We start from the raw sequence: 57671 nt of genomic DNA, 5'->3' as shown, positions 1-57671 counted from the left end.
AATGGATTTCCAGCTTAGCACAGATTAGAACAGGGAATAGGACATTCGAACGTGCTCTGCTGGAGGAGGCTGTCATGAAATTAAAAGTGAATATCCTGACTGGTGCTGCCATCGGAATAATCTGGCTTCTTCTGGTAGATGTTACCATAGTCGAAATAGCACTGGCTTTATCTTTTTTAATACTTATTCCGCTGCTCATTCATATTGCCGTGCCGAAGCGGGCCACGGTTACTGCAGAGCACTGGCTTTTCTGGCTGTCCGATCATTCGGTGGCCGCTGCACTCTTTGCACTTGCAGCCGTAACGCTCGACAATTACTGGATATCTGTGCTGTGTGCAGCCGTCTGGCTTGTATACACAGGACTTATTGCCATGATGGGCGCTGTACGTATCTGGAACCGCCGGATTTACCCGGCAGAGGAAATGATTATCGATATCGGTCTTTTATTTACCGCTGTCGGCGGTATGTGGCTTCTTTTATCCGAGGCTGGGATTCACCGGCTCCTTCCGTACTCCGAAATCACGATCCAGCTTACAGCCGTCCATTATCACTATTCTGCAGTAGTGGTAACGATCCTTACGGGGGCATTCGGCCGTTTTTTGTTTGCCCAGACGGGAAAAACCGGACCGCTGTACCGTTTTCTGGCTATTGGCACGGCGGTCGGCTCTCCGCTTATCGCGCTCGGTGTGGTTCAGGGACCGCCGCTGGAAGTTGTCTATGTGACGATCTATTCCACAATCCTGCTCTGGATGAGTGTCTGGTGGTTTATCCTCCTGCCACGCATGCCGCTGCGGGCAAGGTGGTTTATCGGCACTGCTTCGGTAACGTTATTCATTTCCATCGGAGTGACAATGCTTTATGCCATCGGAATGGTGACGGAGACGCAGTTTGTTACACTCGATATGATGTTTTACTGGCACGGAGCGGTAAACTCCCTCGGCTTTTCCCTTTTCGGGGTGGTCGGATGGTATCTGCTCGGTTCCCAGCCAAAGCGGACGAGGAATTGACATCAGGAGGATGACAGAATGACAAAACGAATCATTGTTGGTATTTCAGGCTCTACCGGGCCCATCTACGGGATCCGGCTGCTGGAGGCACTCCAGGAAGTGGAAGAAGTGGAAACCCACCTGATTTTGAGCAGCTGGGGGGAAAAGACAATCCGTATCGAAACCTCCTACACTCCGGAGGACGTAAAAAAGCTGGCGGATGTGGTTCATGCGCCGGAAAATCAGGCGGCATCGATTTCGAGCGGTTCGTTTCAGACCGATGCGATGGTCATCGCCCCCTGTTCCATGAAAACACTCAGTGCCGTGGCACACGGATTTGCAGATAATCTGCTCAGCCGGGCGGCGGACGTTATCATGAAAGAAAGACGGAAACTTATTATGATGCCGCGTGAAATGCCGCTTCACGATATCCATCTGGAGAACATGCTTAAACTTTCCCGGATGGGGGTTGTCATGATGCCGCCGGTTCCGGCGTTTTATCAGCAGCCGGAGTCGATCGAAGATATTGTCAATCACACCATCGCACGTGTGCTTGACCAGCTCGGGATCGACAATGATCTGGCACCGAGGTGGCTGGAAAAAAAGAAAAAATCGGAAGGGTGAGAAGATGACAGTCAAAGATACACAGAATCTAATTAAAGATATGATGGATCGTCTGTATGAAGATGAATCCTTTCTGCCGGAGGAGTCCGGGGATGCACGGAGACGTTTTTTTCAATCCGGCACAGAAATTCTGACCACGACAGATAAAATCATTAAAAGCTCGATCCGCGTATCCAGAGATAACCGGGAAATCGAACGAATTCCGGCGTTCCGTGTTCAGCATAATAATATTGCCGGTTTTTATAAAGGCGGTATCCGGTTCAACAACCTGGTGCATGAAGAGGAAGTAGAGAATCTAGCTATATTGATGACCTTGAAAAATGCGCTTCATGAGCTTCCGTACGGAGGAGCAAAAGGCGGTGTCGTCGTTCATCCCAATGACTATTCCACCCGCGAGCTGAATATGATCGCGAAAAAATATGTCCAGCGGTTTACGACCGATATCGGACCGACACACGACATTCCAGCACCTGACATGGGCACCAATGAACAGACGATGGACTGGATGACAGGGGAATACAAAACGATCAATCCAGGTAAAAATTATCTCGGTGCGTTCACCGGTAAAAGCGTGGAAAACGGCGGAGCGAAAGGCCGGAGAGAAGCAACCGGACGCGGTGTCTACTACAGCTATAAGTGGCTTTTGCACGAATGGGCAAAAAGCATTGAAGAAGAAAGCCAAGTGTCTGCCGGAATTCACCGCAAGCAGTGGCATACGCTGAAGGCACTGCTTGATAAAAACAAAGAAGGAAAGCCGATTGATATGGCGGTGCAGGGTTTCGGTAATGTCGGGAGTGTGGCAGCGGAAATGGCCGATGCCTGTCCGGATGTCCGGAATAACGTTACTGCGGTCAGTGACCACCAGGTAACGCTCCGCCGGAGAAAAGGATTGGATATTCCAAAGCTTGCTGCCTACCAGATGAAGCACCGTCAGCTTCCATCAACAGAAAGGGAACTGGAGGAGGCGGGAGTCGAAGCAGAAATTGCAGGTCCCGAGCAGCTCGTCTTCGAAGACGTTGACGTGCTCATTCTCGCTGCAGTCGAAGATCAAATCACTGAAGAGAATAAAGAAAAGGTGAAAGCGTCCGTATTCATAGAGGGTGCTAATGCGCCGATTGATCAGCATGCAGACCGGTACCTGCATGATAATGGCTGCGTCGTCATCCCGGACGTTCTCGCCAACGCAGGTGGTGTCATGGTCTCCTATATTGAATGGAAGCAGGACCGTGTGACGCACCTGTACACCGAAAAGGAAGTTCTTGAAGACATGACAAAACAGATGGCCCAGAGCTGCGAGAAGGTCTTCGTCTCCTATTTCACAGAAGGGCTCTCCAGTATCCGGAACACGTGTTATATCCATGCATTGAAACGCCTGTTTACACTTCTGTACAAGCACGGAAAGCTTTATTAAATAATAGGAGAAGCCGCACGGGGAGGACCCGGCGGCTTCTCTTCTATCTCTTCTTATTTACTGGTTGTGCGGCGAATCGCTGTCCGGAGCAAGCAGTTCAATTTTGTTGCCGTCCGGATCCTCCGTCCATACCTGAGTGTTACCGCCGATGCCGCGCTTCGGTCCTGCTGTGACCGGCGCGTTTTCCTGCTTTAACTTCTCGGCGGCTGCTTCGGCGTCTTCAATCAGCAGACAGAGATGATGCGGCCCCGATGAAGCAGCCGGTACGTTCCCGGAACCTCCGTAAAAAAATTCAATGTACTGTTTCGGAGCAGCCCGTACATATTCAATCCACGGGGAGCCGTCGTCCTTCGTCACTTGAAACGCGTAGTCGAGACCGAGTACTCTCGTGTAGAAATCAAGCGTCTTCTCCATATCTGTTACCGTATACGCCATATGCGCAATGCCTTGAATCACTGCACTCACCTCCAGTCAAAGTATAGCATGCAAGCTGAGGAGGCCTCCAGTTCATCTTGATCCGCAGGTTTTTCTTTTCCGGATTCTGGGTAATATACTTACTGGACGGCAGAAGAAAAGAGGTGAGCGTCCGTGCGGAAATTTAAAAAGCTGTTTGCTTTTGTTCAGATCGTACTGGTCGTATGGAGACTGTTGAAAAAACTGCGCAAAAAATAAAAGGAGTGCTGTACAGATGAGTAAAATTGCATGTGTCATGACAGATATGTTTGAAGATGTTGAATACACATCCCCGCTGGAAGCCTTCCAGAAGGCTGGTCATGAAGTAACCGTGATCGGTCCGGAAAAAGGGAAGAGTGTTACCGGCAAGCAGGGTGATACGACAGCGGAAATAGATCTCGGCATTGCCGATGCATCCGCCGGCGATTACGATGCGCTGTTTATTCCGGGTGGTTTTTCACCGGACCTGCTGCGCGGCGATGAGCAGTTTGTTTCGTTTTCCAAGCATTTTATCCTTCATGATAAGCCGGTATTTGCGATCTGCCACGGACCGCAGCTGCTCATTACAGCAGATGTGCTTAAAGGGCGTAAAATGACCGGATTTAAATCGATCCAGATGGATCTCCGTCATGCCGGCGCCAACGTGTTTGACGAGCAGGTCGTCATCTGCGGAAACCTTGTTACCAGCAGACAGCCGGATGATCTGGAAGCCTTCAACAAAGAAAGTCTGAACCTTTTAAAATAAGACTATCACGCAGGGGGCAGCCGGCAGCGGCTGCCTTCTTTTCTATTTCTATTGAGCAGAATTATTTCGCATTCCGGACGTTCTTGTTACGATAAGTAAGAAGTGACCAATTGGAAAGGGACGTGACGTGGAATGAAAAAACTGCCGATTTCTGCGCTGAACCTGGCACCAGTCCGGGCAGGCAGCGGTCAAAAAGAAGCGATTGAAGATGTAGCAGAACTTGCGAAACATCTGGAAACATTGGATTACCAAAGATACTGGATTGCAGAACATCATAACACAGCGACGCTGATGAGCTCTGCGACGTCCATCTTAATAAAGCACGTGCTGGAACAGACGACATCCATCCGCGTCGGCTCCGGAGGGGTTATGCTGCCGAACCATACACCGCTTGCTGCGGCAGAGCAGTTCGGTACGATGGCGGTTCTTTATCCGGGCCGCGTGGATATGGGACTCGGCCGCGCGCCGGGTACCGATATGGCGACAGCGCAGGCGCTGCGTCGTTCCCGGTCGGATCAGTCTGTACACTCGTTTCCTCAGGATGTGGAAGAGCTGCTGACGTATTTTGGACCGGAGGAAGAACAGGGGAAAGTAAAAGCCTATCCGGGTACCGGAACGGACGTGCCGCTTTACATTCTCGGCTCCTCTACAGACTCTGCCCGGCTTGCAGCTCGTCTTGGGCTGCCGTATGCATTTGCGGCCCACTTTGCGCCGACATACCTGGAGGAGGCGGTGCGCCTGTACCGCAGGCATTTTCAGCCGTCGAAGTATCTGGACGAGCCTTATGTGATGATCTGTGCGAATGTGATCGCGGATGAGACGGATGAAGAAGCTGCACGGGAGATGACGACGCTGCACCAATTTTTCCTCAATGTCGTCCGTGGAACACAGCAGCCGCTCCAGCCGCCGGTGGACAGCATGGATGGCATGTGGCATCCGCAGGAGCAGGCGATGGCCCAGCAGATGACGAGCGTATCGTTTGTCGGAAGCAGGGAAACCATAACAGAACAGCTGCAGTCATTCCAGGAACGGTTTGAAGCAGATGAAATTATGGCTGTGACGTATATGTATGACCGGGAAAAGGAGAAGCGCTCCTTTACCCTGTTTCAGGAGGCAGCCGAAGCCTGGAGAAAAGCAGCTTCTGCTGCGGAATAGATAAGAAGTTCCAGGGGCAGGATAAGCTCCTCCCGGCAGGAACAACAGTCTGTGGCCCCAATATGGGCACAGACTGTTTTTTACGTTGTCGACGGGTCAGAAACCCAAAAATCTCCCTTGTCTTTCCATATGAAATTTCGTACACTGAATAAGGTTTGAAAAGGGGGAACAGGAAGATGTGGGAAACATTGAATTTCATCGGTACCATTGCTTTTGCGATGAGCGGTGTGAACGTTGCACTGGAAGAGCGGTACGATCTGATGGGAGTATACATACTCGGATTTATTACGGCATTCGGAGGGGGAGCTGTCCGGAATTTATTGATCGGCCTTCCCGTGGAAGCGCTGTGGGATCAGGGTGTTTTGTTCACTTCTGCTTTTCTCGTCATGACCTTTGTGTTTATTTTTCCGCGGCTTGTACAGTGGACACTGCTGCGTCGTGGAGTCTTTTTTGATTCCATCGGTCTTGGGACGTTTTCGGTGCAGGGAGCGCTGTACGCCTATACAATGGGACATCCGCTCAGTGCGTGTATTGCTGCGGCGGCACTCACCGGCACCGGCGGCGGTATGATCCGGGACGTGCTGGCAGGAAGGAAGCCGCTGTTTCTGCAGAAAGAAGTCTACATCGCCTGGACAATTATTCCCGGAATCGTTGTCGGTCTCGGCTGGATGACTTCCGCCTGGGAACTCCTGTTGATCGTGGCACTCGTCGTCACGCTTCGTCTCTGCTCCGTGTATTACCAGTGGTCGCTGCCGAGCCGCCTTCCGCAGAAAATATAATGAATACGAAAAAAAACCGCCGGTTGGCGGTTTTTTCGTATTCATACCGGATTACAGCGTCATACCGTCCGGTGCATTTGGAATGACGACAATGACTTTGCCCTGGTCGAGTTTTTCTTCCAGTTCATTCGCCATGTCTTTGGAAAATCCGAGTTCTTCAAACTTTGCACGGAGCTCATCGCCCTTTTTCCGGAAGATGTTCTTCGCAGCCGTGCCGAAGTTCATGTCGTTTACACCGAGTGTGTTTGCATCAGCGTTATCAGCTACCCGGTCTGTACGGTCGCTGTCATGTGTCAGAACATAAATATCGTCTTCACTGACACCTTTTTCTTTAATTCCCTGTACTGCATCGACAACTTCTTCATCGTTGTAAAATTCTTTGTAAAGTGGCTGCATGGTTCATTCCTCCAGTTAAGATAGTAGCGAGCAACGCTCTAGTTAGCTATTTACCATCCTGAACCAAAGTTAAAACATCAAATCCAATTTTGTGTCTTTTTCCCTAGCCCGGCAGATCGTCGATCAGGTTCTCTGCAGCCCGGCGGTACAGGTTGCTCTGATGGAGCAGACTCAAGATGAGAAGCACCTGCTGGACGTAGGGGTCGGCTGCTTTTTCCACAGCCTTCTCTGCCACTTTCGCCTGATTCTGGATCGATTGCCGCACAGCCTCCGTTTCCTGTTCGGCCCGCTCGAGGAACTGCTCATAAAAGACGTTCAGGTCCGTATCGGATTCCGGCTGGGAAATGCGCGCCTGTTCCAGCGTTTTTTTGACATCTTTTAACGCGAGGGATCCTTTCATTTCATAGATCAGGCCGATGAGCATAACGTGTTCTTTCGTATATCGTTTGTTTTTCACCGGAAGAAGCAGTCCGCCTTTGGCATAGTTATTGATCATCGTTTTCGTCATAATTTTTTCTTTTTCTTCCCGTTTGAGTCCGGCAAAGGTCTTCTCAAACAGCTGAATGACCTGATCCATATATAAATCGAGATCCGGGAGCTGGCCCGGCTGAATATGTGCGTCCAGTGTCATGTCGTGTAAACGATTCTGCAGGTTCATGAAAACGGCCCCCTTCTGTATGTAAGTATACCTGCGCAAAAAAAAGGCAGCAACAAAAAACTGGCAGTCAGCAGGATGATGTGGTAACATGTAGTTATTGATACTACGTGAGAGAGTGAAAGGGGAAAGAAATGAGTACATTCACATTCAGTAAAGAAGAAGAGGTGGCAAATTCCGTTACCCACGGAATTGGAATTTTATTCAGTATTGCTGCACTCGCAGGGCTGACGGCGTTTGCTGCGGCGCACGGTACAGCCTCCCACGTCACCGGCGTCGTCCTGTTCGGAGTTTCCATGATGATTCTCTATACATCATCGACGCTTCTCCACGCGCTGCCGCACGGAAAGTGGAAAAACGTGTTCGAAATTCTCGATCACGCCTCTATCTACTTTTTTATTGCCGGTACATACACCCCGTTTCTGTTTATCGCGGTACAGGGGTGGCTCGGCTGGACGCTTTTCGGTATCGTCTGGGGGGCGGCTGTACTCGGCACGGTCTTAAAATGCTTCTTCGTGAAAAAGTACATGTTTCTTTCTACGATCGGCTACATTATTCTCGGCTGGCAGATCGTGTTCGCCTGGGAGGCGATCAGCGGATTTCTGCCGCCATCAGGAATGAATCTGCTCATTCTCGGCGGACTTCTGTACACGCTCGGTGCTGTGTTTTACATGTGGCGGGCGTTTAAGTACCACCACGCTGTCTGGCATCTGTTCGTGCTTGCGGGAACCGCCGCCCATGTCGGTGCCGTCATGGAACTGCTTCAGACTGCGCTGGGTTAAGAGAATACAGCACAAGACAGCCGGAGGAGCGGCTTTACGCCTCCTCCGGCTGTCTTTTATTGTTACCATGTTTTTTTGGGCATTTTCTCGGGCCTCCGGGATACGCGGCGTTCCAGAAGAAAGGCGTTGATTTCCCCGCCGATCAGCACGATGAGGGAAATGAGGTGAAACCAGATCATCAGTGCGATCACCGTGCTGATCGTTCCATAGGTGGCGGAAAAATCCGCCACCCGTGTGATGACACTCGAAAAAAGGAACGATACAACCTGCCATCCGATTGTTGCTGCGAGTGCGCCGGGAAGAATGTCGCGGAGCCGGAGACGAAGCGACGGGCCGATCCAGTAGACGAGCAGAAACACGGTAAAGAGCATCAGGCTGCTCAGCATCCAGCGGAGAAAGTGACCATCGAATAAAAAAGCTTCCATCTGCAGCAAGTCTGTAATGTGAGAGCCTGCGACCTGAAGTACAAGTGCCCCGATAACAATAATAAAAAGTCCGGCGGTCAAGAGAAGGGCGACGAACCGGCCGAGCAGAAGAGACCGGGCTTCTGTCACCTGAAAGGCGCGGTTTAACGATTCCAGAATGGAATTGACAGCAAGCGAAGCTGTCCAAAGCGTGAAAACAGCCCCGATGGAAAGAACCCCGGCCTGCGTGTTTTCGGTGACGACATTCCATTCCTCTTCGATTACCATAAGCACTCCGGGCGGCACGTACGTGTTCTGCAGGAGAAGGTAGACGTCGGTAATCGTAAACGGCAGGTAGGCAAGCAGACTCACAATGAACAAGAGGAACGGGAAGATGGACAGGAGCAGAAAATAGGCAGTCTGGGCGCCTAGATTTACTAAATCGTGCTCGATAAAGCGGCGGAATAATTCTTTCATGTGTCTGCTCCTTTTCCCAGTGGGCGTCCTGCTATGAACCTTTTTTATCCTTCAGTGCTTTTTTCAGCCGGTTCAGCCCTTCTTTCACCGTATCCCGCGGGCAGGCGACATTCATGCGCATAAACCCGTCTCCTGCCTCGCCGAACGTATGCCCGGGATTTAATGCGATCCGCCCTTCTTCAACGAGCGCTTTGGAAAGCTCTGCGTTGGAGAGGCCGGTTCCACGGCAGTCGATCCAGACGAGGTACGTTGCTTCCGGCTGCACAGCCTTCACGTGGGGGAGTTCAGCCTGGAGAAAGGAGTCGACGAGCCGAATGTTGCCCTGCAGGTACTCCAGAAGCTCTTCAAGCCAGGCTTCGCCTTCTTCGTAGGCTGCCTGCATGGCCAGAATGCCGAACGTGTTTAATGTGAAGGCGCCGTTCTTTTTGTCGATCTGCTCCAGCTTTTTCCGGTATTCTTCATTTTCTGTAATGAGCACGCTGGACTGAAGGCCGGCCAGGTTGAATGTTTTACTTGGTGCAGCAAGTGTAATCGTCTGCTGAGAGATCTGCGGGCTGATCGATGCAGCGGGAATCTGCACATTCGGTTCAAAGACGAGATCGCCGTGAATTTCATCCGTGACGAGAATAACGTCCCAGCGGATGCAGAGAGAAGCGATTTTTTCCAGTTCTTCCTTCGTCCAGACCCGGCCGACCGGATTGTGGGGAGAACAGAGCAGGAACATGCGTACACCCTGACTCATTTTTTCCTCCAGATCCTGAAAGTCGATTTCGTAACGCCCATTTTTTTCGACAAGCGGGCTGTCGACTACCCGGCGGTCGTTTTCTTTAATCATGGAGAAAAACGGCGGGTACACCGGAGACTGCAGCAGAATCCCGTCGTCCGGTTCGGTGAGCGCCTGAATGGATTTCGCAATGGAAGGAACGACGCCCGGACTGAATTGAATCCAGTCAAGCTCCATCGTCCAGTTCTGGCGCGAAGAAAACCAGTCGCGGACTGCTTCTTTTACCCGGTCATCGACGTACGTATAGCCGTAAAGGCCGTGTTCTGCGCGTTCGCGGATCGTTTTTGTGACAGCTTCCGGCGGGTGGAAATCCATGTCGGCCACCCACATAGGCAGGAGTTCCTTCTCACTTTTATAAAGTTCAGCCACCTTATCCCATTTCACAGAGTATGTATTCTTCCGATTGATATATTCCTGAAAAAAGTTCACATTATCACCTCACTGCATTGATACTTTCTATTATGACAGAAATGAGCGTATATTGCTTTTCTCATACATTCTGAAGCAGGGCTTGCTCCAGGAAAGCAAATTGCATACACTGGATGAGGAAAGGAGACGCGGATCATGCAGGCTTTTTTAGAAATGCTGAAAGCGGCGCTTCTGCTGTTTGCTCTTCTCGTCCTCTACAGCATTCTCAATGCGTTTATACTCGGGCTGGACGGACTGGAAGGGATGAGTGACGGGGAGACACAGATTTACTTCGTATCGCAGATGTTCGGTATTCTGGCCTTTGCCTATCTTTTGTACCGTACGCTGTTTCAACGCTCGTGGGAGAAGTGGACCGGACAGGGGCCGATGCCGCCGGGGTGGAGAAAATGGCTTCTCGCCGGTGGCATTCTATGTACGTTCGTTCCGATGGGAATTATCTTGATATAGAGGAGGGCTGTCTATGTACCTTGCCCTGCAGGGAGTACTGAGTATTCTCGGACTGATGTCGATTGCAGCAGCGGTTCTTTTGGAGAGTACGGGGTTTATTTATCTCGCCATTGCCTTTGCACTGGCCGGATTTGTCGTTCAGATCGTCACGAAAATACGGCAGCGGAAAACAGGAGATACCGATAAATAACAAAAACGCTCCGGGAATGTTGCTCCCGGAGCGTTTTTTCGGCAGACTTACGCAGTAAATGCGAGGCAGGCTTCTTCACACTTTTCGCATTTCTCTGCGCAGTACTTACAGTGGTCATGGTCATGCTGCCGGCATTCATCAGCACAGGCACGGCAGATAACCGCACAGGCACGGAGCAGTTCTTCAGCAAACGGAGTATCCCGGGCCAGGGCCTGCTCGGTGTATCCACAGAAATCGGCACATTCCCGGTCCGTCCGGATGCAGTTCGCCATCATGTTTACATCATCTTCCTGAAGACACGCATCATAGCAGTAATTGCACGCTTCCATACATTCGTGGAGCGTCTTCATCAATTCTTCCCGCTGCGTCATATTCATGTATATCTCCTCCTGTAAAAATATACTTCCCTGCTGATTCTCCAGCCGGGCTGGTACAGAACTCTACCCAATAAATAGGAAAGGGCAAACACCGTATTGTCGTTTAGAAAGAGAAATTCTGGGAAAAAGAAAAGAAACAATTGAACAGGAGGTATGCATGATGCCATGGACAATGAACGACTATCCGTCCTCTCTAAAAAATCTTCCGACGCTCGTCCGGAAAAAAGCGATTGATATTGCAAACACGATGCTGGAGGAAGGCTACAAGGAAGGGGACGCTATTCCGATTGCTACAGAGCAGGCTAAAAAATGGCATGAAGATGCGTCGGAGCAGGAGAAAAAAGAGCTGGAGCAGGCGTCGCAGAAAGAAATTAAGCAGGCAGACGGAGACAGCTCGGCGCGGCCGGAGCTGAACGAAAAAAATGTGCTCGTTGAACCGCATGAAAATGGCTGGGCTGTCCGCACCCGGAGTGCAGAACAAGCTTCCGATGTGTTTGATAAAAAGGAAGATGCGGTGAATCGGGCGAAGGAAATTGCGGAGAACAAAGAAACGCGCGTGGAAATCTTCAAGCATGATGGGAGTCACCAGGAAGACTGGACCCCTTCAAGCAGGTGAAAATAAATATCCTCTTAATAAAAAGGGATGCCCGTCATGACGATAACGGGCATCTCTTTCTGTGTGGTTGTCCGGAGAAAATTATTTTTAAGAATCATGGTTTTCCAGGGCCGTTTTTTTCTGCCAAGCCTTATCCCAGTCGATTTCTGGAACGAGCCCTTCCTCCGCAGCGCGCTTCAGAAGGGATTCGACCGCCGCGCGGCCTGTGCTGCCGAGTGCCATAGAAAATTCATTTACATAAAGATCGATATGGGACTGTGCGACGTCTTCGGACATTTCCTGTGCATGTTCCATGACATAGGCTCGGCTCCGCCCGGGATCAGCCCAAGCCTGCGCGAGGGAAGTCCGGATACCTGCTGCAAGTTTTTCTGTGTCCACACCGGGCGCTGCAATAATGACGCCGAGCGGAATCGGTGTGCCGGTGTCCTCTTCCCACCATTCCCCGAGATCGGTGAGGCAGTGAAGGCCGTAGTTCTGGTAGGTAAACCGGGCTTCGTGAATGACAAGTCCTGCATCGACCCGGCCTTCCTGAACCGCAGGCATAATCTCATCAAACGGCATGACGATGGTTTCTGCGGCAGGCCCGGAAGTATGCTGCTTCTGCCATAGTTTAAACAGCATGAACGCTGTGGAACGCTCGCTCGGTACGGCTACTTTTTTTCCACTGAGCGAAAGCGAATCCGCCGGTTCTTTTGTTAAAACGAGCGGTCCGCAGCCCCTTCCGAGAGCGCCGCCGCATTGAAGCAGCTGATAGTGGGGAAGCGCATAAGGAAGAGCAGCAAACGAAATTTTCATGACGTCCGGGCCGCTCTTCTCGTACGCCCAGTTGTTCGTTTTATCGATATCGGCATAGGTCACGTCCAGGGTATCGAACCCCGGTACACGGCCATGCACCAGGTCGTGAAAAATAAACGTGTCGTTCGGACAGGGCGAAAAAGCAATCGACTTCATTGTAACGTCTCCTTCCATCGGATAAATGTTTCTGTCAGCACATCAAGTGCGGTATCAAGTTCCCAGCGCTGCTCGCTGCGTGCACCGCTCATGTTCGATACGGACCGTACTTCCATAAATGGAACGCCCGCGTGTTTACAGGCAGCTGCGCAGCCGGCTCCTTCCATTGCTTCTAATGCAGCCTCTGGATGCCGCTTCATGCGGCTCTCCATGGATGCCGTTGTGCCGGTGGCAAGCGAAACGGTGAGTATTTCTGTGCTCGGTGCGGGAAAGGGATATTCATTAAAAAAAGAGGAGCGTTCCCATCTGGACGTACCGAAGCCTAGCGTTTCCGGGCTTAGTCTTTCTTCCGCTGTCTCTGCACCGAGATCATCAAATACGGAAGCGGAGGCCGTGAAAATACCGCCGATGTCGCCGCGGCCGGGATATGCTCCGGCAATGCCTGCGTTGATGACTGCCTTCGGCCGGTATTTCTGTATGGAAGCGCCTGTTTTCACCGCTGCCTGAACGGGACCGAATCCGCACACGTCTGTTATGAAACGCGGATCCTCTGAAACAGCTTTTTTGACTGCCTCACGTTCTTTGTCGACAGCTGTAAGAATAAGGATTGGAAAATCCATCGTTCATCCTCCTGTATGTGGAACAGATATGCGCCGATAATTGGCAGAATTGCCGGCAATAGGGACCGGCTTTGAGATTGCCAGAGATTTTTTCGACAATCTTTCTATTCAAGGGTAGCAGAATAACGGTATAATAGAAATGCTGTGCAGGCAAGAGAACAGGTTTTTTCCTGCCGCAGGAAGGGTATTACGGTTAAACAGGAATCGCTGTTTCGACCAGGAAAGCAGCCAGGAGGTAAAGGAATGCATGAATTAGCATATGTCGGTATTCTCGCCGCATTTATACTTTATGTCGGTGTGCGGGAACGCCGGATGATGTCACGTCACATCGACCGGATCAATACGAGAATTCTCGTCAACGGGATACGTGGTAAATCCACAGTTACGCGGTTGATTATGGGGATTGTAAAAGAAGATGGAAGACGTGCTGCCGGCAAAACGACGGGAACGTCCCCGCGTCTCTTTTACTGGGACCGCGAAGAAGAAGAACCGATTACACGCAGTCTGCAGGGAGCCAACATTTCCGAGCAGAAAATTATGACAAAAAAAGCAGCCAAACGGAATGTAGATACGTTCGTTGTAGAGTGCATGGCCGTAAATCCGGAATACCAGCAGGTGTTTGAAACCGACTTTGTGAAACCGCAGATCACGGTCATTACAAACATTGTGGAGGATCACCTGGATGTTATGGGGCCGACGCTCGATCAAATTGCAGAGTCATTCAGCCGGACGATTCCGAAGAATGGATATGTCGTTATGCCGGAAACGAAATACTCGCGTTTTTTCCGGCGTGCGGCAGAACAGCGGGGATCAGAAGTAGTTTTCTTCTCCACGGAATCCATTACAGATGACTATCTTCAGCAGTTCCCATATATGATGTTTGCGGAGAACGCAGCGATAGGGCTTGCCGTGGCGGATATTCTCGGCATCGACCGGGAGACAGCCATGAACGGTATGCTGAAAGCACCCGTGGACCCTGGCGCGATGCGGATTCACCGTTTTGGAAGCAGCATGGAGCCGAGCCACTTCTTCAACGGATTTGCCGCAAACGATGCTTCCTCGACACTCGCAATCTGGGATAAGATTCAAAGCGATTTCCCGGCTGAACACCGTGCTGTCATTATGAACTGCCGGGAAGACCGGGTGGAGCGGACGATTCAGTTTGCGGAGGACGTGCTGCCGAAAATGAACATCGATACGTTGATTTTAACTGGAAAAATTACAAATCCGGTCGTCGAAGCGGTAGAACGCGGAGACATTCAGGCCGGCAGCGTGAAGAACATGGAGAAAGAACCTGCCTCTGCTGTGATCCGCGAAGTACAGAATCTTCCGGACGGTTCTGCTGTGTTCGGCGTGGGCAACATTCACGGCGGCGGTGAGGAGCTGGCAGAAGCGTTTGAAGAAATAAGCAGCTCTCAAGGGAGCCGCCGCGAAAAAAGGAAAGTAACGGCCTCCCGGTCCAGACAGGTGGCAGAACAGCACTCGTAGACCATGTGGACAGGACATACCTGTCCACAATACAGGCACGTTTATTTAAGAAAAAAGGAGTTGGCGCAGGTTGTTTGGTACAGATTTATACATTGCGATAGTGGTCGGTGTTCTGCTTTCTCTGCTGTATGCGGAGAAAACAGGCATCGTTCCCGCGGGACTCGTTGTTCCCGGTTATTTAGCGCTCGTTTTTGACCAGCTGCTCTATCTGGTTGTTGTGGCAGCCATCAGTATTGTTACATATCTGGTCGTGACACAGGTGATCGGCCGCATGACAGTTCTGTATGGAAGAAGAAAATTTGGTGCGATGCTTGCAGTAGGTATTCTATTGAAAATGGCTGCAGACTTTTCGTTTCCGTATATATTATTTGAGACGTTTGAGCTCCGGGGAATCGGTGTTATCGTACCGGGGCTGATCGCGAACTCGATCCAGAAGCAGGGCGTTCTGCCGACGTTCTCATCGACCCTTGTCATTGCGTTTGTCACTTTTGTCATTATCAGCGTGTTCCACCTTCTGTAGAGACACAGGAGTAGTTTTTAATAGAACGGGTGAAGGACAAGTATGGAAAAAAACTTAAGTTTTCAGGAGCGGATGAAACTGTTTCAGCTCCGGCATAAACGTCATGCGCTCAGAGACTCCGTTATTGTACTGGCTGTTCTCCTTGTTCCTCTTTTCGGATACAGCTGGTTTGTATTCGGGGAGGAACCCGAAGAGACGCGCCCCGATAATGTGGAATACCGCATTTCCATGGTCGGCGATATGATGATGGGACGTCACGTGCGCGATGCCGTGGATCAGAGCGGGGAACCGGTGGACAGAGTGTTCCGCTACATAAATCCCTTCTTTGAACAGTCGGATTATGTTACCGGGAATTTCGAGTCACCGATTCTGGATGATCAGGATCCGGAAGTGGAAGAAGAGATGGATGACGCAGAGCTGGAGAACAAAGATATTCATTTATACGCACGCCCGGATGCAGTCGGAGCTCTTGAGAATGCCGGCTTCGATTCAGTGAGTGTGGCGAATAACCACGCACTCGATTTCGGTGACTTATCGCTTCAGGGAACACTGGATGCGTTCCGGGATTCGGATGTAGAGATTCTCGGGATCGGCGATGCGCTGAACCTGGACGAAGAGGAAGTGGAAAACGGAGCGATTGATGCAACGCGTGTTTCCACGTTCGAAGCTGAAGACGGGACGCGCTTTGGAATTTTAGGGTTTACGGATGTTTTTGTACAGGGATTCAGTGCGTCCGACTACGTGGGTGGTGTGTTTACCCGTGAATATATCGGACTGACGCTTCTGCGTGAACGTCTTCAGGAGGCAAAACTGCCGGAGGAAGAAGGCGGTGACGGTGTCGATATCATGATGGTCCACGTTCATTGGGGCGACGAGTATCAGGTCGGCTACAACGAGGAGCAGGAAGAACTTGCTCAGTACATGGCAAACTACGGCGCAGATGTCATCATCGGACACCACTCCCACGTGCTGGAGCCGGTCACGATAACAGAAGGGGTGGACGGCAATAGAGCGATTGTCATGAACAGCCTCGGCAACTTCGTCTTTGATCAGGGCTGGACCCGGACAAAGGAATCGGTTATTGCCCAGCTTGATTTTCTTGATGACGGAGGCCGCGAACTGTCTTTTGTACCGATGCGTATCAACGAAACGATGCCGCGGGAGACGGCCGGTCCGATGAAATCCTATTACGATTTCCGGATCTACCGCACACTCCGGAAAGAACTGGACAGTGACCTATGGCGTGTGGAAGACGGCCGGTTGAAGATCGACCTGGACGCGGCCGGCGTTTTTGACGAACAGGGAGGCCAGGAAGAATCATGAATTACAAACCGTATCTCCGTATTACACATATCGCCGCCGTCTTTATTTTTGCCGGACTGATCGCCTGGAATTTTTATTTTTCCTCTGAATTTGATCCATTACGGGAGCCGTACTCGAGCTCCGCATTTGAAGAACGTCAGGTGGAAAGTGTCGATATTGATACGGAGAACACCGAACCGGTGGAAGAACCGGACACGGATAACGAGAATGAATCAACAAATAATAACGAAGACGCCGGCTCGATCGAAGCATACGGCGTCAGCTCCGTTCACCCGCTCGCTGCAGATGCAGGTATGCAGGTAATGGAAGACGGCGGAAATGCCGTTGATGCAGCGATTACGGTCTCCTTTATGCTCGGCGTAGTCGAACCTTACGGGTCCGGCATCGGCGGCGGGGGCGTCATGCTGCTTCACGATCCATCCGAAGGAGCCACCGCCTATGACTACCGTGAGGCAGCCCCAACAAGCGGGAACTGGCCGACACGCGGTATTGCTGTACCGGGCATGGTGAAAGGGATGCAGCAGCTTCACGATGAGCACGGTACGATCGCCTGGGAAGAACTGCTGCAGCCGGCTGTAGATACAGCGCGCGAAGGCTTTCAGGCAGGAAACGTCTTTAATCAGCAGACAGGAAATGCAACCCGCAGATTGGAAATGACACCGGATGAACGTGAAAATTTCTTCCCGGGAGGCCAGGTGCTGGAAGTGAATGATACGCTTGTTCAGGAAGAGTTGGCACAGACGCTCGAGCTGATTCAGCAGGACGGAGCGGACGCGTTTTATGAAGGGCCGATTGCCGAGAACCTGAGCAGTGAACTGGCATTTACGATGGAAGACTTCGCCGCGTATGAAACAGGGACGGCGGAGCCGGTCGAAGCACAGATCGGCGATCAGACTGTATATGGCGGACCATCTCCGTCATCAGGAGCCGTCGTGGTCCAGTCGCTTCAGTTGGCAGACCGCATTGAAAATTCCGGTGCCCTCGCTGAGGTTATGCCGGAAGCCGAAGAACAGACGCTGGAGGAACTCGTTTCTAACCCGGCTTACGTAGATCAGTACATTCATATGATCAATGAAATATCGAAAGTAACGTATGAGAGTAGACTCGATGAGCTTGGAGATCCTAACTTTGATGATATTGACCACGGCCGCTTAACAGAAGAAAGCTATATCGACAGTCTTCTTGGTCAGATGTCGTTTGATGAAATTTCAGATACCGGTGATCTTTTTGATTCCCCAGGGGAGGAGAACGATTCCCGTAACACGACACACTTTGTCATTGTGGACCCGGATGGGCGGATGATTTCCGCTACGCATTCCCTCGGTGAATTTTTCGGTTCCGGTATTTACGAAAACGGCTTTTTCCTGAATAATCAGATGACGAATTTCAGTGAAGACGATGAATCGATTAACCGGTACGAGCCCGGCAAACGTCCGCGTACGTTCGTATCCCCGGTCATTTTTGAAGAGAACGGCCGGCCGGTACTCGGTATGGGGACACCTGGAGGAAGACGGATTCCGGCACTTCTTTTCCAGACGATGATGCGCTATGAATATGGATTGAATGACAGCGGAGAAAGCATGACGCTGCAGGAAGCGATCGAATTCCCACGCTTCTACAATGAAGATGACGTCGTCTACGTGGAAGACCAGGATATGCCTGTCGAAGCAGCTGAACGGCTGCGGGAGATGAATTATTCGGTCGTCCGCCACTCTTCTCCGTTATTCTACGGAGGCATTCAAGCACTCGGTCTCGTACTCGATGAGGAAGGCCGTGTAAGCGGAATGTACGGCGGCGGCGATCCGCGTCGTAACGGTGCATGGCAGATTGAATCGGCCAACTAATGAGCGGTGGAAGAAATGAGCTGTTCCGGGATAGCAGGTGCCCTGCTTCCGGAACAGCTTTTCTTTTATGGCACATTAAAAAAGGAAAATTCGTCCTCTGTCCAGAAAGGGATAACGTAAAGGTATGAAATTCAATGATTTTTGAGCGTTCTTCCGTAGTACACGTCAGGGATTAGGGTATAGAAAGAAGAGGGACGGAAAGTAAGGAAAGGATGGTTCATATGGATATTGCAGTTATCGGAGGCGGAGCATCGGGCGTATTTGCAGCCCGTATTTTAAAAGCAGAGGGGCACCGCCCTTTTATAATTGAAAAAGGGAAAAGCGTCGGCGGACGGCTTGCCACCCGGAGGATCGGCGAAGGGAAGGCAGACCACGGCGCGCAGTTTTTCACGGTCCGCCGTCCGGAAATGCAGCGTTACGTGGACACATGGATCCGGGAGGGCATTGCTTCGGTATGGTTCGGTGAAGAGCATCCGAGGTATATGAGTCCATTCGGCATGAATCAGCTGATCAAGCATGCAGCGGAAGAACTGGATGTCATTCTCCGTGAACGGATTATCCGTCTGGAGACAGACGGAGAAAAAGTATTTCTCGCTTCGGAAGACGGGGAGTTGTATGTTGCAGACGCAGTAATTGCGACGCCGCCGGTGCCGCAGACCCTGGCACTTCTCGAACAGTCCGCACTGGAGCTTCCGCCGGAAACGACAGCGGCACTGGCTGCTTTTACATTCGACCCATGTATCGTGGCACTCATTGAGCTTGAGGAGCCGCAGCGGTTCGGTCCGCACGGCCTGCAGGATTCCGGACTTCCGGAAGGCATTGATAAGATCGCCGCGAACGACCAGAAGGGGATTTCCAGCACCCCGGTTGTCACCGTGCACATGACGCCCGAATGGAGCAGAAGTCATTATGAACACGAAGATGACGATGTGCTCAGCCGGGTGATGGAGCTGGTCCGGCCTTTGTTAAAGCAGGATGTGAAAACTACACAGCTGAAGCGCTGGCGCTTTGCCCAGGCGGCGCATACGCATCCGAAGCCGTACATGCAGCTGCCGGACTATCCGATTTATTTAGCAGGCGACAGCTTTTTACGTGAAGACGATACCAGCGGGAAAACGAGAGTGGAAAGTGCTGTACTTTCCGGCATTTCTGCTGCAAGGGCACTTCTGGAGAAAACGAAGTAAGCATGAACCCGCTGTTTTTGGCAGCGGGTTTTGTCTACCTTCTGCGGGGCAGACCAGGCCGGAGACTATTCTACAAAAAAATAAATTTTGTGGTTTGAACTGCTGCAGACGGGGTATACTATAAGTAAGAACCACGAGATAAGAGGCTCAGCCTTCGTATTTCCGCGTAAGGTAACGTGCATGATGCATTACAGTGACGTTCCAGTATTTCTATTAATACCTGGCGCCTGTAGCAGCCGGAAGTACATGACTCTTTCCAGATCCGTTCCAAATGCACGCCGACATAAACGGCAGGGAAGGACATCGGGAAGCAGGAAAGGAAAGAAAGGTTGAGTCCCTTATACCGTGGTTCCTTTGTGTGACTGTATGGAAAAGCGCTCTGCCTTCGCTGAGAAGGCAGAGCGCTTTTCTTTTAGGAAGAAGTGGATGACTTGTCCAATCAAAAGAGCTCACGGGAAATACTTCCCGTGGGCTCTTCTCTATGCTGCTTCTGCAGCACATGGATAAGACTTATTCTATTCCTGCTTCAGCTCTGTAAAAACGACGAGTCGTTCACGGTGCGTGCCGGCGTCCCGGTCGAATTCACCTGTACATGTAATCAGGTTCAACCGGCGGGAGGACGTGGCACCAAACACTTCATCGATTGGCGCATCCTGATATGGATACGCTTCTTTGTGTGTCACGACGAATGTTAACGATTCCCCGTCTGCACTGGTGACAGTAATTTCATCTCCTGCCTCCAGCTTTTCCAGATCGAAGAAAATGGCGGGGCCGGTTAAATCATCAACATGACCGGCAAGTACTGCATTTCCCTGAGCTCCGGGTTTTACACCGCGCTCAAACCAGCCGATGTCGTCACCGGTTTCGGGTACTTCCATCGCACCATCTTCCTCCAATCCTACAGGCAGTACGGGTCCTTCCACATCAATAGCAGGAATCGACAGTGTTACAGGAATGATGCCGCCGGCACTTCCGCCCAGTACAGGCTCAATTGGCTCTGCCTGTGTAACAGGGGTTGTCTCAGCCTCTGTCTCCGTCTGTGCAGCTGCTTCCGGCTCCGTGCTGTTTTCTGTCGATTCCACTTCTGTTTCAAGGGCTGTTTCTTCCAAGGTGCTTTCTTCTTCATTTATACCTGTCGTTTCTGCAGCGTTCTCCGGAGAGGCGGGGGACGACTCATCCGGAGTAGTGCTGCAGGCGGATAGGAGAAGAATACTCAGGAAGAAAAGAAGCTTTTTACTGTTCCGCAGTGCGGCGGCGGAGAAAGAGTGCTGCAACCAGACCACCAGCAAGAACAGTCAATGCGATCGGAAGCAGGCCGTTACCGGACTGGGAAGCACCGCCCATACCAGTCTGAGGCATTTCAGAAGGCATATCGCCTGCCTGGTCTGCTACAACAACTACTTCAAGGCTTTCTGCGTCAGCACCTACGGCGTAGACAGAGTAAACCATGTCTGCGTCAAGCTGTGTGCCGGAGAGATCCAGTACAGCATCTTCCGTACCAGCAGCGCGGATCTCAAGATCGTAAGAAGCAGGGTCAAGTTCCATATAATCTGTTACTGCGAAGAATTCAGCGCCTTCAAAAAGGGAATCGCCGCCGACAAGGCCTACATCAACTGCTGGAGCACCAGGAGACATGTGACCGACGCGGACCTTTGTCATGCCTTCCGTAACAGAGTTATCATCTGCAAAAGCTTCCAGTGTCAGGCTGTCCAGTGTGTTTGTCGCAGCTACTGTATAATGCATGCCGCCTTCTACTGTAACTGTTTCTTCAAGTACCGGGTCGCCTTCGCCGCCTTCACCGGCCGGGAAGATTGCTACATCGTGATCTCCTGCAGGCAGTTCGAGGTAATCCGTGATGTCTTTAAAAGCGGCACCTTCCACTGCTGCGTCACCATTGACATAGACGTCCACTTCCGGCGCATCCGGAGAAGCATGGAGGACACGGACCATCGCGTTGTCGCCGCTGTGATCGTCTGCAAATGCCGGTGTTCCAACAAGACCGAACATAAGCAGAGCAATCATCGCGTACATGAGCACATGAATCTTCTTCATAACAAATCTCTCCCTTTTTCTACAAAATTTTGACGGAACAATGTTTTTACAACCTATGTAAAGACATTGTCCAACGCCTGTATAAGGTATTTACCACCTCAGCAGAATTCTAAACACAGTGAATTGTGAAAAAGTATGAATATTGATAGCGTTTTCTTTCCATCTAATAGGAAAAAGACTGATGTACCGCGCTTTTTTCTTCCTTATAAGGATTGCACATCGCACATCTTTCCGTTAAAATGTACAATTAGACACAATAAAAAAATATTTCTGACGACATTCTTATCGAGAGAAACGGAGGGACAGGCCCGATGATGTTTCAGCAACCAGCCGATGGCAAGGTGCTAATTCCTGCAGGTCTCCTGCGAGATAAGAAGACAGATAGTAATGTATCTTCTTCTTTTAACCTCCGGGTAGAGAAGAAGTTTTTCTTTTATCCGGCTTTTTTCTGCAGAGATCGATAAGAAATGGACTATAAAGGAGAGAATCAGCATGAAGCGACAGCACTCGCTGGAAACAACACTTGTACAGGCAGGAAACAGAAAAGATCATGTGACGGGAGCCGTCAATGCTCCTGTGCATTTTTCAACCGCCTACCGTCACGAAGGGATCGGACAGTCCACCGGCTACGACTATTCCCGTACCGGAAACCCGACGCGGGCGATTCTGGAAGAGACAATTGCCGGCCTGGAGGGGGGAGCCCGCGGGCTTGCCTGTTCGTCCGGCATGGCAGCGATTCAGGTCGTCATGTCACTCTTTGAACAGGGAGATGAGATTCTGGCAACGAGTGACCTTTACGGCGGCACGTATCGATTATTTGAAGAAGGATGGCGCCGGTGGGGGCTGTCGTTTCAATACGGGGAAGCCGTGGACCCGGACAGTTTTCGTTCCCTGATAAGTGACAAGACGAAAGCGCTGTTTATTGAGACGCCGACGAATCCACTCATGCAGGAAGCCGACCTGGATGCCTTCGCCTCTCTTGCCGAAGAGTTTAACCTGCTTCTTATTGTCGATAACACCTTTTATACACCGGTTGTACAGCGTCCGATCGAATCCGGTGCGGACATCGTTATTCACAGTGCCTCCAAATATATTTCCGGCCATAATGATGTCATCGCCGGACTGATTGTTGCGGCTGATGAGAAAATCGGCGAAAATCTCTTCTATTACCATAACAGCATCGGTGCGGTGCTTTCTCCGCTGGATTCATGGCTCGTCATCCGCGGTATGAAAACACTTCAGCTCCGCATGGATAAACACCAGGAAAACGCGCAGAAAGTTGCAGCCTATCTGGAAAAGCAGGAGCTCTGCACAGAGGTTCTTTATCCAGGGAGGGGCGGAATGCTCTCGTTCCGCGTCGAAGATGAGCGGCTCGTCAACCCGCTTCTGCAGGGACTCGAAGTTGTCTCGTTTGCAGAGAGCCTCGGCGGCGTGGAAAGCCTGATGACGTACCCGGCTACGCAGACGCACGCAGATGTTCCGGAGGATGTACGTATGGCGATCGGTGTGGATAACCGGCTACTCCGCTTTTCTGTCGGCATCGAATCCGCAGACGACTTGATCAATGACCTGGAACAGGCATTCAGCCGTGCACTTACAGAAAGGAAGGCTTAATTCATGACATTTTCCAAACAGACGTCACTACTTCATTCCAAGCATAAAACCGATCCGGCAAATGGAGCGGTGAGCGTACCGATTCAGCATGCCTCGACATTTGACCAGCCGGATATCGATGATTTCGGCCGGTATGACTACGCCCGGGGCGGCAACCCGACGCGGGAGGCGCTCGAGGACATTATCGCCGACCTGGAAAACGGAACACATGGTTTTGCCTTTGCTTCCGGCATGGCTGCAATTTCAACGACCGTCATGCTTCTCTCCAAAGGGGATCACCTGGTAATTACCGATGATGTGTACGGCGGCACGTTCCGTCTAACCACAAAAGTGCTCCACCGGCAGGGAATCGACCACACGTTTGTCGATATGACCGACCCGCAGGCCGTGCGTGCTGCGATAAAACCGAATACGAAAATGATTTATATGGAAACGCCGTCCAACCCGACGATGAAAGTAACGCCGATTAAGGAAATTGTCGCAATAGCAGAAGAGCATAACTGCCTGACGGCGCTGGATAACACATTCTTAACGCCGGTACTGCAGCGTCCGCTTGATCTTGGTGTGGATATCGTTGTTCACAGTGCCACGAAATTCATCGGCGGTCACAGTGATGTCGTCGCAGGACTGGTCGTTGTAAAAGACGAGGAGCTCGCAGCCGAAATCGGCTTTCTGCAGAACTGTTTCGGTGCGATTCTCGGCCCGCAGGATTCCTGGCTTATTATGCGCGGACTGAAGACACTTCATACGAGAATGACGGTTTCTTCCAATGCTGCAGCCATACTCGCCGACTGGCTGAAAACACGTCCGGAAGTGAAAAAGGTCTACTATCCCGGACTGCCTGAGCACCCGGGTCACGATATTAATGAAGCTCAGGCAGAAGGAGCGGGAGCCGTCCTGTCCTTTGAGCTGGAGAACAAGGAAGCCGTACGAAGCGTTGTACAGGCGGTGGAACTGCCCGTTTTCGCTGTCAGTCTCGGTGCCGTGGAATCGATTCTCTCCTACCCACCGACGATGTCCCACGCGGCGATGGATGATGAGGAGCGGGCAGAACGAGGCATTACGGACGGACTGCTGCGCCTGTCTGTCGGCCTGGAGAACACGGATGATCTGATTGCTGATTTAACGCAGGCGTTTGAGAAAATCCGTGCCGGGGAGGGTGTGGAATGAACCTGAAAGAAAAACTGAGACAGGGGCTGACCGTCGGTGACGGAGCGATGGGAACACTTCTCTATCAGCGCGGACTCCGCGGCTGCTTTGAGGAGCTGAACCTCTCGGATCCGGACCAGATTCAGTCCATACATGAGAAATATATTGCTGCAGGTGCAGATATTATTCAGACAAACACATATGCAGCGAACGCCATTAAGCTGGACCGCTATCAGCTCGGCGACTGTGTCAAAGAAATAAATGAGGCCGGTGCCGCTGTCGCCCGACGCGCCGGCAGTGCCTACACGGCAGCGACCATCGGCGGTGTGGCCACAATGCATCAGGAGAAAACACCGCTGGAAGACAGGATGGACGCCTTGAAAGAGCAGGCGGACGTTCTCCTTCAGACGGATGTGGACGGGTTTATCCTCGAAACGTTCTACGATTTCGACGAGCTCAAGCAGATTCTTTCCTATCTTAGAGAACATACGGATCGTGCCATCATCGCACAGGCAACACTCGGTGATATCGGCGTCCTTCATACAGGCATGCCGATCGAAGCAGCACTGAAAGAACTCGAAGCTCTCGGAGCGGACGTAGCAGGAGTAAACTGCCGCATGGGGCCGTATCATATGCTGCAGTCACTTGAGGAAACCGATCTTCTGTCCACTGCCGGAATCAGCGTTTATCCGAATGCCAGTCTGCCGAACGTCCGCGACGGACGTTTTTCCTACCAGTCGAACCCGACATATTTTGGCGATATGACGCAGGCGCTCGTGGAAGAAGGAGCGGTATTAATCGGAGGATGCTGCGGGACGACACCGGAGCATATTCAGGAGATCCGGCAGGCGATCATCCGGGGACGGCTGACGCCACCGCAGGAAAAACAGGTCCGTAGAAACCGGACAGCGGTTAAAGAGGAAGTGTCCGGAGACCGCGAACCGGTGAAGCTTACAGAAACGAGCCGGGAACAGACGTCGGTCATCGTGGAGCTGGACCCACCGAAAGCACTGTCCGGTGTGCCGGCCTTTATGGAAGGGGCCCGGGCACTCACAGAGGCAGGGGCCACAGCCGTAACGCTTGCAGACAACTCTCTGGCGAGCTCCCGGATCGATAACCTGGCGCTTGGCACCAAGATTAAAGATGCCGGCAGCAGGCCGCTTCTTCACGTAGCCTGCCGCGACCGGAACATCATCGGGCTGCAGTCCCATCTGCTCGGACTGCATGAGCTCGGCGTCCGCGATATTCTCGCGATTACCGGAGACCCTGCCAAAGTAGGCGACTTTCCAGGAGCCACGTCGGTATACGATATGTCCTCCATGGACCTTGTCCGGCTCATTAAGCAGTTGAACGAAGGCCAGTCTTTTTCCGGGAAGGACCTCGGAGCGAAAACGAACTTTACCGTCGGCGCGGCGTTTAATGCCAATGCCCGCCGGCTGGACCGGGAAGTGCAGCGGCTGGAGAAAAAAGTACAGGCAGGCGCCGATTATTTCATGAGTCAGCCGGTGTACAGCAGCGAGCGGATCGAAGAAATTGCTGACGCTGTCAAAGATCTGCCTGTGCCTGTCTACATCGGCATCATGCCGCTTGTCAGCAGCAGGAACGCAGAATTTCTGCACCATGAAGTGCCGGGCATTCAGCTGACAGACAGTGTCCGTGAGCAGATGCGTGCCCTCTCGGGTGACCGGGAGGCAAGTGAAGCAGAAGGCATCCGTATGGCAAAGGAGCTCGTGGATACAGCAATGAAACATTTTGATCATATTTATTTGATTACGCCGTTCCTGCGCTACAATATTACCGCGGAACTGACACAGCACATCCGTACACAGGAGGCTGCGGTCAACGCAGCCCGGTAATAGTTGGAAAGGGTACTGCAGCTCAGCCGGGCTGCAGATAGAATAACAGCTTGAACGCTGAACGTGGAAGGGACGATGATGGCAGGATGACAACTCAATTTGAACAGGAACTGCAGTCCCGGATTCTGCTGCTCGATGGAGCGATGGGAACGATGCTTCAGGATGCGCAGCTGACTCCGGAGCAGTTCGGCGGTGAAGAATTTGACGGATGCAACGAATATTTAAACGTCATTTCCCCGGACGTCATCCGGGGCATTTACCGCGCATACCTGGAAGCAGGATCGGATATTATCGAAACAAATACATTCGGCGCAACGTCCATCGTCCTTGCCGATTACGATCTGCAGGACGAAGCATATGATTTAAATGTGCGTGCAGCGAAAATTGCGCGGGAGGAAGCAGACCGCTTTTCCACAACGGAGAAGCCGCGCTTTGTTGCCGGGGCGATGGGACCGACGACGAAGTCGCTTTCTGTCACCGGAGGAACGACGTTTGAGGAGCTTGCAGACACGTACTACGAGCAGGTGCTCGGCCTCGTGGACGGCGGAAGTGACGTGCTTCTCCTGGAGACAAGCCAGGATATGCGGAACGTGAAAGCAGCTTATGTTGCCATTGAGCGCGTAGAAAAAGAAAAAGGCAGACGGATGCCGCTGATCATTTCCGGAACGATTGAACCGATGGGAACGACCCTTGCCGGCCAGACGATTGAATCGTTCTATATTTCCCTCGAGCATATGAACCCGACGGTTGTCGGACTCAACTGTGCCACAGGTCCGGAATTTATGCAGGATCATCTCCGGTCTCTGTCTGACCTGGCGACGTCCTATGTACACTGCTATCCGAACGCGGGGCTGCCGGATGAAGAAGGACACTATCATGAATCTCCGCAGATGCTCGCGCAGAAGCTCGCCGGTTTTGCTGAAAAGGGCTGGCTCAACATCGTCGGCGGCTGCTGTGGTACCACACCGGATCATATCCGTGCACTGAGTGAGATGGTGAAAAACTACGAGCCGCGCGAACCGCAGACGGCACATCCTCACGTCGTTTCCGGCATTGAGCCGCTCGTCTATGATGATTCGATGCGTCCGCTTCTCGTCGGAGAACGGACGAACGTCATCGGGTCAAAGAAATTTAAACGGCTGATTGCCGAAGAAAAGTATGAAGAAGCATCGGAAATTGCACGGGCCCAGGTGAAAAAAGGAGCCCATGTGATCGACGTCTGCCTGGCGGACCCGGACCGTGACGAAATGGAAGACATGGAAAAGTTTCTTCAGCAGGTAATCAACAAAGTAAAAACACCGCTCATGATTGACTCGACGGATGAGCATGTCATCGAAAAAGCGCTGACGTATTCGCAGGGGAAGGCGCTGATCAATTCAATCAACCTGGAAGACGGCGAAGAACGGTTTGAAGCAGTGGCGCCGCTTGTCCGCCGGTTTGGAGCCGCAGTTATTGTCGGTACGATTGACGAAGAAGGCATGGGTGTCACAGCAGAGCGAAAGCTGGAAATCGCCCGGAGATCGTATGACTTACTGACGAAAAAATACGGTATTCCCGGGCAGGATATCATCTTTGATCCGCTCGTATTTCCGGTCGGAACCGGCGATGAGCAGTATATCGGCTCGGCGCAGGCGACCGTGGAAGGCATCCGTATGATTAAAGAAGAAATGCCGGAGACACTGACGATTCTAGGTGTCAGCAACGTTTCCTTCGGTCTGCCGCCGCTCGGACGGGAAGTACTGAACGCAGCATTTATGTACCACTGCACGCGGGCGGGTCTGGACTACGCTATCGTGAATACAGAAAAGCTGGAACGGTACGGGTCGGTATCAGATGAAGAAAAGAAGCTGTCCGATGAGCTGTTATTTGATACGAACGATGAAACGCTTGCGGAATTTACAGCCTTCTATCGGAAGAAAAAACCAAAAGCTCAGCAGCAGTCTGTGACAATGACACTGGCGGAGCGGCTCGCGAATTATATTGTTGAAGGGACGAAAGAAGGCCTCTACGACGATTTAGACAAAGCGCTCGAAGAATACGATGAACCGCTGGATATTATTAACGGACCGCTGATGGCGGGGATGGATGAAGTCGGTAAACTGTTTAACGATAATGAGCTGATCGTAGCCGAGGTGCTTCAGAGTGCCGAGGCGATGAAAGCAGCCGTCGCTCATTTGGAGCCGCACATGGAAGAGCAGAAGGACGACCGCGGCAAAGGGAAAGTCATATTAGCTACAGTGAAAGGCGACGTCCATGATATCGGGAAAAATCTGGTGGAAATTATTCTGAAAAACAACGGTTTCTCGATCGTGAACCTTGGGATAAAGGTGACGCCGAATGAGCTGATGCAGGCGATTGACAAAGAGGATCCGGACATCATCGGTCTCTCCGGCCTGCTCGTTAAATCGACGCAGCAGATGGTCATAACTGCCAATGACCTTCGTGAGCAGAATATTGATATCCCGATTCTTGTAGGGGGCGCCGCGCTCACCCGCCGCTTTACCGATACAAAAATCGCCCAGGAATATAACGGCATGGTACTGTATGCCAAAGATGCGATGAACGGACTCGACATTGCCAATCAATTGGTGAAACCGGAAGCGCGGGAAGAACTGTTTGAAACAACACGTGCGAAACAGGAAAAAGCGGTGCAGCGTGCGGCCGATGAGAAAGCGGCAAAAGAGAGCGGCGGCGGCACGGCCGTTGCAGCACCGGTCCGCTCAAATGTAGATCCAAAGGCACCGTTATTTGTGCCGGAGGACTACAGTCAGCATATTCTGCGGGATTACAAACTGTCCCACCTCTATCCGTACGTGAACATGCAGACGCTTCTCGGCTCCCACCTGGGGATGAATGGGAACATCAAGCGGCAGCTGGAGCGGGGAAATGAAAAAGCAGAAAAGTTGAAGGAACGCGTTGATGCGTTTCTGAAGCGGGCGGATGAAGAGAAACATCTCCGCGCAGACGGCATGTATCAATTTTATCCAGCTCAGTCAGAAGGAGAAACCATTTACATTTATGACCCTGCTGATCAGCAGACGGTGCTCGAAACGTTCACCTTCCCGCGTCAGCAGCAGGAGCCGTATCTCTGCCTTGCGGATTTTATCCGCTCGAAGGAAAGCGGTGTGATGGACCACGTCGGTTTCCTCGCTGTTACCGCCGGTAAAGGTGTCCGCAGCATGGCGGAAGAGGCAAAGGAAGCCGGGGACTATATGGACAGTCATCTGATTCAGGCAGCGGCACTGGAGCTTGCTGAAGGTTTCGCCGAGCGTGTGCATCAAATGATGCGGGATAAATGGGGTTTCCCGGATTCCCCGGACTTTACGATGCAGGAGCGCTTCTCCGCAAAGTATCAGGGAGTGCGGGTGTCGTTCGGCTATCCGGCCTGCCCGAACCTGGAAGATCAGGAAAAGCTGTTCCGGCTGATTCAGCCGGCCACGATCGGCATGGAATTGACGGACGGCTATATGATGGAGCCGGAGGCGAGTGTTACCGCTATGGTATTCGCTCATCCAGAAGGACGTTATTTCAGTGTTTAAAAAAGAGCAGGTATCCGGGATGTTTCCGGAAACCTGCTCTTTTTACGGTTTTAGGACAATGGGGTTCAGGAAGAGTAAGCAGTGGCGGACAGCTTGACGCCGAGTGGGTCTGTCATGCCGGGGGCAGCACTTTGCAGTGATTTCCAGGCCGCATCGCCGGGAAGGGAAAACTGCATTTCGAGCAGTCCGGTTTCTCCACGCTGCCGCTTTTGAATCCGGGGCCCGGACCAAGTATTTAATGCTATATGGTGATGGTAGGAGGCTGTAGACAGAAAGGAAGCATGATCCCCGATCGACGTAACTTCCCGCATGCCGAATGCTGTCTCATAAAACGCTTTTGCAGCCGGCAGGGAAGATGTCTGCAGATGGACGTGGCCGATAATGGTTTCATCCGGCAGTGCGTTCCATGCCCGGGCCTGGGCAGCGACTGCTTCTGCATCGAGCGGTTCCGTAGTCATATGAACACGGCCGCTGCTCCATGTCCATTCTGTGGCAGGACGGTCCCGGTAAACTTCAATTCCATTGCCATCAGGGTCCTGGAGATAAATGGCTTCACTCACGCCATGGTCACTTGCCCCCTGCACAGGGAATCTATGTTGAACGAGATGTGTGAGAAAAGCGCCCAGCGACGGACGGTCCGGAAGCAGAAAAGCCACATGGAAAAGTCCTTCGCGTGCTTCGGAAGGTCTGGTATACCCCTCTTCTAAAATGACAAGCGTACGGCCGCCGGCAGTTAGGTCAGCGGTACCATTATCATGGACAGATGCCTGAAAACCGAGAACGTCCTGATAAAATTGAACGGAATGGGTTAAATCACTGACGCCGAGGCGGATCATTTCTACGAATGCAGCCGGTGATGTATGGAAAGACAAATCACTCACTCCTTTTGTGTTATGAACTAATTGTAAGTGAATTGGGGCGAAATAGCAAGACAGCATTGGCAGATTTTATAAAATAAACCAGGCAGAAACCGCCTGGTCTTAAAAGCTAAGAGACGTTTGTTGAACAGGTACCCGCTTTCTGCCTGCACCTGCAACCGTACGCGTTCCGGAGGGTATTCGAAAAGCGGAAGCGCCCTGGTTACGAGCGACCAGTCCTGGAGGCCCTGCCGACGAAAGCTGCTCTTTGCTTTCATCGGCAGGGGTGAAGGAACCAGAGCGGGCGCTGGAGCTGGACAACGCTTTGTTTTAAGAAGCATGGCTCCGCGCAGCCGCGCCGCATGGCAGAAAATCGCTGTCCTGCGGCTTAAACCAAAGGCCGGCTCCACTCATGCGATGCAGCCGTGCAGATAACGCCCGGCTGGAAGGCAAGCTTCTGCCGAGTAGCGGAGAAGCTCTACCAACAGAAGCAAATAGTTAATTTAACAAAGCTTTGAAATGCCAAAACCCTTGGCATCCCTGCTCGGAAGAGGATTCGAATTTTATACTTTCTTGTACTCGAACAAAGAAGACCGGAGTGGAACAGCACGGCTCCACTCCGGTCTTCAACTGGATTATTCCATTTCTGTACGGTTTACAAGGTGTGCTTCAATAATATACCGGTCAGGAGCAAAGCCGATATAATTGAACGGATAACAGGTGGTAAGTGTCAGCACCGGCTCGTCCTTTCGTACAATGACGGTCCGGTCCTCTGCGTCGGTAATCCACGTTTTCTTCATTTCGTATTCATATTGAGTTCCTTCAAACTGCACATAGAGCATATCACCTTCTTCAAGGTCTCCAAGCTCGCTGAACACCGTATCCCGGTGTCCGGAGAGTACGGTATGGCGCAGTCCGTCCGGAGGCGTAGTGTAATCTCCTTCATGGTAACCGACGCCCTGATCCAATGTTTCTTCATCCGTTCCCCAGTAAATAGGATATTTCATATCAATTTCGGGGACAAGAAGCATTCCTACTTCATCGCCGCGTGTATACTCATCGTAGGTACGCGGTTCGGGTTCCTCTTCTTCCTCCACAGGTGGGGCCTCATTGGATGACGCTTCAGCTTCCTCCTGATTTTCATTTTCTTCAGAAGTATTGTTAGAAGCGCTGTTGTTCGATTCCGTGTCTGCCGGCTCCGGCTCAGATTCGTTGGCATCAGAAGCTTCAGCAGATTCCTGCCCATTTTCATCGTTGTTTTCTTCAATCGTGTTTACTGCAGCACTCTCATCCATCTCTTCTGCTACAAAGACATCGCCGTCTTCCAGATTCATTTTTCCTCCGCCTGCTGTCGCCCAGGCGTAGCCGTTCCAAGCTGCAAAAACAAGTCCGCCTGCAATGACCAGGCCGCCAATTTTTCTCCGCACAACGCCACCTCCATACTATTTTACCAATTGCTTATCGTTTTTGTAATCAGTGTTCCGGTCAATTTTTGTCCTAGTCTCATCCTAACATGGATCGTACTGACTGTCTTGTACAGAACTCCAGGTACCTTATTCTTTTCCCGGAGAGAGGAGAAGTAAAACGAAGAATAGAAGGGCGTGCCCCCCGGGCATACGAAAAGCCGCCCGGCTTAGAAGAGAAAAAAGTATGCTTGTGGGTACGTTTTCTGTCTGGCAGCATCAGGCCGCAGTCAGACAGAAAAAGCCGCCCCCATAAAGGGGACGGCCGGATGTTACGTTTAATTATGCTTCTGTAGTGTTACGGCGACGGAAGAACATTACTGCACCGGATGCTGCTACGAGAAGACCAATCAGGCCTGCAGCAGGGTACGATGTAGAAGTAGCGGCCATTTCGTTACCTTCGTCATAGCCGTTGTCGTCAGACTCCCAGTCACCGCCGGACTCTTCGTTATCCCAGTCGTTGTCAGTGTCTGTATCTGCATCTGTGTCCGTATCCATGTCAGTGTCTGTATCCATATCGGAATCAGTATCTGTGTCTACGTCTGTCTCTCCGCCGGCATCAACATCAGCGTCGTCATCGTCGTCATCATCATCGTCGTCGCTCATGTCCATGTCGTCATCGTCGTCATCATCATCGTCGTCGCTCATGTCCATGTCGTCATCGTCGTCATCATCATCATCGTCATCGCTCACGTCTGTATCTACATCTGCATCAACGTTTGCGTCCACGTTGTTTGCATTGTCGTCCGTGTCGTGACTGTCTGCTGCTACGGCACCTGCCGCACCAAAGATTAGGGCTGCACTCAAAGCTGTTGTACGCATGATTTTCATTATTCATCATCCTCCTATTATTTTTGGCCTCTTTATTAGGCCGTTGGTAGTCTGTTTCCCCAGGAACAGGAAGCCAAAACATAGAATTACTAAAAATTGTGGGAAATACATAATTATTATATTTCATTTTAATGAAGAAACTATTACAAGCATCATCGGATAAATTGAATTTTTTCCGCTTCAGCGTAGAAGTGGCAGAATCTCCGTGATAGAATAAGACTGGAAATTCAGAATTAGAGAGGGGCAGATACAGATGAGTGAGCAGAAAACATTAATTTTCGGTCATAAAAATCCGGATACAGATACGATTGCGTCCGCACTGGTTTATGCGGAGCTGAAAACCCGCACAGGAGAGAATGCGGAGGCAGTACGTCTCGGTGATGTTGCACAGGAGACACAATTTGCTCTCGATCATTTCGGTGTAGAAGCCCCGCGGCGGATCGACAGTGCATCGGAGGAAACCGGCAGCGTTATACTCGTGGATCACAACGAATTTCAGCAGAGTGTGGATGACATTGAAAATGTTACCATCCGGGAAGTCATTGACCATCACCGGATTGCCAATTTCCAGACTGAGGGTCCGCTGTTGTACCGTGCGGAGCCGGTCGGCTGTACAGCTACTATTCTGTTGAAGCTGTACAAAGAGCAGGGGGAAAAACCATCAAAAGAAATGGCCGGCCTGATGATCTCGGCGATTATCTCGGATACACTGCTGTTTAAATCACCGACATGCACGAAAGAGGATGTGCAGGCAGCAGAAGAACTGGCTGTAACGGCAGAAGTAGACCTCAACGAGTACGGGCTGGAGATGCTGAAGGCCGGTGCGGACATGAGCAGTAAATCGACCGAAGAGCTGCTGACACTGGATGCGAAAGAGTTTACGATGGGAAGCCACACCGTAAAAGTTGCGCAGGTAAATGTCGTAGATACAAATGACGTTCTTTCCCGCAAAGAGGAAGTGCTGAAAGCGATGGAATCCGAAGTGGCATCCAATGGCTACGGCCTTTTCGCTCTGGCAGTGACGGATATCCTTTCCAACGATTCGGTGCTCCTGACTGCAGGTGAACAGGAACACGCTGTTCATTCCGCGTTTAACGTCAAAGTGGAAGAACATGAAGCAGTACTTGAAGGTGTTGTTTCACGTAAAAAGCAGATTGTGCCTCCACTTACGAGCGCACTGTCTTCTTAAAAAGAAACGCTGTAAGGAGCAGGGCTCCCGGCTGATTCAGCCTGAGGGAACCTGCTCCCTTTTACAGGCAGAAGGAGTGCATGATGGAAAACAAACGCAGGCTGGCGCTTGTAACTGGTGTCAGCAGAACAAACGGGCTTGGAGCAGCAATCAGCCGGAAGCTTGCTTCTGAAGACTGTGACGTCGTTTTCACGTCCTGGCAGGCGTATGATGATGAAATGGACTGGGGCCGGGAAACAGCAGGTCCGGAGGCCGTGAAGCAGGATATTGAAGCTGCCGGAGGAAAAGCGTACCACTATGAAGTGAACCTGGAGGATCCGGAAGCACCGGAGAGGCTGTTTCATCAGATTGAAGCGGATATCCGCCGTCCGGTGCAGGTACTGGTGAACAACGCCTGCTGTTCCATTGATGACTCGATTCAAACGGTGACGGCGGATGCGCTGGACCGCCATTATCAGGTTAATACCAGAGCTGTAGTAATGATGATTCAATCGTTTGTCCGCTGCCTGCCACGGGACAAAGAAGGGCGTATTGTGAACATTGCCACCGGCTGGTCACGGGGCCAGATGCCGGAGGAGCTCTCGTACGTAGTGACAAAATCGGCCGCAGAAACGATCGTTCATTCGATTCATTCGCAGCTTGCAGCAAGACATATTACATTGAATGCGCTGAACCCGGGTCCGACAGATACCGGCTGGATGAATGCTTCAGTGAAGAAAGAGTTAACTCCGCTGTTTCCCGGAGGAAGAATCGGCATGCCGGAAGACGCCGCCAGAGCGGCTGCCTTTTTGTGCCGGGAGGAAAGCAGCTGGATTACAGGACAGGTTCTTCATTCGGAGGGCGGTTTTTTAAACCGGGACGATCCGGGACGGCCGCTTTGACGTTTCGTTTCTGCTGCATTAGGGAAAAGAGTACTAGTTTACAGTCAGAAAGGGATGGGGGCGATGGGGCGGCTGCCGACAATTACAGAGCAACAGCTATTTCAGGCGGCCGAATCGCTTCTCCTTGAAGCCGGATATGCCGGGTTTCACTTTAAGGCGCTTGCAGAGAAACTCGGAGTGGCGCGGAGCACTATTTACAATTATTATCCGAAAAAAGAAGTACTTATTACGGCATTTATGGTTCATCAGCTGAATCAAGTGGTTGAAAAGATGGACGCAGCAGCCGGAGAGGAAGAACCGGTGCGGGCACTGATTCAGCTGTGGGGACGTTATGCCAACATGCATCAGATGCTTCAAGTGATGCCGTATATCGATCAGGAAGCTTCGGAAAAAGTGAAAAAGAACATGCAGAAAATGTTCCAGCTTCTTCAGGAAATGCGGGAGAAAATAATGGATGTACTTGCCAGAGAACAAAAGGCGGGGCGCGTCCGTTCCGATATTGATCTGAAAACGATGACCGGACTCATCATGTCCACGGTGCAGATTCCCGTCCATCATCAGTCCGAGGCTTCCTGGTCAAAAGAAGTTTATACGCTCGTATCAGACGCCATACGTGCGTAATTCTTTTACAGAAAAATGACACTTGTGTCATAAAACCACCGCAGAGAGGAACGAAGCAGCCATGTATGCAAAAGTGATCGAACGCCCGAAAATTACACTGATGTTTGTTCTGATTTTTATTGTTCTGGGAGTATTGACGCTGTTTCAGCTGCCGCAGCGGGAAGTGCCGGAAATCTCCGTCAATGTGTCTATTATTTCCACCCCGTACCCAGGCGGCTCGCCGGAAGAGGTAGAGCAGCAGGTGACCGTCCCGCTTGAGGACGCCGTGGAGGGAATCGATGGGATTTCATCAATTAATTCTGTTTCCACCGCCGGATTTTCGTCCGTTACAATGGAAATAGAAGATGGCACGCCGGTCCGTGAAGTAACAGCAGATATTGATCAGGCGGTGGCGGATACGGAAGGAGACCTGCCGGAAACGGCGGTGCCGTCCGTTTCGCAGGCTGAGGGACTCGGGGCACTCTCGAGCTATCATATTTTAGGAGATTCCTACGAAGAACTGTATGAGCTTCGTGATACTGTTGAGGAATGGGCTTCAGATGTCGAAGGAATACCGGGTGTGTCCGGAGTGACGGTAAAAGGCTTCCCGGATCAGCAGTATCTCATCGATCTCGACGGGGACGCTCTGGCAGAAGCCGGGATTCAAATTCCGGACGTCATAAGTGCCATCGAAGGTGAACTTTCTGTACCACCTCTCGGCGTGCAGGAAAATGAAGCCGAAAACGTACAGCTGAAACTGGAAACGCTGGAATCACCGGAAGCGGTCGATTCTATAGCTGTAGGCACCTCTCCTCAAGGGGACACGGTTTTTCTGGAAGATGTCGCTTCCTCCGGTGTTAATCTGGATACGCCGGATGACCGGATTACCTTTGAAGGAACACCGGCGCTTTCCTTTACCGTCCTTCCGGAACCCGGAGAGAGCATTCCGCAGCTTCATGAGGCGGTGGATGACCGGATGCAGACACTTGCTGAAGATCTTCCGGAAAACGCCACGCTGGATCTGTTTTACACGCAGCAGACAATTGTAGAAGAGATTTTCGGGGATCTGGCGCTCTCATTCGCCCTTGCAGCAGTTTCCGTTATCGTTGTGACGCTGCTCGGTCTGAACGTTTCCTCCGCAGTTATCGTTGCTCTGGCGATTCCGGTGTCGGTGTTCATCGGACTGATTCCGCTGCCGTTTGCCGGGGTAGATTTAAACCAGATTTCGATTATCGGTCTGATCGTTGCCCTTGGTATTCTGGTCGATGATGCGATCGTTGTCGGGGATAACATCCGCAATAAATACCGGGGCGGGCTCGGTGCCGTGGAAGGGGCACTGGAAGGCGTCAGAGAAGTGCGCGTCTCGATTATCGTGTCCACACTGACGATCGTCTTTACCTTTCTGCCGCTCGTCTTTATATCGGGAAGCAACGGCTCCTTTATCCGCGCGCTTCCAACGACATTGATTACGACGATCATCGCATCGACGCTCGTTGCTCTGACGCTCGTGCCGATTTTCTTGATCTGGCGGAGAAAGAAGCAGGAAGCGCGGCAGTCCCACCGCCGAGAATCAGACGGTTTTCTCGGGAAGCCGCTGACGAAGCTGGCTGACTGGTACAGCGATACGCTGTTAAGGAAAGTCGTTCGTCATCCGTGGAAAACAGCCATAGCCGGACTTGCTCTGACGACGGCCTTTTACGGGCTCGTCCCGTTCATTCCCGTTGAATTTTTCCCGAGCACGGACCGCGATGAAGTAACGGTGGAAGTGCGGATGCCTGCAGGTACGACGCTCCAGGAGACAGAGTCTGTGCTGGAGGATATGCGGGACGATATCCTCGACGAAGACAGCAATGTTTACGAAACAGCCGTTTATGCCGGAGAAGGCCTGCCGCCGCTTTTCGGGCAGGGGCAGGAGAATACCGGCGAGGAAACCGGCAATCTGCTGCTGCGGGTAAACCGGGAGGATCAGTCCGCGCTGGAGACGATTTCCCGCTGGACGGATCCGCTTCAGGACAGCTATCCGGACGCAGAAATTGAATTGACAACAATAGAAGCCGGTCCGCCTGTCGGAGCGCCGGTTGCGCTGACGCTTACCGGACCGGAAGTGGAAACGCTGATGGATATCAGTGCAGATCTTCAGGAAGACATCCGGACGCTTGAAGAAAGCGGAACGGTTCTCGATGACCTCGGCCCGAGACGTCCGGCGCTCGTGTATGAGCCGGTGGCGGAGGAAATGGAGGAAGCAGGTCTGACGAGAGCGGATATCAGTGAGCAGATCGGCCTCCGGACCGAAGGCATTCCACTTCTGACTTTCCGTTCAGCGGAGGAAACGATTGATCTGCAGCTCACCCAGGACCGTATCGAGCGCGGCGAATCGATCAACCTCGAAGAAATTGAAGTGCCTGCCGCTTCCGCTCAGGACGGGCCGCCGGAGCTGATCTCTCTTGCCACGCTCGTCACGGAGCAGGAGGAAGAGATCATTCCGCAGATCATCCGTGCAGACGGCGACCGGACTGTCACAGTCCGTGTTTTCCCGGCTGTAGAGGATACGAGCGGTCTGGAGAATCAGATTGAAGAGATAATTGCAGAGACGGAAACGGAATATGACGAGGCGTATGCGATCAGCCTCGGCGGGGAAACCGACGCCCGCTCCGACTTTATTCTCGAACTTGCTACGCTGTTTGTTCTCGTTCTGTTTCTTATTTACATCGTTATTGCGATCCAGTTTTATTCGCTTACGATTCCGTTCCTCGTGCTGTCCACCGTTCATATTGCGGCCTCCGGAGCCATGGTCGGACTGTTCCTGACGCAGACAGGACTTGGTTTTACCGCCCTTCTCGGTATCGTGTCCCTTTCCGGTATCGTCGTCAGAAACTCCATCGTTCTGCTGGAGTTCATCAAACAGCGGCGGCTGGAAGGCATGGGGCTTCAGGATGCTGTCGTTGAAGCAGGACGGGTTCGTCTCCGTCCAATTCTACTGACGGCATTTACAGCCATCGGAGCACTCACTCCAGTAGCACTAGGCGGCGATGTGTTGTTTCAGCCGCTGGCCGTGTCCATTATTGCAGGACTCATTTTCTCCGCGCTTCTGACCGTTATCATTGTGCCGGCGCTCTACACCGCCTTTGCACAGACATTCGGAACGAACCCGCGGAAAGCACGGCGGTGAAAGAAGTGAGGTAATGTTTGAAAAGCCTTCCGTGAGCCAATTCAGATCACGGAAGGCTTTCTCATAGTTCAGAAAAGTATAAAATTCGAAGCCTCTTTCGAGCAGAGATGCCAAGGGTTATAGCATTTCAACGTTCTGATCTATGTGCCGTTTGTTTTTGTAAATGGAGCTTCTCCGCTTTTCGGCAGAAGCTTGCCGTGGGCTTGTCTTCCAGCCGGGCGCTATTAGCACGGCTGTATAGCATGAGCGGAGCCGGCCTTTGGTTTAAGGCGCAGGGCAGTGATCTTCTGGCATGCGCCGCGGCCGCGCGGAGCCATGCTTCTTCAATCGAAGCATTGTCCAGCTCCAGCGCCCACTCGCTCGAGGTTCCTTCACCCCTGCCGAAGAAAGCAAAGAGCAGCTTTCGTTGGCAGGGCCTCCAGGACTGGTCGCTCGTAACCAGGGCGCTTCCGCTTTTCGGGCGACTGCGCTTAATCCCACCGGCGTCTCTGCCGAACGCTTCGAAGCGTAATAAAATAGGAGTGGACACAGATGAACCGTAGCGGAATCGATGTCTATAAGGCCGAGATGATCTCATATAATTCGATTGGATTACAGCATTCACTATGCGAAAGAGACTGCTTCTATCAAGCGTTTTCTTTCTACCTGTCGAAACCGGAAGCCGTCGACTCCGGGAGGATCCGAACGAGGCGAAAATCCATTCCTTCTGACGGAAGGAAGAAGGAATTAGTTGAGCCCGTTCCCTCCGGAACGCGTACGGCTGCAGGTGCAGGCAGAAATCGGGAACCTATTCAGCAAATTTCCCTTTGCTTTTAAGTCCAGGCGGTTTCTGCCTGGTTTATTTTATATTCTATTGCGGCACTGCTTTTTATCCTATGGTGGTGCGGCAGTTGTCAAAAGCCACCTTCCCTGCTAGATTGAAAGAAGAGATGGAGGTGGCTGGGATGGCGCCGAGAATAAAAATTGTCGAAGATGAAGAAAAGATTGCCCGTGTGCTGCAGCTGGAGCTTGAATACGAAGGCTATGAAGTGTCGATCGATTACGATGGCCTGCACGCGTGGGAAAATATTCAGGAAGAAACGTTTGATTTATATATCCTCGATGTGATGCTCCCGGGGCTCAGCGGCATGGAGCTGCTCCGGAGAATCCGCCGGGAGAAGCAGACAGAGCCGGTTCTCATGCTGACAGCACGGGATGCGACCGTCGATAAAGTGACGGGACTCGATCAAGGGGCGGATGACTACATGACAAAGCCGTTTGATATGGAGGAGCTTCTGGCACGGATACGGGTTCTTCTCCGCAGAGGCGGAGCAGCCGCCGGACAGGAGGAGGCGCTCACATTCGGTGCCCTTACACTGAATGTACCGAGGCGGGAAGCGTTCCGCGGGGAGGATCTTCTGGACCTGACTCCCCGGGAATTTGATCTGCTCCACTGTTTTCTGGAGCATCCGAACCACGTTCTTTCCCGGGAGCAGCTGCTCGATCAGGTATGGGGATTTGCCTATGCCGGTGAAACGAATGTCGTGGATGTGTATGTACGTTACCTACGGCAGAAAATGGACAAACCATATGAAGCGGCTTATATACGGACGGTGCGGGGCGTCGGATATGTGCTGAAAGAGCCGGTTTCATGAAACTGTCCCGCCGCATCACCGTCGTATCCACAGGTGTGCTGCTCATCTTTCTGCTGCTTATTAACTCAGGAATCTACGTCCTTTTCCAGCAGAGTCTGATGAACGGGGAACTGGACCGGGCGCTCAACCAGGCAAGAACCGCCGCAGAAGTTGTTAATGATCAGCGGGGAGACCCGGCTTCCTACGTGGAATCCTACGTTTCCGGCGACGGGATGATCCGTGTGCTGGACCAGACGAACGAGGCGCTTGTCACGGTAACGTCCAGGAATACAGAGCTGCAGCGGCTTCCTGTTACGACGGAAAACCGAACAGCTGAGCAGACAGATTACTTCCGCTACCAGGATCAGCTCTATGCAGCCGGAAGGGTCCCGGTACTCTGGGAAAACGGGCGTGTCGCCTCCCTCGAAGTGATTGAACCGCTGTCGCAGTATGAAGAAACACTTCAGATTCTCCGCGTTATCCTGATTGCGGCATCCCTGGCGCTGCTGCTCCCGTCCTACATTGCGGCACGTTCATTGAGCCGGTTTGTGCTGCGGCCGATCCAGTCACTTGTGGAAACGATGAAGCAGATCCAGCAGAACGGCACTTTTCAGCGGATCGATGTACCGGACGGACGGAAAGATGAGCTCGGGGAAATGGGGGAGACATTTAACAGCATGATGGCGCTGCTGGAGGAAAACTATCATAAACAGCAGCAGTTCGTATCCGACGCCTCCCATGAATTGAAAACGCCGCTTACCGTCATTGGAAGCTACGCCCAGCTGCTGAAACGGAGGGGCAGAGACAGACCGGACGTGGTAGAGGAAGCCTCCGAAGCAATAGAGTCGGAGGCGGAGCGGATGAAAGAAATGACGAACCAGATGCTTGCTCTTGCTTCCGGTGAAAACCTCCGTGTAGAAAAAGGGCTGGTGGATGCGGGCGCTGTATTTTCTTCGACAGGAAAACGGCTTTCCGAAGCGTACCAGCGAACGATTCACGTTCCGGAAGAATCAGCGGTCGTGTATGGAAGTGAAATGCATCTGAAGCAGCTCGCGTACCTTCTTATTGAAAATGCGTTAAAATACTCGGAAGATGACGTTCATGTTACGCTGGAGACAAATGAACAAGAGGTTGTTTTCCACGTGAGAGATCACGGGATCGGTATTCGCGAAGAAGATCAGGAAGCGGTGTTTGACCGGTTTTACCGGGTGGATAAAGCCCGCACAAGAGCAAAAGGCGGCACCGGTCTCGGGCTGGCCATTGCAAAGCAGATAACAGATCTGCATCACGGCTCGCTGACGCTTCAAAGTACGTATGGAGAAGGATCGACGTTTTCTGTGAGCCTGCCGAAGAAAGGAGAAGCAGATGAAACGAGTGTGGATCATTAGTCTGCCGGTCGTTTTCCTCCTGGCGGCCGCTGCGGCCGGATGGATACTGTTTCAGGGGGAAGAGGAAGTTCAGGGAGAAGAGATACAGATGATGCTTGAAGAGCGGTACCAGGGGACGGTCGGCGGTATCCGCGAAGATGGGGACGCTTTCCTCGTTCTTCTTACCACTGCCGAAGGGGAATATGATGTCCGCGTCGACCGCACGGACGGAACCATTTTATCCATGCAGCTGAATGAAGCTTTTGAGACGGAACCAGAAGCACCGGATGAAGAGCCTGAGGTGCTGCCGGAAGAAGAGATCCGAGGCGTTGTTGCGGCAGCCTTGTCAGAAAGTGCAGAAATAATCGCCTTGGAACTGCAGCAGGCAGAGAACCGTTCGTTTTACACGGTAACAGCCGTGGACGGCACGCAGGAAAGTCAGCTGGAAATTGACGCCGTTACAGGTGAAGTCGATCTTCTGACCACGCAGGAAACGGCACCGCCGGAGCCGCTTACAGAAGAGGAAGCCGGTGCCATCGCGCTGGAGGAATTTCCTGGAACAATCGATGACATCGACCGGGGAGAAGAAGACGGGCGCCTCGTGTACGAGATCGAAATCGAGAGCGGGGACCGGGATGCAGATATCTGGATCGATGCCTACACCGGCGAAGTTCTCCGGGTGGAAATTGACGAATAATACCGTTTGAGCGCTCCTTTTCTGGAGCGTTTTTTGTTTCTCATCAGAACATGTTCTATTTCTCATCGATTTCTCATTCTTCTGACGATGTTTTCTCATTCCCGGGGGATATAGTGAAAGTATCAAAACATAAGGAGTGAGTTCGATGAAGAAAACAGTACTTCTCGTTACTACAGCAGCCATTGTAGGAGGTGCCGGCTATGCGTTCGCTTCCGACAACAGCGATGATATGAACACAGCGGTGCTTCCGCAGCAGACAGAAACAGCTGACAGTACAGAGGGAAACGCGCCGGATGAGCAGAAACAGCCGATGTCAAGAGAAGCTGCAGCGGACATCGTCCGGGAAGCGTTCCCAGAAGGTTACGTGGAGGAAGTGGAAAAAGAGAGAGAACATGGACGTCTTCTTTATGAAGTGGATATTGATTTATCCGGAGACGATGACGGCGATGTCTACGTGGATGCCTACACAGGCGAGATCGTGTGGGTGGATGACGATCTCCGGTCGTACCATGGAGAAGGAAGCGGCGGACAGGCAGCTTCTCCGGACGGCCCCGGCATTCAGGCTGAGGAAGCACGTCAGATTGCGCTCGACTTCGCCGGCGGCGGGTATATTGATGACCTGGAGCTGGAGCGGGAGAATGGCATGCTCGTTTACGAAGTGGAAGTAGAAGGCATCGGGGATGACATGGATATCTATATCGATGCTGAAACCGGAGACGTGCTTTACCACGACTGACGTCCGGGAGAGAGGGAGAAAGCAGCACCTGCCGGCGGACCGCTCCGCCAGGTCCGCCGGCCGTGCTTTCTTTAAAAAGGCTGATTCTATCGGGTTACTCTTCCAGGCATTCGGTCTGAAATATGACAAAACAATGAAAAAATTACGATTCGATTAAAAAGCGATGACAACCGCCACCTTCAGGTTTCCTTCCGCTATAATAGTCTCCGGTAGACATCGTTCGACATCTTCTGATGCGGACGGTCGAAAAGACTATTTTTGAAAAGGACGGTGAATGCAGGCCCCGCCTGCTTTTTATATGCTGAAGAAACTATTGATGACAACCGCCGCTGCTGCTGGACTATTCGCTTTTGCCGGGAGTGCCCAGGCATCCGATGCACCGGATGTGAAAGTAAACGGTCAGACACTGAACATGGATGAGCCGGTAAAAATCGAACAGGGGCGGACGCTCGTACCTGTACGCCTGATTACCGAAGAGCTCGGTGCCCAGGTAGAGTGGAACCAGGACACCCAGCAGGTTCGTGTACATACCCCGACAGGCGATACACTGACCATGAAGATCGATGAGCCGGAAATTGCATTGAACGGAAAGTCCTATGGCCTTGATGCTGTTCCGCACGTAGATAACGGACGGACATATCTTCCGCTCCGCCACGTGGGAGAGCTTTCCCACAGCCGCGTCGGCTATGCAGACCGCACGGTAACGGTGGATGCCATCAGCCCGTACACGATTAAGCCGGGTGATACAGTTGCTTCCATCGCCTCGAGCCTCGGCATCAGCGCAGATCACCTGCGGGAGCGGAACCAGCTGAATTCGGATGCTCTTTATGCAGGAGAGACGCTGGCACGGGTTATTCCGACAGCGATGAAATCGAATCTGAGCTACGAGCCGGAAGTACAGACGGCCCAGGCAGAGGAAGCAGTGGATCCACAGGACCTGGATCTTCTTGCACGACTGATTCAGCAGGAAGCAGGCGGTGAGCCGTATAAAGGTCAGGTTGCGGTTGGAAGTGTTGTCCTGAACCGCGTTTCGGACAGCCGCTTTCCAAGTACGGTCCGCGGGGTTATCTACCAGCGGAGCCAGTTTACACCGGCAATGACCGGGAAAATCAACCGTCCGGCAAGCCAGAGCGCGATTCAGGCTGCCCGCGACGCCCTTCTTGGTGAATCTCCGGCGGGGAACGCACTTTATTTCCACAATCCGCGGGTGACTCGTACTGCGCTGTTTATGAATAAGCGTGCCACGGCTGTTATTGGAAACCACCGTTTCGTACGCTGATCTTTCTGAAAAGACAAAAGAGCCCGGGGGCATTCAGCTCCCGGGCTCTTCCATTTAGTTGAATTCAGCTGCCTGCGGATTACTCTGCTGCTTCGAGAGAGTGAACGGCTTCATCCAGATATTCAGAAAAGACGACTGCTTTCTCCGTTTTTTCTTCGCGGAGGGCTTCCTGCAGAAAGCGGAAATTCGCTGTCAGGTGGGCGGTTGTCATGCCATGCCGGTTGAGAATGCCATTCAGCCAGTGGGCGTAGTCGACGACCATCTGCGGGCTTTTCACCGCATACGCTGCTCGGAGCTGGCGGAGGTGATGTTCATTGTCTTCCCGGCAGCGGTCTACTCCGCGCTGACCGTAACGTTCCCAGAGCGTCGGATCGTCCTTGTATATTTTCTCTGTGACACGGTCGATAATTACCACTTCATTCATCGTGCCACCACCTGGTGCTGACTGACGCGCGGAACGATGGACGCAAGCTCCTGATCGGGGTATTTTTTCTCCAGTTCGTGAATGCGCTTGAAATCGTCCCCGCGCACCCAGGTGAGATAATCTTCTTTGGAGTCAAAGAATAGCTGCACGGTAATCTCACCGGGACGTTTCTCATTCTGCAGCAGCAGAAAATCGTTATAGCCGGGAGCTTCATCGACAATGTGCGAGCGGTTCCTGTAAATAGATATGACTTCCTCTGCTTTTTCCGGAGGAACATCAAATGTTGAGAAAACGGTATACAATGGCTGTGCCACTTCCTTTCAGAAGGTCTCAGGTCCAGCTTATCATAAGTAGTCCTGCGGACCAACGACCAGCCGCAGGCCCCTTCCTCAGGAAAATAACGAGAAGAATAGAAATCTTTCGCTGAGCCTATTTGCAAGCAGGCAGGAATCCGCTAGTATGGAGAAAGAAGTAATTGAAGTGAGGAGTAGGAATAACATGAAAATTGATGAAGCATATGAACGACTAATACATGTACTTGGTGAAGGCCGGGTGCTTAGAAACGAGCCGATGAGCCGGCATACATTAACGAAAATGGGCGGCGAGGCAGATATATTTGTTTCCCCGGAAACGTTTGAAGAAACAGCGGCGGTCATCCAGATTCAACAGGAATTCAGCCTGCCGTTTATGCTGCTCGGCAACGGCTCCAATCTCATTGTGAGGGACGGCGGTGTCCGAGGGCTCGTCATGCATTTTAACAATCTGCAGTCCATCACCGTGGATGGACACCTTTTACGGGCCCAGGGCGGCGCAGATATTAAAGAGGCGTCCCGGACAGCGCGGGATTACAGCCTGACCGGCCTGGAGTTTGCCTGCGGCATTCCGGGAACGATCGGAGGAGCCATGGTCATGAACGCCGGTGCTTACGGCGGAGAAGTCAAAGATGTTATTTCCTACGTGACGGCTGTCACGCCGGAAGGAACGATTATTCAGCTGCAGAAAGAAGAGCTGGAGCTCGATTACCGGAAAAGTATTATCGGCCGCAAGCAGTATATCGTTCTTGAAGCTGTATTTGAGCTGGCGCCGGGGGATCAGGAAACAATTCAGGAAAAGATGGACGACCTGACGTTTCAGCGGGAGTCAAAGCAGCCGCTTGAATATCCATCGGTCGGCAGTGTGTTTAAACGGCCGCCCGGTTATTTCGCAGGAAAGCTGATTCAGGACAGCGGTCTGCAGGGACAAGGATTCGGCGATGCAGAAGTGTCGACGAAACACGCCGGTTTCATTGTGAATAAAGGAAATGCAACAGCGACCGACTACCTCCGGACCATCGAGTACGTACGTGATACGGTGAAAGAAAAGTTCGGTGTAGAGCTTGAGCTTGAGGCGAAAATTGTCGGAGAAGAACTGACTGCCGGACGCTGAAAAACCGATTGACAGAGAAGTCAGGCGCGTGCTATCGTCTGAACCAGAGTTAAAAACGTATCCTCGTTAGGTGAGGCTCCTGTGCAGGAGATACGCTGCTGCCCAAAAACGTCCAAAGACGCCAATGGGTCAACAGAAACTATCGACATAAGGTAGTTTTTAATGCAGCTGGCATTGTCCTATGCCGCACAGTGCTAAAGCTCTACGACTGGAGGGGGCACCGGCCGGAATGGCCGTGTGCTGCTCAGGCATGCCGGGCATCCTCCAGAAATTGGAGGGTGCTTTTTTCGTACATATATGAAAGGAGGTGGGGCGCTGTGGACCCCGGAACCATTCCCATACGAAAGCGAAAAATCGTGAAACAGGCGCCCCGCCTCATGTAAGGGCGTCTCAAAAGGAGGCGGACCACCGTGGTAAAACTGACACACAACACGTGGGACGATTATAAGTCCTACATTCTCCGTATGATTGAAGATGAAAACACGTTTGCCGTCCATGAAACGATGCAGGATCTCCATCCCACAGACCGGGCGGAAATGTATGCAGAGCTTGAAGCGGACGGCCGTGCGTTTGTGCACAAAGTGCTGAGCCCGAAAGAGATGGGAGAGATCTTTGAACAGCTCACGCCGGAGGAACAGGAAATTTTCCTGGAAGAAGTCGATGAATTGTTTGCGGCGAACATGTTTGATGACATGTACGCAGATGACGCGGCGGATTTTCTCGCTGACATGGATGAAGACAAAGCGGCCGGTATTCTCGACATTATGCAGCAGGATGAAGCAGAAGAAGTCCGCGAATTAATGGCCTATGAGGAAGAAACAGCCGGGGCCATCATGACAAAGGAATTTATCGCTCTTCGTAAAAGCGACCGCGTGACGGATGTCATGCAGCGTCTTAGGGAGGAAGCACCGGATGCAGAAACAATTTATTATCTCTACGTCGTAGATGACTATAACCGTCTGGCAGGCGTTGTTTCTCTGCGCGACCTGATCACCGCATCACCGGATTCCACAGTGGAAGAAGCGATGAGTACCCGGGTCGTTTCGGTGGATGCAGAAGAGGACCAGGAAAATGTCGCACGGCTGATTAAACGATACGATTTTCTCGCAGTGCCGGTTATTACAGCGCATCAGACGCTCGTCGGCATTATTACTGTAGATGATATTCTCGATGTCGTCGAAGAGGAAACCGAAGAGGATTTCGGGGAACTCGCCGGGGCAAGAGGTTCGATGGACGCCTCGCTGTCTGCTTTCTCCGCGGCTAAAAAGCGGGCGCCATGGATCGTCATGCTGATGTTTCTCGGTATGATTACCGCTGATGTCATCGGTCGTTTTGAAGAAACGCTCGAAGCCGTGGTGCTTCTCGCCGCCTTCATACCACTTATTATGGGTTCTGCCGGAAATACCGGTACTCAGGCGCTCGCCGTTACGGTTCGTGTGCTTGCAATGGAAGAAGTCCGGCGCAAAGATCTGTTCGGGCTATTGAGACGGGAATTCGGCACCGGCGTCATGCTGGGCGTTGTCTGCGGTATTGCTATATTCGCTATTATCCCCATTTTATACGGCAGCTGGATGCTTGCACTCGTCGTAGCCGTGTCCCTTTTCTTTGCGCTCAGTGTAGCAACAGTGATCGGAACGGTCATTCCGCTCATCATTAATAAGCTGAAAATCGATCCGGCTGTGGCATCCGGACCGTTTATTACGACGCTGAACGACCTCGTCGGCCTGATGATTTATTTCACCGTGGCAACAGCTATGCTTCAGTATCTGCCGGTCGGACCACAGTAAATCGAATCATGACAGAAGAAAAGTTCTCCTCGATGGGGGAAATTTTTTCTGTCATCAACAGGCACGGTTCCTATAGCATGAAAAAAACGGGCGCTCCTATTCTGGTCAGGAGCGCCCGTTTTTTCTATTCTATTAATCGTAGTATTCAACGAGGCCGTCGTACAGTGCTTCGGCGGAATCGCGGCGGAATTCGTCGGTGCGGAGTTTTTCTGCATCGGCATCATTCGTTTTAAACGCGAGTTCCACCAGCGCGCTCGGCATTTGGGCATTACGGATCACATAGAAGCCGTATTCCTTTACGCCGCGGTCATTTGTTCCAAGCTTTGCGAGCATTTCTCGCTGGAGGTCTTCTGCCAGCCGGGAGCTGTCTCCAGGGGCATACGTGTCATCGTAAAACGTTTCTGTCCCTCTTGCTGCAGAAGAACCGGCTGCATTTGTGTGAACGCTCAGAAACACATCCGCTTCCGCGTTGTTCGCCTGTTGGACTCGTTCGGACAGCTCAGGATACCAGTCGGAGCGGCGCGTCATAATAACGTTGGCGCCGGCCTCCTGAAGCATCGGCTCAAGGTACAGACTCACATCCAGAACGATCGGTGATTCCGACAGACCGTTTCCGAGGCCGCCCGGATCTCCTCCGCCGTGTCCGGGATCGACGACGATCGTTTCACCGAGAAGCGGACTTTCATGATCGAAATAATCCACCATTAAGTACGCGTGGGAAACGTAGCCATCCACACTGTCCGTGGAAATGCGCACCCAGTTGTCCACCCGTTCATGAACGGCAACTTCTTCGCCTTCTGCGAGACGTCCGATTTGTTCGTTATTCGTCGACGGGCCGGTGCGTACATTCAGCGTCGGGCTGTTCACGACTTCCCCGACACCTATAGCATCGTCTGTATTTACCCCTTCTGTATCCGGTTCATAGTCAGGGCCCGGTCCATCTGCCTCCGGACGGAACTCCGGATACATTGTACGCGTGAGCATAAGGGAGAACTCCAGGCGGGAAATCGACTGGTCGGAGCGGAACGTGCCGTCCGGGTATCCAGACGTAACTCCCGATTCGGCGAGCTCATAGATATCTCCATAAAACGTATGACCCGGCTGAATATCCGTAAAGGAAATGTCCTGCTCGGTATCCATATCAAAACTGCGGTTCAATACCGCAGCCATTTCTCCACGGGAGAGCGTTTCGTCCGGCTGAAATGTGCCGTCCGGATACCCGTTAAGTACGTCGTTTTCCACAGCGGCCTGAATATGTGCGGCAGCGTAGTGGCTGTCCGGAACATCCGCAAAAGGAGTGGAGGTGTCGTCATTTTGAAAATCATTGGCACGACCGATCATAACGGCTGCTTCTGCCCGTGTCACGCTCCGGTCCGGCCGGAATTCATTCCCTTCATATCCGCTCACAATACCTTCTTCTGCGAGTACGTCTACCTCTGTCTCATCCGTATCAGAAAATGTCGAAGCAGATGCTGCACTGCCCCCTGCAAATGCAGCTGCTGCGAGTGAAACCACCGATAATGTCCCTATCCATTTCATCTTTTTCTCCCACGCCCTTTCTTTCCCTGTGAAAATGTCTGTACAAGCGTAACATACAGAAACAGGCGGGGTTTATGCGACGATCTGCCGATTTTTTGTTAACAGAGTGTAATATTTTCTGGATCCGGGTAAAAGGTGTTGCGTTTTTTCACCGGAAGAAGGTAGACTGTTTATATAATCAATCACTTATATACGGAGGCGTTATACATGAGTAAAAAAATTGAAGTGTTTGACCCGGCTCTCTGCTGTTCCACTGGTGTATGCGGCCCGGACGTGGATCCGGCGCTCACGAAAATGGCTAAACTGCACCTGGACGTGGAAAAAGCAGGGTATGAATTGAAGCGGTACAACCTGGCTCAGGAACCCGGGCCATTTGTGGAAACCCCATCGATTCAGAAGCTTCTGGAGGACAAAGGACCGGATGGGCTCCCGGCTGTGACGGTGGACGGCGAGCTGAAGAAAGAAGGAAGCTACCCGGATGCAGCAGAAGTGGCTGCCTGGCTCGGAATTGAAGAAAGCAGTCTGCAGCACAGCACACCGAAAAATCAAATCAATCTGTTGTAAAAAGGAGTCCTCGGCATATGGAGAAGTTCTCACCGGAATCGATTCAGACATCATACGTTTTTTTAACCGGTAAAGGAGGCGTCGGAAAAACATCAACTGCATCAGCAAGTGCTGTGGCACTTGCACGAATGGGGAAGAAGGTGCTGCTTGTCAGTACTGATCCGGCTTCCAATCTGCAGGATGTGTTCGATATTCCACTCACGAACAGCGCGTCGCCGGTACCGGGAGTGGAGGGGCTCTCTGCAGCCAACCTGGATCCGGAAGAAGCGGTGCGGCAGTACAAAGAGCGGGTGATGGGCCCATACCGGGGGCTGCTCCCGGAGTCGGCGCTTCAGTCGATGGAAGAACAGATGTCAGGCGCCTGTACGATGGAAATTGCTGCGTTTGACGAATTTACGCAGCTGCTTGCCGGAGCAGAGGGAGAAGTGTACGATCATATTCTCTTTGATACGGCACCGACTGGTCATACCCTTCGACTGCTGCAGCTGCCTCAGGCGTGGAGCACGTTTATCGACGAGAATCAGCACGGCGCTTCCTGTCTTGGGCCGGTTTCGGGCCTCGCGTCAAAAAAGGCACAGTACGATCAGGCAGTAAGCGTACTTCAGGACGCCAGGCAGACAGAGCTCCTTCTCATTACACGACCGGAAAGAGGCGCAGTGAAGGAAGCGCTCCGTGCTGGAGAAGAGTTAAAAGAAGCCGGTATCCGAAATCAGCGGCTCATTTTTAACGGTGTATTTACCGCTTCCTCCAGCGACCCACTGGCAGCGGAGATGGAAGCGCGGCAGCGGGAATCGATTCAGTCGGTCCCGGCAGATAGGAAGACTTCTTATATCCCGCTTGCCCCGGGCAATGTAACCGGGATTGATGCTCTGACGCAGTTTTTCACCCCGCAGGAGCCGGAGGAGACCGGAACAGTGGGAAAAACAGCTGACCTTCCGGAAATTGATACGATGATTGACGGGTTTCTGAAAAAAGAACGCGGCGTCATTATGACGATGGGCAAAGGCGGCGTCGGCAAAACGACGATGGCAGCACAAATCGCAGCTTCTCTTGCAGAAAAAGGGAAGCAGGTTCACTTAACGACGACCGATCCCGCAGCCCATATTGAAGATGCGGCCGGCACAGACCTGCCGGATACACTTACGGTCAGCCGGATCGATCCGAAAAAAGAAACGGAAACCTATAAAAACCGCGTACTCGAACAGGCGGGACGCTCGCTTTCGGAAGACGAAGTGGCGTTTATGAAAGAGGATCTGGACTCCCCGTGCACCGAGGAAATCGCAGTATTTCAGGCATTTGCCTCGGTCATAGCGGAAGCCGAAGAGCAGTTTGTCGTCATCGATACGGCGCCGACAGGGCACACCCTGCTTCTACTGGATGCGTCGGAGTCGTTCCACCGCGAAATGATGACGAAAAACAGCAGCGGCGGTGAGGCGGCGGCTTCTCTTCTGCCACGGCTCCGTGACCCGGATTATACGAGTGTCGTCGTTGTGACACTGCCGGAAGCGACGCCGTTTTACGAAGCAGAGCGGCTGCAGCAGGATCTCGCCCGTGCAGGGATTACGCCGTCCTGGTGGATCATTAACCAGGCGCTGTCGGCTGCGCCAGTCACCGATCCGCTTCTTCAGGCAAGAGCAGCTGCTGAAAACCGGTGGATAACGAAAGTAACCGAAACAGCTCCGGCTGCAGTCTGGAAAGCATGGGTGCCAGAGCCGGAGATAAAAAAGGCATCAGTGAATAACTAGATAAATACCCCTCTCATCCTATTGATGGGAGGGCTTTTTGCTGTTTTGATGGGTCTGTTTAAATTGGATGCAGGAATCGGTGAACCATCAAAAAAGCATGACAGCAGGGCTGTCATGCAGGAGTTACAGTTGTTTTTTGGCTGTCTCGGGTTTCTGAGAGCTGCGTCGGCGCTGGTCGAAATACTGGGTGCGTGTCATATGCCAGTGAATCATCTGCAGCTGTTCACCTTCGCGGATCATATTCACATGTTCGAGAACGCGGATCGATGCATCGTTGTCGTGTCTGCATTCTGCGTTGACCCGTTCAATATCGTGCTGTTCAAAACTGTATCGCAGCATTGTCTTAAGCGCTTCGGTAGCATATCCTCTGCGGCGGTGGGCGGGAACAATTCCATAGCCGATTTCAACGAATTTCCAGGAATCCGGCTGCCCTTTAAAACCAATGTCTCCGATTACCTCGTTTGTGCCGCGTAAAAAAATTATCCAGGGCCCCCAGCCATACGTAGTATCATCAATGCGCAGGTGCTGCAGGTGGGCATCGAGGTGAGGAGGAAAATAATCCGCTTGACGCAAGTGAGGGAAGAGGTCGAGTGAAAGTGCCTGTGCGTAAAGCCGTGGTGACTCGACGACCAATCCCATAAAAAGGACTCCTTTCTCGGAGCGTAAAAAGCTCTTATCCTAATACCCGTTCCCTCCTGCAGAAATTTAAAACATCGGCACTGTCCACCAGCTGTGAAAAAGTCCAATGTAAGCGATCAGACAGAAAGTAACAACATATTCAGAAAACTTCCCTGTACGGTACAGCGGAATCGACGTCCGCTTTTTATCAAATGGGGCAAACAATGGAATTCCTCCCCTGGAGCAGAGATCTGCAAGGAGGTGGACGATCACACCAAAGGCGAGTGCGCTGAAAAACGTTCCAGCTGTAAACCAGACAGTTCCGGCACCGAAAAGAACGATGCCGGAATGTGTCAGCCCCCGGTGGCCGAAAAGAAGCTGAATTATAGAAGCAAGACCGCGGCTCCTTCTGCCGATAAAAGACTGTGCCTGATCAATGTCAGGCAGCAGACTTCCAAGAATAAGTCCTGCACCGCCTGCAGCGCTCCAGGAAGGTGCAGGCAGCAAGGGAATAGTGGAAACGGCAAGCGAAGCGGCGTAACCTGCCGTCAGGTGACTGTAATATCTCATGGTGCGAACATCCTTTCGTATTTATCCTACGCTAGTGTAGCAGATTTTTGTGCCCGGGGAAATATAGTACATTCGTTGATTTGTCAAAAGGCAGCGAAAAAGATATCTGCTCCGGATTGACAACGTTTTCAAAAGGTTTTATGATACTACGTATAGGACGTGAACCGGTTAACAAAACTGCACAGCCTGTTAAAAAAGCAGTACAGGCACGGTATGTGAACCGGTTCACCTGAAAGGAGGGGACGGGCCGATGAAGCGGCGTGCAACGATTAAAGACGTAGCAGAGCGGGCCGGCGTTTCGAAAGCAGCAGTATCCTACGTGCTGAATGACATCCGGAAAGTGTCTGCAGAAACAAAGGCCCGGGTACTCCAGGCAGCATCGGAGCTGGATTACCAGCCGGATTTCACGGCCCGTTCCCTGACGAAGCGCACATCCAATATGATCGGTGTGATACTGCCGCTTGTGGACGCTTCGATTGCCAACGTCATGCAGGAAAACACGTATTACAACGAAATGATCAGCGCGATTGAAAAAGTAGCCAGAGAAAACGGATTTGATGTGCTTCTTACCGGACTGGCCCGTCCGGAGGAATACCGGAACTGGGTTCAGAAGCGGCGGCTTGACGGCCTGCTGTTTCTCGGTCTGTTTCCAGCGTCGATTTATGCAGAAATGAGAAGTATGGAAGTGCCCGCCGTGCTCATTGATACATATGAGGAGCATACGGGAAAATACCCTTCTGTAAATATAAACGACGAGAAAGGCGGCTTTCTGGCAGCGGAGCACCTGCTGAGCCTGGGTCATGAGAACATTGCCTTTCTTACTACGGGTCTGGAAAACCCGGTGGAAGTACACCGGTACAAAGGGTTTACGCGGGCATTTCAGGAGCGGGGAATGACAGTACCCTCTCCGGAAACGGCAGAAACGACGCACCGGCTGGAGAGCGGCTGGATGATTGGGAAAAAGCTTGCGGGCAGTTCCCGGACAGCCATTGTCTGTACATCGGACATTACGGCTTTCGGTGTCATACGGGCATTGTATGAAGCAGGTGTACGCGTACCGGAAGATGTATCTGTCACAGGCTTTGATGACATTCACATCAGCCGGTATACGACACCCTCACTGACGACCGTGCGCCAGCATATTATGCAGAAGGGGACGGCCGCCGCTGAAAAATTGATCGAAACGATGAAAGGACATCCCGCAGCAGGAGAAACGTTTGATGTGAAACTGGTTATAAGGGAAAGCACCGCCCCGCCGAAGCAATGACAATTCAGGAGGAGATACAATGACACGTGTAACGATCTGGAACGAAAACCGGCATGAACAGTCCAATCCCGAGGTAAAAGAAGTATACCCGAAAGGCATCCATGGCGCTCTGGAGCAGTTTCTTCAGGCGGAGGGCCGGACAGTCGGCACAGCCACACTGGATGAGCCGGAGCACGGGCTGACTGAAGAAGTCCTCCGTGAAACCGATGTATTACTCTGGTGGGGGCACATGGCCCACGACGAAGTGGAAGATGAGATTGTCGAGCGTGTGCATCAGCGCGTCCTGGAAGGAATGGGACTGATCGTTCTGCACTCCGGCCACTTTTCTAAAATTTTCAAGAAGCTGATGGGTACCAGCTGTGATTTGAAATGGCGCGAAGCAAACGAAACAGAGCGTCTCTGGGTTCTCGATCCGAGTCATCCGCTGACCGAGGGAATCGGGGAATATATTGAAATAGAACGGGAAGAGATGTATGGAGAGCACTTTGACATCCCGGCCCCGGATGAGCTGGTCATGATGAGCTGGTTTGAGGGCGGCGAAGTGTTCCGCAGCCTCTGTACCTACCGCCGCGGCAACGGGAAAATTGTGTACTTCCGTCCGGGCCACGAAACGTACCCGACGTATCATCATAAAGCAGTTCAGCGGGTGATTCAGAATGCGGTGAACTGGGCGGGCCCTCAGGCAAGACCCCGTCCGGTTTACGGAAATCACAACGAACCGCTGGAACCTATTACCCCAAAAGGAGTGGAATAATATGTTGAAAATCGCTGTTGTTGGATGTGGAAGCATTGCCCGTCACCGTCACCTGCCGGAATACGATGCCAATCCGGATGTTGTGGTTCAGGCTGTCTGCGACATCAATCAGGACCGCGTCGAGGAAATTGGCAGCATGTATAATGCCATGACGTATACGAGCTACGAGACGATGCTGGAGAAAGAAGATGTCGATGCCGTGAGCGTCTGCACACCAAACTACCTGCACGCTCCTGTCACAATTGCCGCGCTGAATGCAGGGAAGCACGTCCTCTGCGAGAAGCCGATGGCAACGTCACGTGAAGAAGCCGATGACATGATCGAAGCTGCGAAAAACAACCGCCGCTGGCTCATGATCGCCCATAATCAGCGGTTTGTGCCATCCCATAAAAAAGCAAGAGAGCTTATTGAAAACGGCGATCTCGGAAAAATTTACAGCTTCCGGACAGCATTCGGCCACGGAGGCCCGGAAGGCTGGAGCGCCGATGGAGCAGACAGCTGGTTCTTCAAAAAAGATGAAGCCTTTATCGGCGCCATGGGAGATCTCGGTGTGCATAAAACCGATCTCATGCGCTACCTTCTCGGAGAAGACTTTCAGAGCGTCGGCGCGTTCATTGAAACGAGCGCAAAAGATCACAGCACGGTCGATGACACAGCGGTCTGCGTACTGAAAACACCGGCCGGCGTGATCGGGACGCTTGCCGCAAGCTGGTCGTATAACGGCAGTGAAGACAATTCCACCGTTCTGTACACGGAGAAAGGCATGGTCCGCCTCGAAGACGATCCTGCCGACAACCTGATTATCCATTATACGAACGGCGACGTCGTCAAGTATGAGCTCGGCGGCATTCAGACAAACGATGACGGCGGCCAGACAAGTTCCGGAGTGATCGATGCATTTATCACATCCGTTCTTAACAACGAAGAACCTCCGGTGCCGGGAGAAGAAGGAAAGAAATCGCTGGAAGTCATTCTCGGCGCACTGGAATCCGAAGAGACTAAACGCATCGTAGACCTGACATAAGGAGGCGTTATGATGGAAGATTATATCCGGATCGGCATTATCGGTGCCGGAGGTATCGCACGCGGCCGGCATATCCCGGTGCTTAAAGAACTGGAGGCGCAGGTGGAAGTGACTGCCGTCTGTGATGTGAATATCGAAACGGCAAAGCAGGCAGCAGTGGAATTTTCCCACCCGTTTGTCACTTCGGAGTACGCAGAGGTGTTTTCCAGGGTGGATGCGGTTGTTATCTGTACCCCGAACAAATTCCACGCAGAAATTGCGATTGCAGCACTCGAAGCTGGAAAGCACGTTATGTGCGAAAAGCCGATGTCGATGACTGCGGGAGAAGCCCAGGCGATGACTGCGGCTGCGTCCAAATCAAATAAGACGCTTATGATTGCCTATCATTACCGGGCCATGAAAGAATCACAGGCAGCAAAGAAACTGATCGATGCCGGCGAGATCGGTACGCCGATGGTAGCGAGAGCGCAGGCGCTCAGGCGCCGAAAAGTGCCGGGATGGGGCGTCTTTACGAACAAAGAGCTTCAGGGCGGCGGCAGCCTCATTGATTTCGGATGCCATTTTCTCGATTTGGCCGTGTGGCTTCTCGGAAGCCCGAAACCGGTGGAAGTGTCGGGAAATACGTACAATCAGCTCAGTTCCATGCCCGGTCAGATCAACCAGTGGGGCCGCGTGGATAACGAATCGTTTGAAGTCGATGATCACGTAACCGGCTACGTCCGCTTTGATAACGGAGCGACACTTCTGTTTGAAACGTCCTGGGCGGCGAACGTGAAAGACGACAAGGAGTACTGCAGCATATCCGGGGACACCGGCGGCGTGGACCTGTTTCCGCTGGAAGTGAATCAGGCCAAGCACGGCATGCTCATGGACAGCACGATGAACTGGCTCCCGGGAGAAGAAGAGCCGGGACTGCTGCAGATGCAGAATTTTCTCGATGCCGTCCGCGGAGAAGCAGAACTGATCGTAAAGCCGGAGGAAGCAGTCCGGATCCAGCAGATTATCGACGGTCTGTATGAAAGTGCAGAAACCGGAAGAAGTGTGCAGCTCTAACGAAAAAGGAATGAGGAGGAATTAGATATGAAATCAGGCGTATTTACCGTTCTCTTTGCAGATAAATCGTTTGAGGAAATGCTTGATCACGTCAAAGCATCCGGCCTTGATGCCGTGGAAATCGGCACCGGGGGCTATCCGGGAAATGCCCACTGCGATATTGATACGCTGCTTGAAGACGAAAAGGCCCGCCGGGAGTATTTGAAAAAGGTGAGCGACCGCGGCCTGACAATCAGCGCCTTCAGCTGTCACGGGAACCCGATTTCCCCGGATACGGCATTTGCAGATGAGTCGTACAACATCATGATCAAAACGATCAAACTGGCGTCTCTGATGGATGTTCCGGTCGTCAATGGATTTTCCGGAACG

Annotated in this window: 55 protein-coding genes and 2 riboswitches (1 of these 57 running past the window's edge); of the genes, 37 read left to right on the top strand and 18 right to left on the bottom strand. The window is 52.1% G+C overall.

The genetic code is table 11. The annotated features are described in order from the left end of the window. Window positions 1-74 precede the first annotated feature (74 nt). Genes C6I21_RS06710 through C6I21_RS06700 form a run of 3 tightly spaced genes read left to right on the top strand, consistent with a single transcriptional unit; the run spans window position 75 to window position 3021 of the window. On the top strand, window positions 75-1007 hold the full coding sequence (locus C6I21_RS06710; RefSeq protein ID WP_105958676.1) for a YndJ family transporter: 933 nt from the start codon (window positions 75-77) through the stop codon (window positions 1005-1007). Between the two features lie 18 nt (window positions 1008-1025). Then, window positions 1026-1610 (top strand): UbiX family flavin prenyltransferase, encoded by a 585-nt coding sequence (locus C6I21_RS06705; RefSeq protein WP_105958675.1) that lies wholly within the window; start codon window positions 1026-1028, stop codon window positions 1608-1610. A gap of 4 nt (window positions 1611-1614) precedes the next feature. Continuing rightward, on the top strand, window positions 1615-3021 hold the full coding sequence (locus C6I21_RS06700) for a Glu/Leu/Phe/Val family dehydrogenase (protein WP_105958674.1): 1407 nt from the start codon (window positions 1615-1617) through the stop codon (window positions 3019-3021). A gap of 57 nt (window positions 3022-3078) precedes the next feature. On the opposite strand, the gene C6I21_RS06695 is transcribed toward C6I21_RS06700, so the two are convergent. Next, window positions 3079-3477 (bottom strand): VOC family protein, encoded by a 399-nt coding sequence (locus C6I21_RS06695; protein WP_245411559.1) that lies wholly within the window; start codon window positions 3475-3477, stop codon window positions 3079-3081. A 232-nt stretch (window positions 3478-3709) separates the two neighbouring features. Here C6I21_RS06695 and C6I21_RS06690 point away from each other — a divergent pair, with 232 nt between their 5' ends. The 3 genes from C6I21_RS06690 (at window position 3710) to C6I21_RS06680 (ending at window position 6153) form a co-directional block, all read left to right on the top strand. After that, a complete protein-coding gene (locus C6I21_RS06690) occupies window positions 3710-4219 on the top strand; it encodes a type 1 glutamine amidotransferase domain-containing protein (RefSeq protein WP_105958673.1) in 510 nt (169 codons plus the stop codon). Window positions 4220-4351: 132 nt separating this feature from the next. Continuing rightward, the gene (locus C6I21_RS06685) at window positions 4352-5374 is read left to right on the top strand and encodes an LLM class flavin-dependent oxidoreductase (protein ID WP_105958672.1); all 1023 of its coding nucleotides are present in this window, start codon (window positions 4352-4354) and stop codon (window positions 5372-5374) included. Between the two features lie 176 nt (window positions 5375-5550). Next, a complete protein-coding gene (locus tag C6I21_RS06680) occupies window positions 5551-6153 on the top strand; it encodes a trimeric intracellular cation channel family protein (protein WP_105958671.1) in 603 nt (200 codons plus the stop codon). 51 nt (window positions 6154-6204) lie between these two features. Here C6I21_RS06680 and C6I21_RS06675 read toward each other — a convergent pair whose 3' ends face one another. Beyond that, a complete protein-coding gene (locus tag C6I21_RS06675) occupies window positions 6205-6549 on the bottom strand; it encodes a YflT domain-containing protein (RefSeq protein ID WP_105958670.1) in 345 nt (114 codons plus the stop codon). Window positions 6550-6652: 103 nt separating this feature from the next. Then, window positions 6653-7207, bottom strand: coding sequence for a DUF1836 domain-containing protein (locus C6I21_RS06670; RefSeq protein ID WP_245411558.1), 555 nt, complete (start codon window positions 7205-7207; stop codon window positions 6653-6655). Window positions 7208-7338: 131 nt separating this feature from the next. On the opposite strand from C6I21_RS06670, the gene trhA reads away from it, so the two are divergent. After that, window positions 7339-7986 (top strand): PAQR family membrane homeostasis protein TrhA, encoded by a 648-nt coding sequence (trhA, locus tag C6I21_RS06665; RefSeq protein ID WP_105958669.1) that lies wholly within the window; start codon window positions 7339-7341, stop codon window positions 7984-7986. A gap of 62 nt (window positions 7987-8048) precedes the next feature. Here the strand turns inward: trhA and C6I21_RS06660 are convergent, their stop codons facing one another. Together C6I21_RS06660 and C6I21_RS06655 are read right to left on the bottom strand one after the other, a co-directional pair. Next, window positions 8049-8867, bottom strand: coding sequence for a YihY/virulence factor BrkB family protein (locus tag C6I21_RS06660; protein WP_105958668.1), 819 nt, complete (start codon window positions 8865-8867; stop codon window positions 8049-8051). Window positions 8868-8898: 31 nt separating this feature from the next. Next, window positions 8899-10080, bottom strand: coding sequence for a MalY/PatB family protein (locus tag C6I21_RS06655; protein ID WP_105958667.1), 1182 nt, complete (start codon window positions 10078-10080; stop codon window positions 8899-8901). 135 nt (window positions 10081-10215) lie between these two features. Here C6I21_RS06655 and C6I21_RS06650 point away from each other — a divergent pair, with 135 nt between their 5' ends. Together C6I21_RS06650 and C6I21_RS16425 are read left to right on the top strand one after the other, a co-directional pair. Then, a complete protein-coding gene (locus C6I21_RS06650) occupies window positions 10216-10527 on the top strand; it encodes a hypothetical protein (protein WP_105958666.1) in 312 nt (103 codons plus the stop codon). A gap of 13 nt (window positions 10528-10540) precedes the next feature. Then, entirely contained in the window at window positions 10541-10717 is a 177-nt protein-coding gene (locus C6I21_RS16425) for a hypothetical protein (protein ID WP_181186136.1), read from the top strand. A 47-nt stretch (window positions 10718-10764) separates the two neighbouring features. On the opposite strand, the gene C6I21_RS06645 is transcribed toward C6I21_RS16425, so the two are convergent. Further along, on the bottom strand, window positions 10765-11094 hold the full coding sequence (locus C6I21_RS06645; RefSeq protein WP_105958665.1) for a four-helix bundle copper-binding protein: 330 nt from the start codon (window positions 11092-11094) through the stop codon (window positions 10765-10767). Between the two features lie 160 nt (window positions 11095-11254). Here C6I21_RS06645 and C6I21_RS06640 point away from each other — a divergent pair, with 160 nt between their 5' ends. Then, complete coding sequence (locus C6I21_RS06640; protein ID WP_105958664.1) at window positions 11255-11710, top strand: DUF2188 domain-containing protein; 456 nt, start codon at window positions 11255-11257, stop codon at window positions 11708-11710. Between the two features lie 87 nt (window positions 11711-11797). Here C6I21_RS06640 and C6I21_RS06635 read toward each other — a convergent pair whose 3' ends face one another. Next, on the bottom strand, window positions 11798-12661 hold the full coding sequence (locus C6I21_RS06635; protein WP_105958663.1) for a 1,4-dihydroxy-6-naphtoate synthase: 864 nt from the start codon (window positions 12659-12661) through the stop codon (window positions 11798-11800). Then, window positions 12658-13281: a futalosine hydrolase gene (mqnB, locus tag C6I21_RS06630; RefSeq protein WP_105958662.1), complete on the bottom strand. Its 624-nt coding sequence runs from the start codon at window positions 13279-13281 to the stop codon at window positions 12658-12660. Before mqnB ends, C6I21_RS06635 begins: the two co-directional genes overlap by 4 nt. Before the next feature lie 243 nt (window positions 13282-13524). Here mqnB and pgsB point away from each other — a divergent pair, with 243 nt between their 5' ends. The 5 genes from pgsB to C6I21_RS06605 all read left to right on the top strand — a co-directional run bounded on the left by pgsB (window position 13525) and on the right by C6I21_RS06605 (window position 19640). Then, entirely contained in the window at window positions 13525-14769 is a 1245-nt protein-coding gene (gene pgsB, locus C6I21_RS06625; RefSeq protein WP_105958661.1) for a poly-gamma-glutamate synthase PgsB, read from the top strand. A 70-nt stretch (window positions 14770-14839) separates the two neighbouring features. Next, window positions 14840-15289, top strand: coding sequence for a poly-gamma-glutamate biosynthesis protein PgsC (gene pgsC, locus C6I21_RS06620; RefSeq protein WP_105958660.1), 450 nt, complete (start codon window positions 14840-14842; stop codon window positions 15287-15289). 42 nt (window positions 15290-15331) lie between these two features. Further along, on the top strand, window positions 15332-16612 hold the full coding sequence (locus C6I21_RS06615) for a CapA family protein (protein WP_105958659.1): 1281 nt from the start codon (window positions 15332-15334) through the stop codon (window positions 16610-16612). Continuing rightward, on the top strand, window positions 16609-18456 hold the full coding sequence (locus C6I21_RS06610; RefSeq protein ID WP_105958658.1) for a gamma-glutamyltransferase family protein: 1848 nt from the start codon (window positions 16609-16611) through the stop codon (window positions 18454-18456). The genes C6I21_RS06615 and C6I21_RS06610 overlap by 4 nt, the downstream gene beginning before the upstream one ends. 221 nt (window positions 18457-18677) lie before the next feature. Continuing rightward, complete coding sequence (locus C6I21_RS06605; protein ID WP_181186135.1) at window positions 18678-19640, top strand: NAD(P)/FAD-dependent oxidoreductase; 963 nt, start codon at window positions 18678-18680, stop codon at window positions 19638-19640. 515 nt (window positions 19641-20155) lie between these two features. Here the strand turns inward: C6I21_RS06605 and C6I21_RS06600 are convergent. Beyond that, window positions 20156-20749: a class F sortase gene (locus C6I21_RS06600; RefSeq protein WP_181186134.1), complete on the bottom strand. Its 594-nt coding sequence runs from the start codon at window positions 20747-20749 to the stop codon at window positions 20156-20158. Between the two features lie 124 nt (window positions 20750-20873). After that, window positions 20874-21692 (bottom strand): DUF4397 domain-containing protein, encoded by an 819-nt coding sequence (locus tag C6I21_RS06595; protein ID WP_105958655.1) that lies wholly within the window; start codon window positions 21690-21692, stop codon window positions 20874-20876. A 279-nt stretch (window positions 21693-21971) separates the two neighbouring features. Further along, a riboswitch (SAM riboswitch) is annotated at window positions 21972-22068 on the top strand. Between the two features lie 116 nt (window positions 22069-22184). On the opposite strand from C6I21_RS06595, the gene C6I21_RS06590 reads away from it, so the two are divergent. The 4 genes from C6I21_RS06590 to metH all read left to right on the top strand — a co-directional run bounded on the left by C6I21_RS06590 (window position 22185) and on the right by metH (window position 29850). After that, the gene (locus C6I21_RS06590; protein ID WP_105958654.1) at window positions 22185-23306 is read left to right on the top strand and encodes a methionine biosynthesis PLP-dependent protein; all 1122 of its coding nucleotides are present in this window, start codon (window positions 22185-22187) and stop codon (window positions 23304-23306) included. A gap of 3 nt (window positions 23307-23309) precedes the next feature. After that, entirely contained in the window at window positions 23310-24476 is a 1167-nt protein-coding gene (gene metC / locus C6I21_RS06585; RefSeq protein ID WP_105958653.1) for a cystathionine beta-lyase, read from the top strand. After that, complete coding sequence (locus tag C6I21_RS06580; RefSeq protein ID WP_105958652.1) at window positions 24473-26311, top strand: bifunctional homocysteine S-methyltransferase/methylenetetrahydrofolate reductase; 1839 nt, start codon at window positions 24473-24475, stop codon at window positions 26309-26311. The genes metC and C6I21_RS06580 overlap by 4 nt, the downstream gene beginning before the upstream one ends. Before the next feature lie 86 nt (window positions 26312-26397). Beyond that, entirely contained in the window at window positions 26398-29850 is a 3453-nt protein-coding gene (gene metH / locus C6I21_RS06575) for a methionine synthase (protein ID WP_105958651.1), read from the top strand. A 65-nt stretch (window positions 29851-29915) separates the two neighbouring features. Here the strand turns inward: metH and C6I21_RS06570 are convergent, their stop codons facing one another. From C6I21_RS06570 to C6I21_RS06560, 3 genes are all read right to left on the bottom strand, one after another. Further along, entirely contained in the window at window positions 29916-30722 is an 807-nt protein-coding gene (locus C6I21_RS06570; protein ID WP_181186133.1) for a VOC family protein, read from the bottom strand. A gap of 620 nt (window positions 30723-31342) precedes the next feature. Then, a complete protein-coding gene (locus C6I21_RS06565) occupies window positions 31343-32134 on the bottom strand; it encodes a class D sortase (RefSeq protein ID WP_245411556.1) in 792 nt (263 codons plus the stop codon). 318 nt (window positions 32135-32452) lie between these two features. Then, window positions 32453-33001, bottom strand: a complete 549-nt coding sequence (locus C6I21_RS06560; RefSeq protein WP_105958649.1) for a hypothetical protein — start codon at window positions 32999-33001, stop codon at window positions 32453-32455. 253 nt (window positions 33002-33254) lie between these two features. On the opposite strand from C6I21_RS06560, the gene C6I21_RS06555 reads away from it, so the two are divergent. From C6I21_RS06555 to C6I21_RS06505, 9 genes are all read left to right on the top strand, one after another. After that, window positions 33255-34190 carry a manganese-dependent inorganic pyrophosphatase gene (locus tag C6I21_RS06555; RefSeq protein WP_105958648.1) on the top strand — a complete coding sequence of 312 codons (936 nt, stop codon included), beginning with the start codon at window positions 33255-33257 and terminating at the stop codon, window positions 34188-34190. 80 nt (window positions 34191-34270) lie between these two features. Continuing rightward, window positions 34271-35071: an SDR family oxidoreductase gene (locus C6I21_RS06550; RefSeq protein ID WP_105958647.1), complete on the top strand. Its 801-nt coding sequence runs from the start codon at window positions 34271-34273 to the stop codon at window positions 35069-35071. Between the two features lie 54 nt (window positions 35072-35125). Continuing rightward, window positions 35126-35692 (top strand): TetR/AcrR family transcriptional regulator, encoded by a 567-nt coding sequence (locus C6I21_RS06545; protein WP_105958646.1) that lies wholly within the window; start codon window positions 35126-35128, stop codon window positions 35690-35692. A 61-nt stretch (window positions 35693-35753) separates the two neighbouring features. Further along, on the top strand, window positions 35754-38840 hold the full coding sequence (locus C6I21_RS06540; RefSeq protein ID WP_105958645.1) for an efflux RND transporter permease subunit: 3087 nt from the start codon (window positions 35754-35756) through the stop codon (window positions 38838-38840). A 944-nt stretch (window positions 38841-39784) separates the two neighbouring features. After that, window positions 39785-40474 (top strand): response regulator transcription factor, encoded by a 690-nt coding sequence (locus tag C6I21_RS06530; RefSeq protein WP_105958643.1) that lies wholly within the window; start codon window positions 39785-39787, stop codon window positions 40472-40474. Further along, window positions 40471-41841 (top strand): sensor histidine kinase, encoded by a 1371-nt coding sequence (locus C6I21_RS06525; protein WP_105958642.1) that lies wholly within the window; start codon window positions 40471-40473, stop codon window positions 41839-41841. The genes C6I21_RS06530 and C6I21_RS06525 overlap by 4 nt, the downstream gene beginning before the upstream one ends. Next, window positions 41819-42517, top strand: a complete 699-nt coding sequence (locus C6I21_RS06520) for a PepSY domain-containing protein (protein WP_105958641.1) — start codon at window positions 41819-41821, stop codon at window positions 42515-42517. The genes C6I21_RS06525 and C6I21_RS06520 overlap by 23 nt, the downstream gene beginning before the upstream one ends. A gap of 145 nt (window positions 42518-42662) precedes the next feature. Beyond that, a complete protein-coding gene (locus C6I21_RS06515) occupies window positions 42663-43253 on the top strand; it encodes a PepSY domain-containing protein (protein WP_105958640.1) in 591 nt (196 codons plus the stop codon). A 298-nt stretch (window positions 43254-43551) separates the two neighbouring features. Continuing rightward, on the top strand, window positions 43552-44532 hold the full coding sequence (locus C6I21_RS06505; protein WP_181186132.1) for a cell wall hydrolase: 981 nt from the start codon (window positions 43552-43554) through the stop codon (window positions 44530-44532). A gap of 79 nt (window positions 44533-44611) precedes the next feature. Here C6I21_RS06505 and C6I21_RS06500 read toward each other — a convergent pair whose 3' ends face one another. Further along, the gene (locus C6I21_RS06500) at window positions 44612-44956 is read right to left on the bottom strand and encodes a hypothetical protein (protein ID WP_105958637.1); all 345 of its coding nucleotides are present in this window, start codon (window positions 44954-44956) and stop codon (window positions 44612-44614) included. Beyond that, a complete protein-coding gene (locus C6I21_RS06495) occupies window positions 44953-45258 on the bottom strand; it encodes an antibiotic biosynthesis monooxygenase family protein (RefSeq protein ID WP_105958636.1) in 306 nt (101 codons plus the stop codon). Before C6I21_RS06495 ends, C6I21_RS06500 begins: the two co-directional genes overlap by 4 nt. Window positions 45259-45454: 196 nt before the next feature. On the opposite strand from C6I21_RS06495, the gene murB reads away from it, so the two are divergent. Then, window positions 45455-46381, top strand: a complete 927-nt coding sequence (murB, locus tag C6I21_RS06490; RefSeq protein ID WP_105958635.1) for a UDP-N-acetylmuramate dehydrogenase — start codon at window positions 45455-45457, stop codon at window positions 46379-46381. Window positions 46382-46436: 55 nt separating this feature from the next. Continuing rightward, a riboswitch (M-box (ykoK) riboswitch) is annotated at window positions 46437-46602 on the top strand. A gap of 189 nt (window positions 46603-46791) precedes the next feature. Further along, window positions 46792-48168 (top strand): magnesium transporter, encoded by a 1377-nt coding sequence (gene mgtE / locus C6I21_RS06485; protein WP_245411555.1) that lies wholly within the window; start codon window positions 46792-46794, stop codon window positions 48166-48168. 132 nt (window positions 48169-48300) lie between these two features. Here the strand turns inward: mgtE and C6I21_RS06480 are convergent, their stop codons facing one another. Continuing rightward, the gene (locus C6I21_RS06480; RefSeq protein ID WP_105958634.1) at window positions 48301-49707 is read right to left on the bottom strand and encodes an N-acetylmuramoyl-L-alanine amidase; all 1407 of its coding nucleotides are present in this window, start codon (window positions 49705-49707) and stop codon (window positions 48301-48303) included. A gap of 207 nt (window positions 49708-49914) precedes the next feature. On the opposite strand from C6I21_RS06480, the gene arsD reads away from it, so the two are divergent. Next, on the top strand, window positions 49915-50271 hold the full coding sequence (arsD, locus tag C6I21_RS06475; protein ID WP_105958633.1) for an arsenite efflux transporter metallochaperone ArsD: 357 nt from the start codon (window positions 49915-49917) through the stop codon (window positions 50269-50271). A 17-nt stretch (window positions 50272-50288) separates the two neighbouring features. Further along, window positions 50289-52016 (top strand): arsenical pump-driving ATPase, encoded by a 1728-nt coding sequence (gene arsA / locus C6I21_RS06470; RefSeq protein WP_105958632.1) that lies wholly within the window; start codon window positions 50289-50291, stop codon window positions 52014-52016. 123 nt (window positions 52017-52139) lie between these two features. On the opposite strand, the gene C6I21_RS06465 is transcribed toward arsA, so the two are convergent. Further along, the gene (locus C6I21_RS06465) at window positions 52140-52655 is read right to left on the bottom strand and encodes a GNAT family N-acetyltransferase (protein ID WP_105958631.1); all 516 of its coding nucleotides are present in this window, start codon (window positions 52653-52655) and stop codon (window positions 52140-52142) included. A 66-nt stretch (window positions 52656-52721) separates the two neighbouring features. After that, window positions 52722-53204, bottom strand: a complete 483-nt coding sequence (locus tag C6I21_RS06460; RefSeq protein WP_105958630.1) for a metal-dependent hydrolase — start codon at window positions 53202-53204, stop codon at window positions 52722-52724. A gap of 250 nt (window positions 53205-53454) precedes the next feature. On the opposite strand from C6I21_RS06460, the gene C6I21_RS06455 reads away from it, so the two are divergent. The 5 genes in view from C6I21_RS06455 to C6I21_RS06435 are tightly spaced (at most 27 nt apart) and all read left to right on the top strand, a layout consistent with a single transcriptional unit that may run on beyond the window. Then, window positions 53455-54471, top strand: a complete 1017-nt coding sequence (locus C6I21_RS06455; protein ID WP_105958629.1) for a LacI family DNA-binding transcriptional regulator — start codon at window positions 53455-53457, stop codon at window positions 54469-54471. Between the two features lie 19 nt (window positions 54472-54490). After that, window positions 54491-55225, top strand: coding sequence for a ThuA domain-containing protein (locus C6I21_RS06450; RefSeq protein ID WP_105958628.1), 735 nt, complete (start codon window positions 54491-54493; stop codon window positions 55223-55225). Window position 55226: 1 nt separating this feature from the next. Further along, window positions 55227-56249 carry a Gfo/Idh/MocA family protein gene (locus C6I21_RS06445; protein ID WP_105958627.1) on the top strand — a complete coding sequence of 341 codons (1023 nt, stop codon included), beginning with the start codon at window positions 55227-55229 and terminating at the stop codon, window positions 56247-56249. A gap of 9 nt (window positions 56250-56258) precedes the next feature. Next, window positions 56259-57302 carry a Gfo/Idh/MocA family protein gene (locus C6I21_RS06440; protein WP_245411554.1) on the top strand — a complete coding sequence of 348 codons (1044 nt, stop codon included), beginning with the start codon at window positions 56259-56261 and terminating at the stop codon, window positions 57300-57302. 27 nt (window positions 57303-57329) lie between these two features. Then, on the top strand, window positions 57330-57671 hold the 5' portion of the coding sequence (locus C6I21_RS06435) for a sugar phosphate isomerase/epimerase family protein (RefSeq protein ID WP_105958625.1). It continues 627 nt past the right edge of the window; 342 of the gene's 969 nt are visible here — the first part of the coding sequence; its start codon is at window positions 57330-57332; its stop codon lies off the right edge, out of view.

Source organism: Alkalicoccus urumqiensis (genome assembly GCF_002993335.1).
In the GTDB taxonomy this organism is placed as follows: domain Bacteria; phylum Bacillota; class Bacilli; order Bacillales; family Salisediminibacteriaceae; genus Alkalicoccus; species Alkalicoccus urumqiensis.
Note: the sequence above shows the minus strand (reverse complement) of the source record. Positions and strands in the feature narration are given on the sequence as shown.

Coding starts and splice junctions, on each gene's coding strand:
- murB (WP_105958635.1), top strand. CDS start 45,455: ATGAAAATTGATGAAGCATATGAACGACTAATACATGTACTTGGTGAA.
- C6I21_RS06450 (WP_105958628.1), top strand. CDS start 54,491: ATGACACGTGTAACGATCTGGAACGAAAACCGGCATGAACAGTCCAAT.
- C6I21_RS06540 (WP_105958645.1), top strand. CDS start 35,754: ATGTATGCAAAAGTGATCGAACGCCCGAAAATTACACTGATGTTTGTT.
- C6I21_RS06605 (WP_181186135.1), top strand. CDS start 18,678: ATGGATATTGCAGTTATCGGAGGCGGAGCATCGGGCGTATTTGCAGCC.
- C6I21_RS06610 (WP_105958658.1), top strand. CDS start 16,609: ATGAATTACAAACCGTATCTCCGTATTACACATATCGCCGCCGTCTTT.
- C6I21_RS06555 (WP_105958648.1), top strand. CDS start 33,255: ATGAGTGAGCAGAAAACATTAATTTTCGGTCATAAAAATCCGGATACA.
- C6I21_RS06705 (WP_105958675.1), top strand. CDS start 1,026: ATGACAAAACGAATCATTGTTGGTATTTCAGGCTCTACCGGGCCCATC.
- C6I21_RS06645 (WP_105958665.1), bottom strand. CDS start 11,094: ATGAATATGACGCAGCGGGAAGAATTGATGAAGACGCTCCACGAATGT.
- C6I21_RS06505 (WP_181186132.1), top strand. CDS start 43,552: ATGCTGAAGAAACTATTGATGACAACCGCCGCTGCTGCTGGACTATTC.
- C6I21_RS06515 (WP_105958640.1), top strand. CDS start 42,663: ATGAAGAAAACAGTACTTCTCGTTACTACAGCAGCCATTGTAGGAGGT.
- C6I21_RS06595 (WP_105958655.1), bottom strand. CDS start 21,692: ATGAAGAAGATTCATGTGCTCATGTACGCGATGATTGCTCTGCTTATG.
- C6I21_RS06580 (WP_105958652.1), top strand. CDS start 24,473: ATGAACCTGAAAGAAAAACTGAGACAGGGGCTGACCGTCGGTGACGGA.
- trhA (WP_105958669.1), top strand. CDS start 7,339: ATGAGTACATTCACATTCAGTAAAGAAGAAGAGGTGGCAAATTCCGTT.
- C6I21_RS06650 (WP_105958666.1), top strand. CDS start 10,216: ATGCAGGCTTTTTTAGAAATGCTGAAAGCGGCGCTTCTGCTGTTTGCT.
- mqnB (WP_105958662.1), bottom strand. CDS start 13,281: ATGGATTTTCCAATCCTTATTCTTACAGCTGTCGACAAAGAACGTGAG.
- C6I21_RS06445 (WP_105958627.1), top strand. CDS start 55,227: ATGTTGAAAATCGCTGTTGTTGGATGTGGAAGCATTGCCCGTCACCGT.
- C6I21_RS06465 (WP_105958631.1), bottom strand. CDS start 52,655: ATGGGATTGGTCGTCGAGTCACCACGGCTTTACGCACAGGCACTTTCA.
- C6I21_RS06660 (WP_105958668.1), bottom strand. CDS start 8,867: ATGAAAGAATTATTCCGCCGCTTTATCGAGCACGATTTAGTAAATCTA.
- C6I21_RS06530 (WP_105958643.1), top strand. CDS start 39,785: ATGGCGCCGAGAATAAAAATTGTCGAAGATGAAGAAAAGATTGCCCGT.
- C6I21_RS06670 (WP_245411558.1), bottom strand. CDS start 7,207: ATGAACCTGCAGAATCGTTTACACGACATGACACTGGACGCACATATT.
- C6I21_RS06675 (WP_105958670.1), bottom strand. CDS start 6,549: ATGCAGCCACTTTACAAAGAATTTTACAACGATGAAGAAGTTGTCGAT.
- C6I21_RS06480 (WP_105958634.1), bottom strand. CDS start 49,707: ATGAAATGGATAGGGACATTATCGGTGGTTTCACTCGCAGCAGCTGCA.
- C6I21_RS06685 (WP_105958672.1), top strand. CDS start 4,352: ATGAAAAAACTGCCGATTTCTGCGCTGAACCTGGCACCAGTCCGGGCA.
- C6I21_RS06635 (WP_105958663.1), bottom strand. CDS start 12,661: ATGAAGTCGATTGCTTTTTCGCCCTGTCCGAACGACACGTTTATTTTT.
- C6I21_RS06615 (WP_105958659.1), top strand. CDS start 15,332: ATGGAAAAAAACTTAAGTTTTCAGGAGCGGATGAAACTGTTTCAGCTC.
- metC (WP_105958653.1), top strand. CDS start 23,310: ATGACATTTTCCAAACAGACGTCACTACTTCATTCCAAGCATAAAACC.
- arsA (WP_105958632.1), top strand. CDS start 50,289: ATGGAGAAGTTCTCACCGGAATCGATTCAGACATCATACGTTTTTTTA.
- C6I21_RS06545 (WP_105958646.1), top strand. CDS start 35,126: ATGGGGGCGATGGGGCGGCTGCCGACAATTACAGAGCAACAGCTATTT.
- C6I21_RS06560 (WP_105958649.1), bottom strand. CDS start 33,001: ATGAAAATCATGCGTACAACAGCTTTGAGTGCAGCCCTAATCTTTGGT.
- C6I21_RS06690 (WP_105958673.1), top strand. CDS start 3,710: ATGAGTAAAATTGCATGTGTCATGACAGATATGTTTGAAGATGTTGAA.
- C6I21_RS06550 (WP_105958647.1), top strand. CDS start 34,271: ATGATGGAAAACAAACGCAGGCTGGCGCTTGTAACTGGTGTCAGCAGA.
- C6I21_RS06500 (WP_105958637.1), bottom strand. CDS start 44,956: ATGAATGAAGTGGTAATTATCGACCGTGTCACAGAGAAAATATACAAG.
- metH (WP_105958651.1), top strand. CDS start 26,398: ATGACAACTCAATTTGAACAGGAACTGCAGTCCCGGATTCTGCTGCTC.
- C6I21_RS06680 (WP_105958671.1), top strand. CDS start 5,551: ATGTGGGAAACATTGAATTTCATCGGTACCATTGCTTTTGCGATGAGC.
- C6I21_RS06520 (WP_105958641.1), top strand. CDS start 41,819: ATGAAACGAGTGTGGATCATTAGTCTGCCGGTCGTTTTCCTCCTGGCG.
- C6I21_RS16425 (WP_181186136.1), top strand. CDS start 10,541: ATGTACCTTGCCCTGCAGGGAGTACTGAGTATTCTCGGACTGATGTCG.
- C6I21_RS06440 (WP_245411554.1), top strand. CDS start 56,259: ATGATGGAAGATTATATCCGGATCGGCATTATCGGTGCCGGAGGTATC.
- C6I21_RS06700 (WP_105958674.1), top strand. CDS start 1,615: ATGACAGTCAAAGATACACAGAATCTAATTAAAGATATGATGGATCGT.
- C6I21_RS06455 (WP_105958629.1), top strand. CDS start 53,455: ATGAAGCGGCGTGCAACGATTAAAGACGTAGCAGAGCGGGCCGGCGTT.
- C6I21_RS06590 (WP_105958654.1), top strand. CDS start 22,185: ATGAAGCGACAGCACTCGCTGGAAACAACACTTGTACAGGCAGGAAAC.
- C6I21_RS06640 (WP_105958664.1), top strand. CDS start 11,255: ATGCCATGGACAATGAACGACTATCCGTCCTCTCTAAAAAATCTTCCG.
- C6I21_RS06710 (WP_105958676.1), top strand. CDS start 75: ATGAAATTAAAAGTGAATATCCTGACTGGTGCTGCCATCGGAATAATC.
- arsD (WP_105958633.1), top strand. CDS start 49,915: ATGAGTAAAAAAATTGAAGTGTTTGACCCGGCTCTCTGCTGTTCCACT.
- pgsB (WP_105958661.1), top strand. CDS start 13,525: ATGCATGAATTAGCATATGTCGGTATTCTCGCCGCATTTATACTTTAT.
- C6I21_RS06525 (WP_105958642.1), top strand. CDS start 40,471: ATGAAACTGTCCCGCCGCATCACCGTCGTATCCACAGGTGTGCTGCTC.
- C6I21_RS06460 (WP_105958630.1), bottom strand. CDS start 53,204: ATGAGATATTACAGTCACCTGACGGCAGGTTACGCCGCTTCGCTTGCC.